This window comes from Methylobacterium sp. Leaf125 (assembly GCF_001423085.1).
Lineage (GTDB): Bacteria > Pseudomonadota > Alphaproteobacteria > Rhizobiales > Beijerinckiaceae > Methylobacterium.
Genome location: NZ_LMNU01000034.1, coordinates 167537 through 224373, shown reverse-complemented (window position 1 = coordinate 224373; position 56837 = coordinate 167537). Strand labels below are relative to the sequence as shown.

The 56837-nt window shown below is 67.7% G+C and carries 52 protein-coding genes, 1 tRNA gene and 1 riboswitch (2 of these 54 running past the window's edge); of the genes, 36 read left to right on the top strand and 17 right to left on the bottom strand.

All coding sequences use genetic code 11. From position 1 onward, the window contains the following. The 3 genes from carB to carA all read right to left on the bottom strand — a co-directional run. A protein-coding gene (gene carB, locus ASF58_RS19515; protein WP_055956362.1) for a carbamoyl-phosphate synthase large subunit crosses the window boundary here: on the bottom strand, window positions 1-1216 show its beginning. Its footprint begins 2270 nt before the window's first position; the window shows 1216 of its 3486 coding nt (coding positions 1-1216); its start codon is at window positions 1214-1216; its stop codon lies off the left edge, out of view. A 163-nt stretch (window positions 1217-1379) separates the two neighbouring features. After that, window positions 1380-1757, bottom strand: coding sequence for a hypothetical protein (locus tag ASF58_RS19510; protein WP_055956358.1), 378 nt, complete (start codon window positions 1755-1757; stop codon window positions 1380-1382). A 224-nt stretch (window positions 1758-1981) separates the two neighbouring features. Continuing rightward, window positions 1982-3223, bottom strand: coding sequence for a glutamine-hydrolyzing carbamoyl-phosphate synthase small subunit (carA, locus tag ASF58_RS19505; protein ID WP_055956355.1), 1242 nt, complete (start codon window positions 3221-3223; stop codon window positions 1982-1984). A 224-nt stretch (window positions 3224-3447) separates the two neighbouring features. Here carA and ASF58_RS19500 point away from each other — a divergent pair, with 224 nt between their 5' ends. The 9 genes from ASF58_RS19500 (at window position 3448) to ASF58_RS19460 (ending at window position 13898) form a co-directional block, all read left to right on the top strand. Then, entirely contained in the window at window positions 3448-3909 is a 462-nt protein-coding gene (locus ASF58_RS19500; protein WP_055956352.1) for a GatB/YqeY domain-containing protein, read from the top strand. Between the two features lie 114 nt (window positions 3910-4023). Beyond that, the gene (gene dnaG / locus ASF58_RS19495; RefSeq protein ID WP_055956349.1) at window positions 4024-5946 is read left to right on the top strand and encodes a DNA primase; all 1923 of its coding nucleotides are present in this window, start codon (window positions 4024-4026) and stop codon (window positions 5944-5946) included. Between the two features lie 200 nt (window positions 5947-6146). Further along, entirely contained in the window at window positions 6147-8141 is a 1995-nt protein-coding gene (gene rpoD, locus ASF58_RS19490) for an RNA polymerase sigma factor RpoD (protein ID WP_055956346.1), read from the top strand. A 198-nt stretch (window positions 8142-8339) separates the two neighbouring features. Continuing rightward, window positions 8340-9587 (top strand): adenylate/guanylate cyclase domain-containing protein, encoded by a 1248-nt coding sequence (locus ASF58_RS19485; RefSeq protein ID WP_055956343.1) that lies wholly within the window; start codon window positions 8340-8342, stop codon window positions 9585-9587. A gap of 45 nt (window positions 9588-9632) precedes the next feature. Next, window positions 9633-9761, top strand: a riboswitch (TPP riboswitch). Between the two features lie 101 nt (window positions 9762-9862). Further along, window positions 9863-11044, top strand: coding sequence for a glycine oxidase ThiO (thiO, locus tag ASF58_RS19480; protein ID WP_244477412.1), 1182 nt, complete (start codon window positions 9863-9865; stop codon window positions 11042-11044). Beyond that, window positions 11041-11253: a sulfur carrier protein ThiS gene (gene thiS, locus ASF58_RS19475; protein ID WP_055956337.1), complete on the top strand. Its 213-nt coding sequence runs from the start codon at window positions 11041-11043 to the stop codon at window positions 11251-11253. Before thiO ends, thiS begins: the two co-directional genes overlap by 4 nt. A gap of 34 nt (window positions 11254-11287) precedes the next feature. After that, window positions 11288-12073, top strand: coding sequence for a thiazole synthase (locus ASF58_RS19470; protein WP_055956335.1), 786 nt, complete (start codon window positions 11288-11290; stop codon window positions 12071-12073). 37 nt (window positions 12074-12110) lie between these two features. Then, on the top strand, window positions 12111-12752 hold the full coding sequence (locus ASF58_RS19465; protein WP_055956332.1) for a thiamine phosphate synthase: 642 nt from the start codon (window positions 12111-12113) through the stop codon (window positions 12750-12752). Window positions 12753-12824: 72 nt separating this feature from the next. Next, a complete protein-coding gene (locus tag ASF58_RS19460; RefSeq protein ID WP_055956327.1) occupies window positions 12825-13898 on the top strand; it encodes a nitronate monooxygenase in 1074 nt (357 codons plus the stop codon). Here the strand turns inward: ASF58_RS19460 and ASF58_RS19455 are convergent, their stop codons facing one another. From ASF58_RS19455 to map, 6 genes are all read right to left on the bottom strand, one after another. After that, window positions 13899-14651, bottom strand: coding sequence for a hypothetical protein (locus ASF58_RS19455; protein ID WP_055956324.1), 753 nt, complete (start codon window positions 14649-14651; stop codon window positions 13899-13901). 31 nt (window positions 14652-14682) lie between these two features. Then, window positions 14683-15510 carry a transglutaminase family protein gene (locus tag ASF58_RS19450; RefSeq protein ID WP_055956319.1) on the bottom strand — a complete coding sequence of 276 codons (828 nt, stop codon included), beginning with the start codon at window positions 15508-15510 and terminating at the stop codon, window positions 14683-14685. A gap of 37 nt (window positions 15511-15547) precedes the next feature. Next, window positions 15548-16492, bottom strand: coding sequence for an alpha-E domain-containing protein (locus tag ASF58_RS19445; RefSeq protein WP_055956317.1), 945 nt, complete (start codon window positions 16490-16492; stop codon window positions 15548-15550). 128 nt (window positions 16493-16620) lie between these two features. Further along, window positions 16621-18060 (bottom strand): circularly permuted type 2 ATP-grasp protein, encoded by a 1440-nt coding sequence (locus ASF58_RS19440; RefSeq protein WP_055956314.1) that lies wholly within the window; start codon window positions 18058-18060, stop codon window positions 16621-16623. Window positions 18061-18162: 102 nt separating this feature from the next. Then, window positions 18163-18876 carry a DNA repair protein RadC gene (gene radC / locus ASF58_RS19435; RefSeq protein WP_055956310.1) on the bottom strand — a complete coding sequence of 238 codons (714 nt, stop codon included), beginning with the start codon at window positions 18874-18876 and terminating at the stop codon, window positions 18163-18165. A gap of 9 nt (window positions 18877-18885) precedes the next feature. Then, entirely contained in the window at window positions 18886-19716 is an 831-nt protein-coding gene (map, locus tag ASF58_RS19430) for a type I methionyl aminopeptidase (RefSeq protein WP_055956307.1), read from the bottom strand. Between the two features lie 212 nt (window positions 19717-19928). Between map and ASF58_RS19425 the strand changes: the two genes are divergently transcribed. The 3 genes from ASF58_RS19425 (at window position 19929) to ASF58_RS19415 (ending at window position 21508) form a co-directional block, all read left to right on the top strand. Further along, window positions 19929-20183: a zinc-finger domain-containing protein gene (locus ASF58_RS19425; RefSeq protein ID WP_055956304.1), complete on the top strand. Its 255-nt coding sequence runs from the start codon at window positions 19929-19931 to the stop codon at window positions 20181-20183. Window positions 20184-20200: 17 nt separating this feature from the next. Next, the gene (locus ASF58_RS19420; RefSeq protein ID WP_055956301.1) at window positions 20201-21385 is read left to right on the top strand and encodes an FAD-dependent monooxygenase; all 1185 of its coding nucleotides are present in this window, start codon (window positions 20201-20203) and stop codon (window positions 21383-21385) included. Window positions 21386-21422: 37 nt separating this feature from the next. Continuing rightward, a tRNA-Leu gene (locus ASF58_RS19415) sits at window positions 21423-21508 on the top strand. A 44-nt stretch (window positions 21509-21552) separates the two neighbouring features. On the opposite strand, the gene ASF58_RS19410 is transcribed toward ASF58_RS19415, so the two are convergent. Further along, window positions 21553-22422, bottom strand: coding sequence for a DUF4336 domain-containing protein (locus ASF58_RS19410; protein WP_082513193.1), 870 nt, complete (start codon window positions 22420-22422; stop codon window positions 21553-21555). A gap of 657 nt (window positions 22423-23079) precedes the next feature. Beyond that, window positions 23080-23601 carry a hypothetical protein gene (locus ASF58_RS26220; protein ID WP_055956298.1) on the bottom strand — a complete coding sequence of 174 codons (522 nt, stop codon included), beginning with the start codon at window positions 23599-23601 and terminating at the stop codon, window positions 23080-23082. A 203-nt stretch (window positions 23602-23804) separates the two neighbouring features. Here ASF58_RS26220 and ASF58_RS19400 point away from each other — a divergent pair, with 203 nt between their 5' ends. Further along, complete coding sequence (locus ASF58_RS19400; protein WP_055956295.1) at window positions 23805-24242, top strand: globin family protein; 438 nt, start codon at window positions 23805-23807, stop codon at window positions 24240-24242. A gap of 75 nt (window positions 24243-24317) precedes the next feature. Then, window positions 24318-24944, top strand: coding sequence for a L,D-transpeptidase (locus ASF58_RS19395; protein ID WP_156375800.1), 627 nt, complete (start codon window positions 24318-24320; stop codon window positions 24942-24944). A 41-nt stretch (window positions 24945-24985) separates the two neighbouring features. On the opposite strand, the gene ASF58_RS19390 is transcribed toward ASF58_RS19395, so the two are convergent. Then, window positions 24986-26236, bottom strand: coding sequence for a GGDEF domain-containing protein (locus tag ASF58_RS19390; protein ID WP_055956292.1), 1251 nt, complete (start codon window positions 26234-26236; stop codon window positions 24986-24988). Window positions 26237-26575: 339 nt separating this feature from the next. On the opposite strand from ASF58_RS19390, the gene ASF58_RS19385 reads away from it, so the two are divergent. The 7 genes from ASF58_RS19385 to ASF58_RS19355 all read left to right on the top strand — a co-directional run bounded on the left by ASF58_RS19385 (window position 26576) and on the right by ASF58_RS19355 (window position 36638). Beyond that, window positions 26576-28054, top strand: coding sequence for a SulP family inorganic anion transporter (locus ASF58_RS19385; RefSeq protein WP_055956290.1), 1479 nt, complete (start codon window positions 26576-26578; stop codon window positions 28052-28054). Between the two features lie 201 nt (window positions 28055-28255). Beyond that, a complete protein-coding gene (gene edd / locus ASF58_RS19380) occupies window positions 28256-30079 on the top strand; it encodes a phosphogluconate dehydratase (RefSeq protein WP_055956288.1) in 1824 nt (607 codons plus the stop codon). A gap of 32 nt (window positions 30080-30111) precedes the next feature. Then, window positions 30112-30729, top strand: a complete 618-nt coding sequence (gene eda / locus ASF58_RS19375) for a bifunctional 4-hydroxy-2-oxoglutarate aldolase/2-dehydro-3-deoxy-phosphogluconate aldolase (protein ID WP_055956286.1) — start codon at window positions 30112-30114, stop codon at window positions 30727-30729. A gap of 226 nt (window positions 30730-30955) precedes the next feature. Next, window positions 30956-32233: a dicarboxylate/amino acid:cation symporter gene (locus tag ASF58_RS19370; protein ID WP_055956283.1), complete on the top strand. Its 1278-nt coding sequence runs from the start codon at window positions 30956-30958 to the stop codon at window positions 32231-32233. Between the two features lie 69 nt (window positions 32234-32302). Further along, on the top strand, window positions 32303-33205 hold the full coding sequence (locus ASF58_RS19365; RefSeq protein ID WP_055956280.1) for an amino acid ABC transporter substrate-binding protein: 903 nt from the start codon (window positions 32303-32305) through the stop codon (window positions 33203-33205). 577 nt (window positions 33206-33782) lie between these two features. After that, a complete protein-coding gene (locus ASF58_RS19360) occupies window positions 33783-35399 on the top strand; it encodes a porin (RefSeq protein ID WP_055956277.1) in 1617 nt (538 codons plus the stop codon). A gap of 309 nt (window positions 35400-35708) precedes the next feature. After that, window positions 35709-36638: an amino acid ABC transporter substrate-binding protein gene (locus ASF58_RS19355; RefSeq protein ID WP_055956274.1), complete on the top strand. Its 930-nt coding sequence runs from the start codon at window positions 35709-35711 to the stop codon at window positions 36636-36638. Window positions 36639-36678: 40 nt separating this feature from the next. On the opposite strand, the gene ASF58_RS19350 is transcribed toward ASF58_RS19355, so the two are convergent. Next, the gene (locus ASF58_RS19350; RefSeq protein ID WP_280137565.1) at window positions 36679-38838 is read right to left on the bottom strand and encodes an ATP-binding protein; all 2160 of its coding nucleotides are present in this window, start codon (window positions 38836-38838) and stop codon (window positions 36679-36681) included. A gap of 1202 nt (window positions 38839-40040) precedes the next feature. Between ASF58_RS19350 and petA the strand changes: the two genes are divergently transcribed. The 11 genes from petA to coaA all read left to right on the top strand — a co-directional run bounded on the left by petA (window position 40041) and on the right by coaA (window position 48745). After that, window positions 40041-40616: a ubiquinol-cytochrome c reductase iron-sulfur subunit gene (gene petA / locus ASF58_RS19340; RefSeq protein ID WP_055956265.1), complete on the top strand. Its 576-nt coding sequence runs from the start codon at window positions 40041-40043 to the stop codon at window positions 40614-40616. A gap of 33 nt (window positions 40617-40649) precedes the next feature. Further along, window positions 40650-41936 (top strand): cytochrome b N-terminal domain-containing protein, encoded by a 1287-nt coding sequence (locus tag ASF58_RS19335; protein ID WP_055956262.1) that lies wholly within the window; start codon window positions 40650-40652, stop codon window positions 41934-41936. 22 nt (window positions 41937-41958) lie between these two features. Beyond that, window positions 41959-42849, top strand: a complete 891-nt coding sequence (locus tag ASF58_RS19330; protein WP_055956259.1) for a cytochrome c1 — start codon at window positions 41959-41961, stop codon at window positions 42847-42849. Window positions 42850-42951: 102 nt separating this feature from the next. After that, window positions 42952-43827 (top strand): S-methyl-5'-thioadenosine phosphorylase, encoded by an 876-nt coding sequence (locus ASF58_RS19325; RefSeq protein WP_055956256.1) that lies wholly within the window; start codon window positions 42952-42954, stop codon window positions 43825-43827. Window positions 43828-43924: 97 nt separating this feature from the next. Continuing rightward, complete coding sequence (hisB, locus tag ASF58_RS19320; protein WP_055956253.1) at window positions 43925-44527, top strand: imidazoleglycerol-phosphate dehydratase HisB; 603 nt, start codon at window positions 43925-43927, stop codon at window positions 44525-44527. A gap of 37 nt (window positions 44528-44564) precedes the next feature. After that, window positions 44565-45050, top strand: coding sequence for a DUF2628 domain-containing protein (locus ASF58_RS19315; RefSeq protein WP_055956250.1), 486 nt, complete (start codon window positions 44565-44567; stop codon window positions 45048-45050). Then, a complete protein-coding gene (gene hisH, locus ASF58_RS19310) occupies window positions 45047-45709 on the top strand; it encodes an imidazole glycerol phosphate synthase subunit HisH (protein ID WP_055956247.1) in 663 nt (220 codons plus the stop codon). Before ASF58_RS19315 ends, hisH begins: the two co-directional genes overlap by 4 nt. A gap of 48 nt (window positions 45710-45757) precedes the next feature. Further along, window positions 45758-46516, top strand: a complete 759-nt coding sequence (gene hisA / locus ASF58_RS19305) for a 1-(5-phosphoribosyl)-5-[(5-phosphoribosylamino)methylideneamino]imidazole-4-carboxamide isomerase (RefSeq protein WP_055956246.1) — start codon at window positions 45758-45760, stop codon at window positions 46514-46516. 17 nt (window positions 46517-46533) lie between these two features. After that, on the top strand, window positions 46534-47310 hold the full coding sequence (gene hisF / locus ASF58_RS19300) for an imidazole glycerol phosphate synthase subunit HisF (protein WP_055956242.1): 777 nt from the start codon (window positions 46534-46536) through the stop codon (window positions 47308-47310). 92 nt (window positions 47311-47402) lie between these two features. Then, on the top strand, window positions 47403-47726 hold the full coding sequence (locus ASF58_RS19295; protein ID WP_055956239.1) for a phosphoribosyl-ATP diphosphatase: 324 nt from the start codon (window positions 47403-47405) through the stop codon (window positions 47724-47726). A 20-nt stretch (window positions 47727-47746) separates the two neighbouring features. Continuing rightward, window positions 47747-48745, top strand: coding sequence for a type I pantothenate kinase (gene coaA / locus ASF58_RS19290; RefSeq protein WP_055956579.1), 999 nt, complete (start codon window positions 47747-47749; stop codon window positions 48743-48745). A gap of 20 nt (window positions 48746-48765) precedes the next feature. Here the strand turns inward: coaA and thpR are convergent, their stop codons facing one another. Further along, complete coding sequence (gene thpR, locus ASF58_RS19285) at window positions 48766-49305, bottom strand: RNA 2',3'-cyclic phosphodiesterase (protein ID WP_055956236.1); 540 nt, start codon at window positions 49303-49305, stop codon at window positions 48766-48768. A 4-nt stretch (window positions 49306-49309) separates the two neighbouring features. Then, complete coding sequence (locus ASF58_RS19280) at window positions 49310-49939, bottom strand: arylesterase (RefSeq protein WP_055956576.1); 630 nt, start codon at window positions 49937-49939, stop codon at window positions 49310-49312. A 161-nt stretch (window positions 49940-50100) separates the two neighbouring features. On the opposite strand from ASF58_RS19280, the gene ASF58_RS19275 reads away from it, so the two are divergent. Beyond that, the gene (locus tag ASF58_RS19275; protein WP_055956234.1) at window positions 50101-50814 is read left to right on the top strand and encodes an ABC transporter ATP-binding protein; all 714 of its coding nucleotides are present in this window, start codon (window positions 50101-50103) and stop codon (window positions 50812-50814) included. 4 nt (window positions 50815-50818) lie between these two features. Then, entirely contained in the window at window positions 50819-53395 is a 2577-nt protein-coding gene (locus ASF58_RS19270) for an ABC transporter permease (RefSeq protein WP_055956231.1), read from the top strand. A 9-nt stretch (window positions 53396-53404) separates the two neighbouring features. On the opposite strand, the gene ASF58_RS19265 is transcribed toward ASF58_RS19270, so the two are convergent. Next, on the bottom strand, window positions 53405-54403 hold the full coding sequence (locus tag ASF58_RS19265) for an aldo/keto reductase (protein WP_055956228.1): 999 nt from the start codon (window positions 54401-54403) through the stop codon (window positions 53405-53407). Between the two features lie 100 nt (window positions 54404-54503). Here ASF58_RS19265 and ASF58_RS19260 point away from each other — a divergent pair, with 100 nt between their 5' ends. Next, window positions 54504-55415 (top strand): LysR family transcriptional regulator, encoded by a 912-nt coding sequence (locus tag ASF58_RS19260; protein ID WP_055956225.1) that lies wholly within the window; start codon window positions 54504-54506, stop codon window positions 55413-55415. Here ASF58_RS19260 and ASF58_RS19255 read toward each other — a convergent pair. Further along, window positions 55399-56583, bottom strand: a complete 1185-nt coding sequence (locus ASF58_RS19255) for a hypothetical protein (RefSeq protein WP_055956221.1) — start codon at window positions 56581-56583, stop codon at window positions 55399-55401. The two genes, ASF58_RS19260 and ASF58_RS19255, sit on opposite strands and share 17 nt — an antisense overlap. Window positions 56584-56702: 119 nt before the next feature. On the opposite strand from ASF58_RS19255, the gene ASF58_RS19250 reads away from it, so the two are divergent. After that, window positions 56703-56837 carry the 5' end (the start) of an NnrU family protein gene (locus ASF58_RS19250; protein WP_055956218.1) on the top strand. The gene runs 474 nt beyond the window's last position, so the window shows 135 of its 609 coding nt (coding positions 1-135); its start codon is at window positions 56703-56705; its stop codon lies off the right edge, out of view.

The window sequence follows — 56837 nt, the reverse complement described above, 5'->3', positions numbered from 1 at the left end:
ACGAGGCCGGGGTCGCGCCGCCCGTGATGTCGTTGGCGATCTCGTCGAGGGTGTAGCCGACGGCCAGCTTGGCGGCGACCTTCGCGATCGGGAAGCCGGTGGCCTTCGAGGCGAGCGCCGACGAGCGCGACACCCGCGGATTCATCTCGATGACGATCATCCGGCCCGTGGCCGGATCGATTGCGAACTGCACGTTCGAGCCGCCCGTCTCGACGCCGATCTCGCGCAGCACCGCCAGGGATGCGTCGCGCATCACCTGGTATTCCTTGTCCGTCAGCGTCAGGGCCGGCGCGACGGTGATGGAATCACCGGTGTGGACGCCCATCGGGTCGATGTTCTCGATGGAGCAGACGATGATGCAGTTGTCGTTCTTATCGCGAACGACCTCCATCTCGTATTCCTTCCAGCCGAGGACGCTCTCCTCGATCAGGACCTCGTTCGTCGGCGAGGCGTCGATGCCGCGCTCGACGATGTCCAGGAATTCCTCGCGATTATAGGCGATGCCGCCGCCGGTCCCGCCCATGGTGAAGGAGGGGCGGATGATCGCCGGCAGGCCGACCTCGGCGAGCGCGATCAGCGCCTGCCCGATGGCGTGCTCGCCGTAGCGCTTGCGGCGCTCGGACTCGCCCCGGTGCCAGGTCTTCTCGAAGGCCGCGAGGGCCGCGGCGCGGGCTTCGCCCTCGTTCGCCGCCTCGATGCGGGCGACCTCGGCGAGGTACTTCTGACGATCGGCCTTCTTGGCCGCGGAGGCATTGGCCAGCGCCGATTTCGGCGTCTCCAGGCCGATCTTGGTCATCGCATCGCGGAAGAGGTGACGGTCCTCCGCCTTGTCGATCGCCTCGGTGGTGGCGCCGATCATCTGGACGTCGAACTTCTCCAGCACGCCCATCTTCTTGAGGGACAGGGCGCAGTTCAGCGCCGTCTGGCCGCCCATCGTCGGGAGAAGAGCGAAGCCGCCCGGAATGGCGTGACGCTCCTTCTCGATGATCTTGGCGACGATCTCGGGCGTGATCGGCTCGACATAGGTCGCATCCGCCATGTCCGGGTCGGTCATGATCGTGGCCGGATTCGAATTCACCAGCACGATCCGGTAGCCCTCCTCGCGGAGGGCTTTGCAGGCCTGGGTCCCGGAATAATCGAACTCGCAGGCCTGACCGATGACGATCGGCCCCGCACCGATGATCAGGATCGAGGAAATGTCGGTGCGTTTCGGCATCGGGCGCCTTGGCTGCAGGCACGCGCGCCCGGCCATGCGCGGTGCCGGAAGAGCGGCACGGGCCTGGGGGCGCTAGCGGCGTGGATTGTCGTTGATCTTGGCACTTACACGCAGCCCGCCGCCATTGGAAGGGCGCGGGCCGAAGGTGAAGCGCTGAAGCGTCTCAGAAGCCCAGGTAAAGAGCCGAGACCGCGCGGTCGATGGACAGGTAGAACACCCCGAAGGCGACCACGGCCGCGGCGGCGAATTCGAGCGCCGCATTCGACAGGGTCTGGCTCCGGCGCAGCATCTCGCGACCGAAATACAGTCCGATCCAGGCCAGCGTCATCACCACCGGCATCGCGAACAGGAAGGACCAGGTGCTCTCGACGCGGTCGAGGCTCGCGGCCGGGTCGATCAAGGCGCGGATGTTGCGGACCCACGGCGCGTAGCAGGCCGAGTAGAGGGCGGTCATCCAGGCGAGGCTGACGGCCACGCCGAGATGGAACGTGAAGAGGCGATGCAGGCGCGAGAAGTCGTCGCGCGCGTCGTCGAACGTCATGTGGAAATCCCCGGCAAGCGTCGGAATCGACCCGGCGACGATCTTCGAACGCCGTCCTTAGCGGGTCGTTAACGATGCCGAGATCCCCCGGAATGCCGGATTTTTTGTGACCGGACGGAAACCATTTCGCGGTTCGCATCGCCTGCGTGCAGGGCTGGCCTGCAGCCGCGGCGGCCGGACGGGGCGTCGCCACCATCCGGCCGTGCAGATCCGTTGCCAGCAGATCAATCGACCGAGGTGACCAGCGTCTCGGGCTTGCCAGCCTTCATCAGGGCGACGAAGCGCTGGAACAGGTAGTGGCTGTCGCGCGGGCCGGGCGAGGCCTCCGGGTGGTGCTGGACCGAGAAGGCCGGCCGGTCGGTGAGGGTGAGCCCGCAATTGGAGCCGTCGAACAGCGAGACGTGCGTCTCCAGGGCGGTGTCGGGCAAGCTGGCCGGATCCACGGCGAAGCCATGGTTCATCGAGACGATCTCGACCTTGCCGGTGGTCTTGTCCTTCACCGGGTGGTTCGCGCCGTGGTGGCCCTGCGCCATCTTCACGGTGCGCCCGCCGAGCGCGAGCCCCATCAGCTGATGTCCCAGGCAGATGCCGAAGGTCGGCACCTTCTCCTGCAGCAGTGCCCGGATCACCGGAACCGCATACGTGCCGGTGGCGGCCGGATCCCCGGGACCGTTCGACAGGAACACCCCGTCCGGCTTCATCGCCATGATCTCTTCCGCGGTCGTCGTGGCCGGCACCACGGTCACGTCGCAGCCGGCCTCGGCGAGGAGACGCAGGATGTTGCGCTTCACGCCGTAGTCGATCGCCACCACCTTCAGGCCGGTGCCGGCCTTGCGGTCGCCGTAGCCGGTCTTCACGCCCCAGGTGGTCTGGGACCATTCCGAGCGCTCGCGGCTGGTGACCGGCGGGACCAGGTCGAGGCCTTCCATCGGCGCCAGGGCCGCGGCGCGGGCCTTCAGGGCCTCGCGGTCGAAGCGTCCCTCCGGATCGTTGGCGATGATGGCGTTCGGCATGCCGTTGTCGCGAATCAGCGCGGTGAGCGCGCGGGTGTCGACGCCGGTGATGCCGACGATGCCCCGGGCCTTGAGCCAGGCGTCGAGGTGGCTCGACGAGCGCCAGCTCGAGGGCTTGGTCACCGCCGACGCGATGACCGTGCCGCGGACGCCGGAGGCCGGCGCCGCAGCGAGGCTCTCCAGGTCTTCGTCGTTGGTGCCGGTGTTGCCGATATGCGGGAAGGTGAAGGTGACGATCTGGCCGGCATAGGACGGATCCGTCAGGATCTCCTGGTATCCGGTCATGGCGGTATTGAAGCAGACCTCGCCGTCGGCGACTCCGGTCTGGCCGATGCCGAATCCCTCCAGCACGGTCCCGTCCGCCAGGACCAGGAGAGCGGTGGCCAGGGGCTCGGCCCAGGGAGCGGGGGGCGCGGGCACGGCAGGCGTATGGACGCCTTCATCTTGCAGCATCGGCGTGATCTCGCTTATGTCCGGCCGATCCCGGCGCCGTGAGCGGCGCATGCGGGCGGCTTGTCGTGCGGCGCTCATAGCGAGCGTGCCGCGTTAGGGTCAATGTGGCCCCGGCGTCGGCACGTCTCAAGAACCCCGGTTCGCGCAGCAATTCGCAGACCACGCCATCGACCCGCCGTCCGAGTCCCGCTTTTCCGGGGTCCCGCTTTTTCAGGAGTCACACGATGCTGCGCGCCCGTCTCACCACCGAGATGAAGGAGGCCATGAAGGCCGGCGACAAGGCGAAGCTCGCCACCGTCCGGATGATACAGGCTGCCCTGAAGGACAAGGACATCGAGGCGCGCGGCCTCGGCAAGGAGCCCGCCTCCGAGGAGGAAATCCTCGCGCTGCTCCAGAAGATGATCAAGCAGCGCAACGAATCGGCCGCCGTCTACGACCAGGGTGGCCGGCCCGAGCTCGCCGAGAACGAGCGCAACGAGGTCGCGATCATCGCCGGCTTCCTGCCGCAGCAGATGGACGAGGCCGAGACCCGCGCGGCGATCGACAAGGCCGTGGCCGAGACCGGCGCCGCCGGTCCCAAGGACATGGGCAAGGTCATCGCCGCCCTGAAAGGCGCCTATGCCGGCCGCATGGACTTCGCCAAGGCGAGCGGCCTCGTGAAAGAGGCGCTGAACGCCAAGGGCTGAACGCCGAGCGTTGAACGCCGAGGCATGAGGGCGTCCCCATGCCCTGCATCGGCGTTGGGGACTCTTTAAGCCCGTGCCGCTAGTATGGGCGGCCGCAGAGGTCCGGTTCTTGCCGTGCGTTACCCGCCCCACATCCTCGAAGAGATCCGTGCGCGCCTGCCCGCATCCGATATTGTGGGGCGGCGCGTCCGGCTGAAGAAAGCGGGCCGCGAGTGGCGCGGCCTGTCGCCGTTCAACGCCGAGAAGTCACCCTCGTTCTACGTGAACGATCAGAAGCAGTTCTATCACTGCTTCTCCTCGGGCAAGCACGGGGACGTCTTCACCTTCCTGATGGAGACGGAGGGCCTGAGCTTTCCCGAGGCGGTGGAGCGCCTGGCGGCGGAGGCCGGCGTGACCCTGCCCGCGCCGAGCGCCGACGCCCGCGAGCAGGAGACCAAGCGGGCCGGAGCGCTCGAGGTCATGGAGATGGCCGCCGCTTTCTTCGAGGAGCAACTGCGGGGCCGCGCCGGCGTGGAGGCCCGCGCCTATCTCGACCGACGCCAGCTCGGCCCGGAGGTCCGGAGCCGTTTCCGTCTCGGCTACGCCCCGGGCGACCGCTACACCCTGCGCGACCACCTCGCCGCCAAGGATGTCGACCGGGACCTGATGGTCGAGCTCGGCCTCATCGTGGCCGGCGAGGACATCCGTGTTCCCTACGACAAATTCCGGGACCGGGTGATGTTTCCGATCGCCGATTCGCGCGGGCGCGTCATCGCCTTCGGCGGCCGGGCGATGCAGAAGGACGCCAAGGCGAAATACATGAATTCGCCGGAGACGCCGCTCTTCCACAAGGGCCAACTGCTCTACAACCTGCATCAGGCGCGCAAGCCGGCGCATGATCGCGGCGTCATCATCGCGGTCGAGGGCTACGTCGACGTCATCGCCATGACCCTGGCGGGCCATCCCAACGCGGTGGCGGGCCTCGGTACGGCACTCACCGAGGAGCAGATCGGCCTCCTCTGGCGCAACGCCGACGAGCCGATCCTGTGCTTCGACGGCGACGCGGCAGGCCAGCGTGCGGCCTTCAAAGCCCTCGATGTGGCGCTGCCCGGGCTGACCCCGGGCAAGTCCCTGCGCTTCGCCATGTTGCCCGAGGGGCAGGACCCCGACGATCTCCTGCGCGCCGAGGGCAAGTCCGCCATCGACCGCGTGCTCGACGCGGCCCGCCCCCTCGTCGAGGTTCTGTGGTCGAGGGCCACCGACGGGGCGCCGCTCGATACCCCCGAACGGCGGGCCGGCCTCGCCAAATCGCTGCGCGAGATGGTCGCTTCCATCCGCGACGAGACGGTCCGGGGATTCTACCGGGACGAGATCGAGGGACGCCTGCGCGCCCTGTCCCCGCAGGCCTCCTCGGGGCGCCGTGGACCGTGGGAGCCGCGGGCCGGCTCGGCACGCCCGGCCTTCCAGCGCAATCCCCGGCCCGGCGATCCGCCACCGTCACCGCGAATCACCACGAAATTCAATCCCCTCTACGCCGGCGAGACCAGCGCCTCCGGCCCGGTGGCCTTTCGCGACCGGGAGGCGATGATCGTCTCCAGTCTCCTCGTCCACCCCGAACTGCTCGGGATCGAGGCGGAGGATCTCGCCGAGCTGGAACTCGGCGATCCGGATGCGCAGGCGTTGCGCTCCCTCCTGCTCGACAGCCATGCCGACGTGGATCAGCCCGGCGTCGAGGTCCTGGAGAGCCGTCTGAAGCGCGCTGGGCTCACGGATGCGGCGGCTCGGCTGGCCAGCCATGTGCGTCCGGGCGATCGATGGACACTTGACGCGCATGCCGATCCTGTGCGTCTCGAAGACGCATTGCGTCAGGCCGTGATCTTGCACCGCAAGTCTGGCGCGCTAAATAGCGAACTCCGCTTGGCTGAGCGGGCCCTGGTCGAGGACGAGACGGAGGCGAACTTCGCTTGGCTGTGCGACGTGAAGGCCCGCATGGCCGTCATCGCCGGCGCGGAGGCGGACGAAGCGGTGCCGGATGCGGATGAGGCATCGACACCCTGAAACGCGCGCCGCGAACGAATTCGGCCGCCATTGGCGGCGCATGGTTAACAATCGGTCAAGCGTCTCGCTTGCATACCGGGATCTGACATCGACGCGGCTGTCACTTCGGCGGTCCGCACATCACATGCATTTCAGCGTCGACGACGCGGAGTGAGCGACACGCTTCCGCGCGACGCTGACACGACAACCATAGGCGGACCATGGCGACGAAGGCAACGGAACGGGACGAGACGGATGCTGCTCCGGAGCAACAGACCGACGGGCCGCTCCTCGATCTGACGGATGCCTCCGTCAAGCGGATGGTGAAGCTCGCCAAGAAGCGGGGCTACATCACCTACGAGGAGATCAACGAGGTTCTGCCCGACGGCCAATCCGACCCCGACCAGATCGAGGACGTGCTGTCGCAGCTCTCTGAGATGGGCATCAACGTCGTCGAGGCGGAGGAGACCGAGGAGACGACGGAGGCCAAGGCCAACGGCGAGGCCGACGACGAGGACGGGGCGGAGGGGACCGAGGTCGCCGAGATCGCGCCGACCAAGCCCGTCGCCCTGCGTGCCGAGACGACCAAGGAGCCGACCGACCGCACGGATGACCCCGTGCGCATGTACCTGCGCGAGATGGGCTCCGTGGAGCTCCTGTCCCGCGAGGGCGAGATCGCGATCGCCAAGCGCATCGAGGCGGGTCGCGAGGCGATGATCGCCGGGCTGTGCGAGAGCCCGCTGACCTTCCAGGCCATCATCATCTGGCGCGACGAGCTCGTCGACGGCCGGGTGCTGCTGCGCGAGATCATCGACCTCGAAGCCACCTATGCGGGCCCCGACGCCAAGAACGCGATGCAGATCGCCGAGGGCGCGGAGGAGAGCGAGGAGAGCGAGGGGGATACGCCGACGCCGCCCGACGGCGACGACGAGGACGACATGGAGAACAACGTCTCCCTGGCGGCCATGGAGACCGAGATCAAGCCGCGCGTCCTCGAGACGTTCGACAACATCGCCAACAACTACCGCAAGCTGCGCAAGCTGCAGATTGAGCATGCCGAGCTCAAGGCCTCCGGCGGCACCCGCACCGATGCCCAGGAGCGCAAGCAGGACGAGCTGAAGGACGCCGTCGTCACCGACGTGAAGTCGCTCTCCCTCAATGCCAATCGCATCGAGGCCCTGGTCGAGCAGCTCTACGACATCAACAAGCGCCTCATCTCCCATGAGGGCCGACTGATGCGCTACGCCGAGAGCCACGGCGTCGCCCGCGACGAGTTCCTGCGCCACTACCAGGGTTGGGAACTCGATCCGAACTGGATGGAGCGCGTCGGCAGCCTCGGCGGCCGTGGCTGGAAGAACCTCGTCGAGAAGGGCTCGAACGAGGTCGCCCGCCTGCGCGAGCAGATCCTGACCCTCGCCTCCGAGACGGGCCTCGAGATCGGCGAGTACCGCAAGATCGTCAACATGGTCCAGAAGGGCGAACGCGAAGCCCGTCAGGCCAAGAAGGAGATGATCGAGGCCAACCTGCGCCTCGTGATCTCGATCGCCAAGAAGTACACCAACCGCGGGCTGCAGTTCCTGGATCTGATCCAGGAGGGCAACATCGGCCTGATGAAGGCTGTCGACAAGTTCGAGTACCGCCGCGGCTACAAGTTCTCGACTTACGCCACGTGGTGGATCCGCCAGGCGATCACCCGCTCGATCGCCGATCAGGCCCGCACGATCCGCATTCCGGTGCACATGATCGAGACGATCAACAAGATCGTTCGGACCTCGCGCCAGATGCTTCACGAGATCGGCCGCGAGCCGACCCCGGAGGAACTGGCCGAGAAGCTGGCCATGCCGCTGGAGAAGGTGCGCAAGGTTCTCAAGATCGCCAAGGAGCCGATCTCGCTCGAGACGCCAATCGGCGACGAGGAGGATTCGCACCTCGGCGACTTCATCGAGGACAAGAACGTCGTCCTGCCCATCGACGCGGCGATCCAGTCGAACCTGCGCGAGACCACGACGCGCGTGCTCGCCTCGCTCACGCCCCGCGAGGAGCGGGTGCTGCGCATGCGCTTCGGCATCGGCATGAACACCGACCACACCCTCGAAGAGGTCGGCCAGCAGTTCTCGGTGACGCGCGAGCGTATCCGTCAGATCGAGGCGAAGGCCCTGCGCAAGCTCAAGCACCCGAGCCGGTCGCGTAAGCTGCGCAGCTTCCTCGACAACTGATGCACGCGGTGAGGCCGGCCTTTTCCGACGGACCTTTCACCTGAAAGAGCCGGCTCCTCACGGGGCCGGCTCTTTCGTTTCGATGGCGCCGAGCCCCTGAAGCGCTCTGCGCTGTTGAAGCGGAGAGGCCCGCACGATACGCACAAAACCCGAGGCGTGGCCGTTGCCGGACGCCGTCTCCCAACCCACCTTGGCCATATGCTCGATCGAGGCCCGCCCCAGCCTTCCCCCACCGCTGAAGCCGACGGCTCGGAGGCGGCCGACGTCCCCTTCGGCGCCCTCCAGCAATGCGTGGCCCTGCGCGACTGGCTGCTGAGCGAGGGCGCGCGCATGCCGAAGGCCGAGGACCTGCTGTCCGGCCTGGCCGAGCGCCTGATCAAGCTCGACGTGCCGGTGGACCGGGCCACCACGGCCATCGACGCCCTGCATTCCGAGTATTCGGGTGTCGGGCGGTTCTGGACCCGCGAGATGGGCTCGACGGTTCGTCTGTTCCCGCACGGGGAAGCATCGGACCGGGCCTATCGCGCGAGCCCGTTCTTCCGCGTTCATGAGACCGGCGAGTGGTTGATCCTCGATCTCGCCGAGACGCCGGATGAGGCCTTCGCGGTCATTCCGGACCTGAAGGCCGAGGGCTACCGGCACTACATCGTCGCGCCGCTGTTCTTCACCAACGGCACGCGCAACGGCATCTCCTTTGCCACCCGGTCCCCGGCGGGGTTCCGCGACGAGGACGTGGCGATCCTGCGCTTCGTCATGCCGACGCTGGCCGCGGTGATGGAGATGCGCAGCATCAACAAGCAGCTCGACCACGTCCTGCGGATCTATGTCGGAGACGAGCCGCACAAGGCGATCCTCGGGGGCTCCATCCGTCGCGGTCACGTTCAGCGCATCCGCTCCGCGATCCTGTTTGCCGACATGCGCGATTATACGCGCATCTCCGCCGACATGACGCCGGAGGAGGCTGTCGACCTCCTGAACATCTTCTTCGACTGCCTGGTGCCTGCCATCGAGCGCGAGGGCGGCGAGGTCCTGAAGTATCTCGGCGACGGGCTGCTGGCGATCTTCCGTGAGCCGGGCGACGACCTGGGCGGTGCCGCCAAGGGGGCGCTCACGGCGTCCCAGAGCGCCATGGCAGCCTTGGCCGAGGCCAATGCCCTGGGCCGGTTCGCCAATCCGGTGGCCGCCGGCATCGCCCTGCATCACGGCGAGGCCGCCTACGGCAATGTCGGCTCCGGCGCGCGGCTGGACTTCACCGTGATCGGGCGCGACGTGAACCTGGCGAGCCGGGTCGCCCGCCTCAACCGGACGCTGGCCGAGCCGATCCTGATGACGAAGCCCTTCGTCGACTTCCTCTGGGACATGCCGGAGCCCCTCGGCGAGCACGCGCTCGATGGGTTTGCCGAACCCATGGGCGTCTATCGGCCAGCGCGTCCGTCCGCCGCCTGAGGCCCGCCCGGGGATTGACCCCGGCGCAGGGACGGCCCACATCAGGGGCGTTCCAGGGAGATCCCCGGCAAGGGGCTGAGAAACCGATGGCCGTCCGTTCGCGGATGGCGGCGCGGAAATCCTTCGAACCTGACCCGGTTCATACCGGCGTAGGGATTGGACCGCGGGTTTCTGCTCAAGCCCGGCACGCTTCACCGCTCGAAGCTGCAGCCCCACCAATCTCGACGCCGGTCGCGGAGATTGTGTTGGACGTGATCCCGAACGCCTTTCTCAACCTGCGACGGACGCACGGCGATGCTCCGCCGGCCGTCGTCGCTCCCGCCCGCAGTGATGTTGTCGTCGTCGGGGCCGGCTTGATCGGCCTGTCGGCGGCCTGGCGCCTGGCGCAGGCCGGGCGGTCCGTGACCGTTCTGGAGCGCGACACCGTCGGCGCCGGGGCGAGCCTCGCCGCAACCGGCATGCTGGCCCCGGTCGCCGAGCACGAGCCGGGTTCTGACCCGCTCCTGCCCCTGGCCCTGGAAAGCCTGTCGCGCTGGCCGGCTTTTCGCGATGACCTTCAGGCCGCGGCCGGCCTCGACATCGACTATCGGGAGGAGGGCACCCTGGTGCTGGCCATCGGCCGCGACGAGGTCGAGCGCCTGCGCTTCCGGCACGACCTGCAGAAGCGCTCAGGCCTCGACGCCCGCTGGCTCACCGGCCCCGAGGTTCGGGGCCGCGAGCCGCGCCTGCGTCCCGCCGTCACCGCCGGCTTGTTCTGCCCGCACGACCACCAAGTCGATCCGAGCCGGGTGATGGCCGCCCTCGTCCGGGCCTGCCTCGCCGCCGGAGTCGCCATCGTGGAGGGCTGTGGTGTCGAGGCCCTGGACTGGAGCGCCGGCCGGGTCACGGGCGTGCATACGGCCCAGGGCATCCGTCAGGCCGACACCGTCGTGCTCGCCTCCGGCGCCTGGAGCGGAGAGGCGGGTCTCCTGCCCGACCATCTCGCCCTGCCGGTCCGGCCCCTGCGCGGCCAGTCCCTCGCCCTGCGGACCACCGCCCGCACCGGCACCCTCGCCCACATGGTCTGGACCGAGCAGGTCCACATGGCGCCGAAGAGCGACGGCCATCTCATCGTCGGCGCAACGGTGGAGGATTGCGGCTTCGTTCCCGGCGTCACGGCCGGCGGGCTCTATGCCCTGCTGGAGGGCGCACGTCGCGTCCTGCCCGGCATCGAGGAGATGGCGGTGGAAGCGATCTGGAGCGGCTTCCGGCCGACTTCGGACGACGATGCCCCGATCATCGATGCCCTGGCGCCCGGCCTCGTGGTCGCCACCGGCCATCATCGCAACGGCTACCTGCTGGCCCCGGCCACCGCTGACGCGGTTGCGGCCCTGGTCGCCGGGGGAGCGCTGCCGGATTACGCCCGGGATTTCGGCCGGGCCCGCTTCGCGTCGCCGCCGCGGAGGGCCTTCGCATGAAGCTCAGAGTCAACGGCGAGGTCCGCGAGAGCACGGCCGCCGACCTCGACGCCCTGTTCCGGGAAGAGGCCGAGGAGACCGGCCTCGAGAGTCCGCAGGGTATCGCCATCGCGCTCAACGGCGCCGTGATCCGACGCCGGGACTGGGCTGCCACCGCGCTCAGCGACGGCGACCGCGTCGAGATCGTGCGCGCGATGCAGGGCGGCTGATCGGGAGGGAGAACACCATGGCAGGAGGCCCGGAATGACCGAGATCGCGAACGACACGGATACGCTGGTGATCGGCGGTGTGAGCCTGGGCTCGCGTCTGTTCATCGGAACCGCCGGCTACCCCACGCAGAGCATCCTGTTCGATGCGGTCGCGGCGTCGGGCGCCGAGGTGGTCACGGCTTCGATCCGCCGGGTTTCGCTGCAGGGCCATGGCTCGGATACGCTGCGCCGGCTCAAGGGGCACCGCTTCCTGCCGAACACCGCCGGCTGCGAAACGGCGCGCGACGCGATCATGACGGCAGAACTCGCCCGCGAGGCCCTCGACACGAACTGGATCAAGGTCGAGGTCATCGGCGACCGCGAAACGCTGTACCCCGACGTCGCCGAGCTGCTGGAGGCCTGTCGCCACCTCGTCGACGACGGCTTCACCGTACTGCCCTATTGCAACGACGATCCGGTGGTCTGCCAGCGCCTCGCCGATCTCGGCTGCGCCGCCGTGATGCCCATGGGCTCGCTGATCGGCTCCGGCATGGGTGTCGCCAACCCGGCCAACCTGGAGCTGATCTGTCGGCGCTCGCCCGTGCCGGTCATCGTCGATGCCGGCATCGGCACCGCCTCCGACGCGGTCATCGCCATGGAGCTCGGCGCCGCCGGCTGCCTGCTCAACACCGCGGTCGCCAAGGCCGACGATCCGGTGCGGATGGCGCGTGCCATGCGCAACGCGGTCCAGGCCGGTCGCGACGCGTATCTCGCCGGACGGATCCCGAAGCGGGGCCGGGCCGAACCGTCGAGCCCGCAACTGGGCCTCGTGGGCTCGTGAGCCGGGTTTCGACCGACGCGCCGGCCGGCGCGCGACGATGAGCGGCCTGCCCGCGCGGCTGCTGGTGGTGACGGACAGGTCGGCGACCGATGCGCCGGCGGTCGCCGCTCGGCACCTCTGCGCCACGCTCGAACGCCTCCTGCGGGCCGGCGCCCGCTGGGTCTGGTTTCGCGAGCGCGACCTGGCACCGGAGGCGCGGCGCGCACTCGCCCGGGACATCGCCCGCCTCGTGCAGGCCGAGGGCGGTTCGCTGACCATCGGTGCGGATGCGGCGCTCGCCGCTGAACTCGGCGCCGACGGTGTCCATCTGCCCGGCGGGAGTACCGCGACCGGGATCGCCGAAGCCCGCCGGCGCCTGCCCGGTGGCCGTATCGGCGTGTCCGCGCATACGCCGGATGAGGTTGCGGTCGCCGCCCGAGCCGGCGCCGACTACGCCACCCTGAGCCCGATCTTTCCGACGCCGAGCAAGCCGGGCTACGGTCCCGCCCTCGGAGCAGAGGCGCTGAGAACCGCGGCTGGGTTCGGCATGCCGGTGATTGCCCTCGGGGGAATGACGGTTGATCGCGTGGACCTATGCCGCGCGGCCGGCGCTGCGGGCGTCGCGGTGATGGGCGCGCTGATCCGCAGCGTGGATCCGGCCGCCGAGGTGCGTGCCTATCGTGCCCGCCTCGAGACGTGATCTGATTGGCGATTCAGACCTGCGATCCAGACTTGCGATTCAAACTTGCGATGATGGGCAAGGAGCCGGCGCATGTGGGGCAAGAACCGATTTCTCGACCGCGTGCCGGTGCAGCACCCGATCGTCCAGGCGCCGATGATCGGGCCGAAGCCGGCCCTTGCCGCCAGCGTCAGCGCCGCTGGCGGCCTCGGCTCCCTCGCCTGCGCGGCGATGAACCCGGACGCGGTGCGCAGCGAGGCCGCGGCGATCCGGGCGCGGACGGACGCGCCGTTCAACCTGAACTTCTTCTGCCACGTGCCGGAAACGCCGGATGACGAGCGCGAGGCCGCCTGGCGCAGCCGGCTCGCACCCTACTACACGGAACTCGGCCTCGATCCGGCGGCTCCCATCGCCATGGCGCAACGGTCTCCGTTCGATGACGCGATGCTCGCGGTCGTCGCCGAGGTCCGGCCGGCGGTGGTAAGCTTCCATTTCGGCCTGCCGGAGGCGTCGCTTCTCGACCGCGTCCGGGCGCTCGGCTGCACCATTCTCTCGTCCGCCACCACCGTGCGCGAAGCGCGCTGGCTCGCCGAGCGCGGGGTCGACGCGATCATCGCGCAGGGGTCCGAGGCTGGCGGGCATCGTGGACTGTTCCTCGGCAGCGATCCCGCGACACAGGTCGGCACGATGGCACTGGTGCCCCAGGTGGTCGACGCGGTGGACGTGCCCGTGATCGCAGCCGGGGGGATCGCCGATGCCCGCGGGATCGCCGCCGCCTTCATGCTCGGTGCCTCGGCCGTCCAGCTGGGAACGGCCTATTTGCGCTGCACGGAAGCCGGTCTCTCGGTGCCGCACCGCGAGGCCCTGCGCCGGGCGCGCGACGAGGACACGACGATCACCAACGTGCTCACGGGTAAGCCCGCCCGGGGACTCGTGAATCGCGTCATCCGCGAACTTGGGCCGCTGTGCGCGGATGCGCCGGTGTTCCCTACGGCCGCCATCGGCCTTCAACCCTTGCGGATCGAGGCCGAGCGGCGCGGGTCGGGCGATTTCTCGCCCCTCTGGGCCGGGCAGGGGGCACCCCTTGCCCGCGAGACGGAGGCGGGTCGCCTGACCGTCGAGCTCGCCGAGGGCGCGCTCAGGCTTCTGGGTGGCCCAAGGGCCTGATCACTTCGCCGTCGCCGGGCCGTAGGGCGGCCGGGGGATCGCCCGGTGGGCGGCGCGCAAAGCCGCCGACCAGCGCTCACGCAGATCGTGGAAGTAGCTCTCGCCGGCTTCGATCCGGTGATTCACCTCGAGGTCGAGGGCGTTGCGGCGGGCGACCGCGATGTCGATGGGCAAGCCGACGCCGAGATTCGAGCGCATCGTCGAATCCATCGAGACGAGGCCGACCTTGAGGGCGTCGTAGAGGTCGGTCTCGTACTTCACCGCCCGGTCGAGGATCGGTTTGCCGTACTTGTGCTCCCCGATCTGCAGGAAGGGCGCGTCGCCGCTGCACTCGATGAAGTTACCGGCCGAGTAGATCAGGTAGAGCTTCATCGGGTCGGAGCCGATCTGTCCGCCGAACAGCAGCGAGACCGAGAAGCGCAGGTTGGCCGCTTCGAATCCCGCCTTCTCGATCTCGCGGACCCGCCGGATGGCGCGGCCGACGAGCTGGGCCGCCTGGAACATCGTCGGCGCCTCGACGAGCTTCATCTTCGGCTCGCCGGCATCGCCCTCCACCCCCTCGGCCATAAGGCTGAGGACCGACTGGGTGATCGAGAGGTTGCCGGCGGAGGCCAGCATCATCACGCGCTCGCCCGGCACGTTGAAGTGGTGGAGCTTGCGGTAGGTCGAGATGTCGTCGAGCCCGGCATTGGTCCGGGTGTCGGCGATCATCACCAGCCCCTCCTCGACGAGGACACCGACGCAGTAGGTCATGGTGCGGTCTTTCTCGCGCGTCCGTCCGCGATCAGGACTGGACGGAAGCCTGTGCCTGCTCGACGCGAAGCGTCACGTCGAGTGTTTCTGTCCCGCCGCCCATGCGGCTGCCGCGAATTGGCGCCGCCCCGAGATAGTCGAGGGCAACGGCCACACGGATATGGGCCTCGGTGGTGGCGATGCCGTGGGCGGCGTCGAAGCCGATCCAGCCGAGCCCCGGCACCAGCGCTTCGGCCCAGGCATGGCCGGAGCCCTGATCCGCGTCCCGGTCGGCGTGGTGGTAGTACCCTGAGACGTAGCGCGTGGGAATCTCAAGGTGGCGGGCCGCCGCGATGAAGAGATGGGTGATGTCCTGGCAGACGCCCTTTTCCTGGGTGAAGGCCTGCGCGGCGTTCGTGCTGGCGCTGGCCGGGCCGGGAACGAAGGCGACCCGCTGGTGCACGGCGGCGAGCAGCCGGTGCAGGCAGGGCAGGGGCGCCGGGTCGCCGGCCGCCGCGACCTCCTGGGCGAAGGCCTGGATGGCGTCGTTGGCCAGGGCGAGGTCCGAATCCCGCAGATAGAACACGTCCGGCAGGCGCTCGATCGTGCCGCGGACGATGCCGTGCATCTCCAGGGTGTCGACCTCTCCGGTGACCCGGATCGACAGGGCCTCGGCCGGCTCGTCCGCGGTGAACCAGTGCACGACGTTGCCGAAGCCGTCCTCGCGCTCGCTCACGCGGCCGTCGACGGAGGGCTCGATGCGCCAGCGCCGGACATACTGGCCGTCATGGTCGCGCGGACGCAGACGCAGGACCTGGATCAGCCCGCGCGCGGGCTGCTCGTAGGTGTAGTTGGTCTCGTGGAAGACGCGGATTCGCATGCGGCGACCTTTGCGCGGCGTCGGGCCGGGGCCGGCCCTATACCAGATATTGCTCGATGACCGCTGCGCCGAGGCGATTGTTCTCGACGATGAACTCCGTCACGAACTCATGCAGACCGGATGAGAAGATGCGATTGATGTTCTCGCCCTCGAGCCGCGCGAGGGTGTTGCTGGCCAGGCGCTGGCTCGCACCGCGCCGCCCGTAGGCGTCGGCGATGAGGTCGAGGTGCTCCACCAGCATGCCGTAGCAGTTGCTGAAGGAGCGCGGCATCTGCCGGTTCAGGATGAGGAGATCGGCCACCAGGAGCGGCTTCACGCTCTCGCGGTAGACCCAGTGATAGGCGTTGAAGGCCGAGACCTCACGCAGGATCGTGGTCCACTGGAAATAGTCGAGGCTGCCGCCGACCTTCTCCGAGGCGGGCAGCAGGATGCGGTATTTCACGTCGAGGATGCGGGCCGTGTTGTCCGCCCGCTCGATCGCCGTGCCGAGGCGCGTGAACCAGTAGGCGTCGTTGCGCAGCATGGTGCGGTAGGCCGAGCCGTCGAAGGCGAGGGAGACGCCCTTCACCCAGTCGAGGAAGCGGGTGAACTCGTCGCGGTTGAGGTCGCGTCCCTCGTAGTTGCGCAGTTCGAGCCAGGCGCCGTTGATGGCATCCCACATCTCGGTGGTGAGCGCCGTGCGGACGCTGCGGGCGTTCTCGCGCGCGGTCTCGATGCAGGAGCGGATCGACGAGGGGTTGTGGGGGCTGAAGGCGAGGAAGTCGCAGACGGTGGCTTCGGTGACGCTGTCGTAGAGCGGCTTGAACACCTCCGGATCACCCGCCGAGGCCAGGGCGGAGGCCCACTCGTTGGTCTCGCCGCCGCCGTAGCTCGACGGCAGGGCGGCCAGGCGCAGGGCGGCATCGAGGATGCGGGCGACGAACTCCGCTCGCTCGGCGTAGCGCGAGAGCCAATACAGGTTGTCGGCGGTCCGGGACAGCATGGGGTTCCATCGGGACGTCGGCCGGCATCGGGCATGCAGGCCGCAGGGCGGAAAGGACTATGCCGGAGCCGGCACGGGCTTGGAAAGGCACCCGGCACGGAACGCCGGGCCGGATGCCGCGCGATGTCTCAGGCGTCGAGGACCCAGGTGTCCTTGGTGCCGCCGCCCTGGCTCGAGTTCACGACGAGCGACCCTTCTTTCAGGGCGACCCGGGTCAGGCCGCCGGGGACGATGCGGATCTCGTCCGAGCCGCACAGCACGAAGGGGCGCAGGTCCACGTGCCGGGGGGCGACGCCGGATGCGACGAAGGTCGGGCAGGTGGAGAGCGCCAGGGTCGGCTGGGCGATGAAACCGTCCGGAGCGTGCTTCAGCTTGCGTCCGAACTCCTCGATCTCGCGCTTGGTGGCGTGCGGGCCGACCAGCATGCCGTAGCCGCCGGAGCCATTGACCTCCTTCACCACGAGCTCGCCGAGATTGTCCATGACGTAGGCGAAGGCCTCCTTCTCGCGGCAACGATAGGTCGGCACGTTGTGCAGGATCGGCTCCTCGCCGGTGAAGAATTTCACGATCTCAGGCATGTAGCTGTAGACCGCCTTGTCGTCGGCGATGCCGGTGCCGACCGCGTTGGCCAGGGTCACGGTCCCGCGCTCGTAGGCATTCATGATGCCGGGGACGCCGAGGACGGAGTCCGGGCGGAAGACCAGCGGATCGAGGAAATCGTCGTCGAGACGGCGGTACAGCACGTCGACCCGGCGCGGCCCCTCGGTCGTCCGCATGTAGACGACGTCGTCCTTGGTGAAGAGGTCGGAGGCCTCGACGAGGTCGACGCCGAGCTTGTCGGCCAGGAACGAGTGCTCGTAGAAGGCCGAGTTGTAGCGGCCCGGCGTGAGCAGCGCGACGGTGGGGTCGCGGGTCGCCGTGGACGGCGCGAGGCTGCGCAGGGTCGCCAGCAGGGCGTCGGGATAATTCTCAACCGGCGCGACGCGGTGGCGGGAGAACAGCTCCGGGAACAGCCGCAGCATGACCTCGCGGTTCTCCAGCATGTAGGAGACGCCCGACGGGGTCCGGGCATTGTCCTCGAGCACGAAGAAGTCGGTCTCACCGGTGCGGACGATATCGATGCCGGCGATGTGGACGTAGAGGTCGTGCGGCACTCGGAAGGCCCGCATCTCCATCCGGTAATGCGGGTTGCGGTAGACGAGGTCGGCTGGGATCACGCCGGCCTTGATGCATTCCTGCGCCCCGTAGATGTCCTTCAGGAACGCGTTGATGGCGGTGACGCGCTGCTTGAGACCCCGCTCCAGGAACCCCCATTCGGGCTTGGTGATGACCCGCGGGATGATGTCGAAGGGGATCAGCCGCTCGGTGGACTCGTTCGCGCCGTAGACCGCGAAGGTGATGCCGATGCGCCGGAAGAGCATCTCGGCCTGGCTGCGGCGGGTGTTGAAATGCTCGGGCGGCGTGGTGTCGAGCCAGTGCTTCAGGCTGTCGTAGGCTTCGCGTACGGCGGGGTTGCTCAGCGCCCCATCGGGCAGCCCGGTCATCTCGTCGAATGCAGCGAGCGCCATTCGCGTCTCCCCCTTGAACACCGTTCTTGTCTAGGCAAGAGGCGCGCCAGCGACCTGAGATCGGAGTCCGCGCCCACCGCCCTTGCGTGTACGGTAGCACGTTCAGATCAACTTCAAGCCCTTGAAGCTGGCGTGACCCTCCCGACCCAGGATGATGTGATCGTGGATCAGGATGCCGAGGGGGTCCAGGACGCCGATGAGCTCGCGGGTCATCCGGATATCGGTGGCCGAAGGGGTCGGGTCGCCCGAGGGATGATTGTGGGCGAGGATGATGGCGGTGGCCGAGAGCTCGAGGGCGCGGCGCGCCACCTCGCGCGGATAGACCGGCGTGTGGTCGACGGTTCCCCGCCCCTGGACCTCGTCGGCGATGAGGTGGTTGCGCCGGTCGAGGAACAGCACGCGAAACTGCTCGCGCGCCGCGAAGGCCATGGTGGCGCGGCAATATTCGAGCACGGCGCTCCAGGAGGAGAGCAGGGGCCGCTCGGCGATCGCCCCGCGCGCCAGCCGATGTCCTGCCGCTTCGATGAGCTTCAGGTCGGCGATGACCCCGGGACCAATGCCTTCAATTTCAGCAAGGCGCGCGGGCTCGGCGCTTACCACCTCGGCAAAGCTGCCGAAGCGCCGGATCAGAGCCTTGGCCAGGGGCTTCACGTCCCGGCGGGGAATGGCCCGGAAGAGGGCGAGTTCGAGCAGCTCGTAGTCCGGAAGCGCGTCGGCTCCGCCCTGGGCGAACCGGGCGCGCAGGCGATCGCGATGGCCGAGGTAATGCGGCTCGCCGTCCGACGGGTCAGGCGTGGACGACGGCCGCGTGGTCATGGTTCGACGTCAGCCGGCCGTCGGCGCGGGTTGGTGCAGGCCCTTTGGCGAGAGGGTGAAGATCTCCGCCCCCGTCTCCGTCACCGCCACGGTGTGCTCGAACTGCGCCGAGAGCGAGCGGTCGCGGGTCACCGCGGTCCAGCCGTCGGAAAGGACCTTCACCGCCGGACGGCCGAGATTGATCATGGGCTCGACGGTGAAGAACTGGCCGGGCTGGAACTTCACGTCGTAGCTCGGCTCGACGTAGTGCAGGATGGTCGGGGCATCGTGGTAGGTGCGCCCGAGGCCGTGGCCGCAGAAGTCGCGCACGACCGAGCAGCGCTCCGCCTCGGCATAGGCCTGGATGGCGCGGCCGATATCCGTGGTGGAGCCGCCCGGCTTGATCGCCGCGATGCCGCGCATCAAGCACTCGTGGGTGATCTCGCACAGGCGCTGGGCCTTGCGCGGCACCTCGCCGACATAGGCCATCCGGCTCGAATCGCCGTGCCAGCCGTCGACGATGAGGCAGATGTCGAGGTTGACGATGTCACCGTCCCGCAGGGGCTTGTCGTTCGGGATGCCGTGGCAGACCACGTGGTTGATCGAGGTGCAGATCGACTTCGGGTAGCCGCGGTAGAGCAGCGAGGCCGGGTAGGCGCCATGGTCCATCGCGAAGGTGTAGGCGAGCTTGTCGAGATGGTCCGTCGTGACGCCGGGGGCGGTGGCCTCCATCAGCAGATCCAGGGCCTCCGCGGTCAGACGGCCTGCCTTGCGCATGCCCTCGAAGGCCTCCGGTCCATGGATCGGCGGTTGGGGTGCGCGGCGTCCGCTCTCGGAGACGGCCTGTTCGTTCTGGGTCATGGGGACGTTTCGCGGAAGGGAACCGGGGCAGGGCCTCCCCCTATGTACGGTGACGTGCGCGCGAGGCCAACCCTTCGCGCGCACCGCACTAGGCTTGCGCCGGGGGAGAGGCTAGAGACGGGTCCCGGCAGACCCCGACAACACGGATGCCCGCACGAGGACGATCCTTCCACGGGACGGGTCTCCGGCGGGCCGGCAAGCAGGACGAGGCGATGGCTGACAAGGCGGTCCCGCATTTCCACAACGAGCCCGGCGTGGCGGTGATTCACGTGGGCTCGAAAGAGTTCATGTGCATCGGGGCCAAGCCGCCCTTCGATCATCCGCACATCTTCCTCGACATGGGTACGGACGACGAGACCATCTGCCAGTACTGCTCGACGCTGTTCCGCTATCGCCCGACCCTTGCCGCTGGAAATGCCGACCCGGCGATCTGTGTCTGGGACGACCGGACTTCGGCCGCCGCCTGATTCGGCGAAGCGGCTCCGTGCCGGCCCTGAACATCGCCATCGTCGGCGCGGGCATCGGCGGCCTGACGGCCGCGCTCACCCTCGACGCCGCCGGCCATGCCGTCACCCTCATCGAGCGCCGCACAGGCTTCAGCGAAGTCGGTGCCGGGATCCAGCTCTCCCCGAATGCCAGCCGGGTATTGATCGGCCTCGGGCTCGGCGCCGCCCTGCGCCGCGCGGCGAGCGAGCCGCCGGCGGTGGTGGTACGGGCCCTGACGAGCGGCGCGGTCATCGGCGGCGTCGCGCTCGGAGCCAATCTGCGCGAGCGCTTCGGCGCGCCCTACTACGTGATCCACCGGGCCGATCTGCAGACCCTGCTCCTCGACGCGGTGCGCGGCCGGCCCGGGATCCGCCTCCTGGTGGGACGGGACGTGACCGGTCTGGCGGAGCGCCCGGACGGGATCGACCTGACGCTGGAGAGCGGTACCGGCACGCGGACCGATCGGTTTTCCGCCGACCTCGTCATCGGAGCCGACGGCGTACGCTCCCGCCTGCGCAGCCACCTCGACGGGAAGGAACTGCGGTCCGGGCGTGCCGCGGCGTGGCGGGCCATCGTTCCGCGGGAAGCCCTGCCGCCCGAACTCTCCGGTGAGACCACGGGCCTGTGGCTCGGACCGGCGCGCCACGTGGTGCATTACCCGATCCGCGGGGGCCAACACGTCAACGTCGTCGCGGTCATCCCGGAGCGGAAGGGCAGCGAGGGATGGGGTCAGCTCGGTGAGCCCGCCGTGCTGCGCGCCCGCTTCCGCGATGCGGCCGCGCCCCTCGCGGCCCTCCTGGCCGTGCCGGATTCCTGGCTGGTCTGGTCGCTGGAGGATCGAGGTGCCGCGCGTCCGATGGCGCGCGGACGCCTCGCCCTGATCGGGGACGCCGCCCACCCGATCCTGCCCTTCCTGGCACAGGGAGCCGCCCTTGCGATCGAGGATGCGGCGATCCTCGCCCGGGAACTGGGCGCGGACGGTGCCGACCTCGGTGCCGCCCTGGACCGATACGATGCGGTGCGACGCGCGCGGGTGCGCCGCGTGCGCCGGGCTGCGCGCGCCAATGGCCGCACCTATCATGCGGGTCCCCTCGTCGGGACAATCCGCGACGCCGTCATGCGCCGCCTCGGTCCGGACGGGATGAACCGCCGCTACACCTGGCTCTACGGCTGGACGCCTTGATCTGCGGAGGCCGCCCCGCTACCGCTGATGCCGGCATGCGGACGTGGCGAAACCGGTAGACGCACGAGACTTAAAATCTTGCGGCCTTTGGCTGTGCGGGTTCGAGTCCCGCCGTCCGCACCAATCCTGTCGATCGCGTCCCGACGCCTGTCGGATCGGCTCGCCGATCAGCGCCGCGACCGGCGGAGATAGGCGAACAGCCCCCAGACACCCGCGAGGGCCAGGCCCGCCAGCGCCGTCGAACGCAGTGGCGCTCGGGTGGTCGTTGCGCTGGCCGCAGACAGCCGGGGCGAGGCGCTTTGTCCGTCCAGGATCCAGGCGAGCGAGCGCCGGAGTTCACCGGCGGCATCGCGGTCGAACCAATGACCGTGGGCGAAGATCACCCGGTCCGGATTGAAAGCGACGAGGCGCTGTGCAGCCCGGACCGTGTCCCGATGGTTCAGGCGCAGGAGAAGTCGCAGATAAAGGGGCGCCCGACCCTCGGGCGCAACGATGCCGAGCAGGCGGGCCAGGGGGCGCGCGAAGACCGGCAGGAGGTCGCCCTCGAGGTTGATGATCAGGTCCGTGAGCAGAAGCGTCCGACTCGGACGATGGAACAGGCAGATTTCCTTGAACACGGGGCCAGCGACGAGGACCTGATCGATCTCGTTCGCCCAGACGCGGGGTGGCCGGTCCGACAATTCCGCATCGATCGCGAGGCCTGATCGGCGCACCTGGCTCCGGTCTTCCAGGCCGGGCACGGCCCAGGTGATCGCGTTGGGGCAGGCGGCTTGCCAGTCCTTCAGGAACAGCCAATGTCCGATGCTCGGCGCCACGAGATGCCCGATGCGCCCAAGGCTTTCCACGGCCCGCTGAAGGCCCGGGTGGTACGGAACGGGCGAATGGAGCAGCAGCTCGCCGCCGCTCAGTCGCAGCACCGTCATTCGGAGGGGAAGGGGAATACCGCCCGCGTGGATTGGCGCCGCGTCGACGATCCAGACGCCGTCCGCCACCTCCTTGGGCTGATCGAGGGGTGGGTAGCTCAGGTCATGCGCCAAAATCCGGTACTCCGCATCGACGACGAACACCCGGGAGAACGCCGGGGCGGAACCCGAAGGTCCGTCCGTCGTGCACAATCACGACGGTCGCTTGCGGACGGCGGGATGCGATGTCGTCGCGCCATCTTCCGGCCGGCCGCGATGCGAAGGACACGGCTCCCCAAACTTGCCGACAGGTCTGGGGATTCGATGGGCGGGCACCGTGCCGTGGCACGGTCTCCCATCCGTGGCAGGCGGCCGTGATGAGCGTCACCGCGCATGGCGGCAAGCCGTCGGCGTCGCCCGAACGCTAATTCGGTCGCGATCGGCTGCCCGCATCCTGCGGATGCCCGAGGGCCGCAATCAGCGCTTCCAGGGCATCCGCCAGTCGATCAGGAAGGTCTTCGTCGATCTGGGGCGGAAACGAGAGGGCCAATGCGCGATCGACTCCGACTCGAAAAGGTGTTCGGTTGCAATTGTCAGGACGAGGAAAGCAGAAATATGGGTATTCGAATTGCATCTCAACAGTCGGCTACGGCGCCGTTCGCTGACGGATAGTCGATCTACCCGCGAATAGTGCTAACGCGAGTCGGCAGAGACGGTTGCGCCGGCTTGCGTGATGACGGATTGAGGAAGAGACCGCCCAGCTTGCCCGGCCGGCCTCGGTCAGGGATCCGACTACCAGCCGCGAGGGCCGTAGGGACGGTCGCAATCTGGCCGATACCCGTACCCGGCGCGGCGATAGGCGTATCGGCCGAATCCCTCACCATAGGGTCGGATTACCGCCCGCGGGCTTCGATAGACCGAGACGGCGTCGTACGCGTACTCGTGGACCACCGGTGCCCGGCGGTAGGGCAGGACGGGACCCGCATCGTCGTCGACATAGCGGGGTTCGGGACGTCCATAGCCGTCGCCGTAGACAGGAGCGTCGCGAGCCTCAGAGATGGCGCCTCCCAGAAGCGCGCCGGCCGCGAGCCCCCCAATGACACCGGCCACGAGGGCGCCACCCTGACCGCGGGCCTGCGCCTCGGGTGCTTCGAATGTTCCCATCGCCACGAGCGCAACGGCCGTCAAAGCTGCCAACGTCTTCATCGCCCATCCCCTGTGTTCATCGAGGAGGCCGGCATCGTGCGCGGTCTCGGTGGCCCATCCGGTCTTGTCCCGGTTGCCGAGAAGGAGAATGCCGAAGCGGCGCTGCACCCAAGCTGAAGCGTGTCGGCAGCCGCCGTTCAGATGCTCTTGGGGGCGTCGCTTGGTATCCCGCCGGACGGATCGCGCCATTCGAACGCTCGGATAGGATTCCCTCTTGTGGGATATCGCTGCCGGGGCAAAAACGGTGGGCGCATTCGCGCGTCACGCACGCCGTTCGCGCCGCAGTCCCTTCCTCCTGCTCAGAGCCCCGCATGACCCCGGAACAAGTTGTCCTCATCCAGGACAGTTTCGCCAAGGTTCGGCCGATCGCTGATACTGCGGCAGATCTCTTCTACGGACGTCTGTTCGAAATCGCCCCGCAGGTTCGGACGATGTTTCCGGATGACATGCGTGAGCAGAAGAAAAAACTGATGGCGATGCTGGGGCTTGCGGTCACCAACCTGCACAAGCCCGAGATGGTGGTGCCGGCGCTGCAGACGCTGGGCCGACAGCACGTCTCGTTCGGAACGCAGGCCGCGCATTACGAACCCGTGGGCGCCGCCCTGCTCTGGACGCTGGAGCAGGGCCTGGGCCCAGATTTCACGCCCGCGGTGCGGGAGGCCTGGGTGGAAACCTATACGCTCGTGGCGAACGTGATGAAGTCGGCCGCTGCCGAGGTGCGGCGGCCCGATCCCACCGCGGACGCCTGATCTGCGCGGTGCTGGAACCAACGCGCGCGGCAAGCGTAGGCGTTCCAGATTCGTTCATGTTTTCCAAGGACCCCGATGCGCGCCCGCCTGACGTCCCTTGTCTCCGGATTGACCCTGGCGACGGTTTTGGTCTGTCCCGCCTGGGCCGAGGTCTTGATCGCCGTCGACAAGGACGCGCAACGCATGACCGTCACCGTCGACGGCCAGCCCCGCTACGACTGGCCGGTCTCCACGGGGGCGGATGGTTACGACACACCCGGCGGAGCCCATCGGCCGTTCCGGATGGAGCGCTCGCACTTTTCGCGCGAGTTTGACGACGCACCGATGCCGAACGCAATCTTCTTCACCGGGCAGGGCCACGCAATTCACGGGACCAATCACACCCGTCGCCTCGGCAGCGCGGCGTCCCATGGCTGTGTTCGGCTCGCCCCGAAGAATGCCGCGACCCTGTTCAGCCTGGTCAAGGCTCAGGGCATGGGTAAGACCCGGGTGGTCATCGAAGGCAGTTCCGTGATGGCCTCGCGGCGCCGTCGCGGCGACGACGTCGGCGTGATGTCGGCAGGCATGCAGATGGGACGCGAGCCGTACGGGGCCTATCGCGCGGCCGCCGTGCGATCGGCTCCGCGTCGGGCCCCCGTCTACGATGTTCGGGATCCGGCCGGCGACGGTGACGCCTATTTCGTGGGTGACGGTTTTTATTAGGCCGATCGAAGCAGGCTCCGTCCTCCGCCGCAGCGGGGCGGTTAGCCGAATGCGCTGCCCCGCACCCCATCGAAATTGGCTGATTCAGGTGCCAGGGTCGCGGACTCGACCCGATTCCGGCCGCCGTGCTTGGCTCGGTAGAGAGCATCGTCCGCCGCCTTGAGGAGATCGGCGGAAGCGATCGCAAGGGATCCGAGGCTTCCATGCGCCGTGGCCACGCCGATGCTGACGGTGACGTGAGCCCCGTCGCAGAGGCCCGGATGGGGATAGGCCAGGGCCTGGACCGCCAGGCGCAAGCCCTCGCCGATCCGTTCGGCTGCGGAAGGGTCTGCCCCCGGGAGGAAGACGATGAACTCCTCGCCGCCGTAGCGCGCCACCTGCCCGTCGTGGAGAGCCGCCGTCGCAGCGAGCGCCTGGGCAACCTGTCTCAGGCAGCGGTCGCCTTCGGGATGACCTGCCGTATCGTTCAGGCGCTTGAAGGCATCGATATCGATCAGCATCAGCACGGCCCAGGTGCTGCCCGCGCAGGCCTCGGCCCAGAGGGTTTGCAAGTGCGTCGCGGCGCTGCGCCGATTGCGAAGTCCGGTCAGGCTGTCAGTCTCCGACAGGATCGTCAGTCGCGCATTCGCATCTGCAAGGTCCCTGTCGCGCGCCGATTTCTCCAACGTCAGCAGAAAGGCCTCCTTGCAGGTCCACTCGCGCGAATAGGCGAGCTTGAGCGGCACGAGGCTGAGGCTGGCGATCAACAGCGGCAGTCCGATCGCTTCGCTGCGCGGAAGCACAAATCCGACGATGTAGACCGCATAGAGACCGAATGCGCTTCCGCAGAGGACGAGGCTGTGCCGGAAAGAGAGCGGCGCGATCATGCCCACCACCATCGGGACGATCACCGCGAGGATGAGGTAGGTGCCCGCATGGGGCTGCGGTGCGAGCCGGGCGCTGTTCAGGACGATCACCATGTCCAGCAGCGCGATCCCGGTGACGATCCCGGCTTGGCGCCGGGCTGTGGTGATGCCGTGGAGGCCGGCGATCGCCATCAGCCCCGCCGGCAGGAACACGCCCAAGGTCAGGAAAGCCGGAACCGCGAACTGCTCGGGACCGAACAGGTCGAAATCCATCTTCAGCGACAGAACATTGAAGACGATGAAGATCAGGACCCAAGACTGGAGGTAAGTCGCCCGAGAGCAGCGGATCGTCTCGCAGAACTGTGCTTCGAGGTCTTCAGGCAGGCGCAGGCGATACCAGGGCCGGTGGCGTGCAGCCTCGATCAGGCTGGGTTTCGATTCGGGCATGAGGCTCGTTCACCAACGATCCCGGGAGTATATACGCGCCCTGCTTGCACGCGCGTAAACGACTTCCACGGGCCGCTCGCAGCCCCGGCCCCTCGCATCGCCGCCACGGGTCCCATTGCATCGCGGCCTGATCCTGTTAAGACCCAGCGCATGCTGAAGGATCGAGCCAGATTGTACGCACGGCCCACGCCGCCGTAGCTCCGCTCTCCTCGGCGCCTGCCTTCCGTTCAGGTTCCATCGTGGCCATTCCTCGACGCGTGTCGGGAGGCCTGTGTCGAATTCCCTGTCTCGCTTCCCGGCCGCCGACCGCGCGCGGGAACGATTGGATCTCCCATTTCCATGACCCTGACCAGCCTGCGGAGCCAGTGGGCTCCCAATATCATGCGTGAAATCCTGGCCGGCACCGTGGTTGCCCTGGCCCTGATCCCGGAGGCGATCGCCTTCTCGCTCATCGCCGGTGTGGACCCGAAGGTCGGCCTCTACGCGTCGTTCTGCATCGCGGTCATCACCGCCTTTGCGGGGGGACGGCCGGCGATGATCTCAGCCGCGACCGGGGCTATGGCCCTGGTGATGGTGACGCTGGTGAAGGAGCATGGCGTCGGCTACCTCTTCGCCGCGACGATCCTGACCGGGCTGCTGCAGATCGCGGCCGGTCTCCTGCGTCTTGGAAATCTCATGCGCTTCGTCTCGCGCTCCGTGGTGACCGGATTCGTGAATGCGCTGGCGATCCTGATCTTCCTGGCGCAGATGCCCGAGCTGATCGGGCAGGGGACCAGCGTCTACCTGATGACGGCGGTCGGCCTCGGCCTGATCTACGGGTTGCCCTACCTGACCAAGGCGGTGCCATCGCCGCTCATCACGATCCTCGTCCTGACGGCGTTCTCGATGGTCATGGGCCTGCCGATCCACAAGGTCGGCGATATGGGGGCTCTCCCGACCGAATTGCCGGTCTTCGCCCTGCCGCAGGTCCCCTTCACCTGGGAGACCCTGCGGATCATCTTGCCCTACGCGCTGACGCTGACCATGGTCGGCCTGCTGGAGAGCCTGATGACGGCGGCGATCCTCGACGAGATGACCGATACGGGGTCCGAGAAGAACCGTGAATGTGCCGGGCAGGGGTTTGCCAATATCGGCGCCGGCCTGTTCGGCGGGATGGCGGGCTGCGCCATGATCGGACAATCGGTGATCAACGTCTCGTCCGGCGGCCGGGGCCGGCTCTCCACGCTCTGGGCCGGGGTATTTCTGCTCTTCCTCATCGTCGTCCTCGGCCCCTACGTGGCACAGATTCCCATGGCGGCTTTGGTGGCGGTGATGATCATGGTGTCGATCAACACCTTCCAATGGGGCTCCCTGCGAACGCTCGTGACGCATCCGAAGAGTTCGAGCGTGGTGATGGTGGGGACCGTCGCCGTGGTTGTGGCAACGCACGACCTCGCCAAGGGCGTGCTGTTCGGGGTGGTGCTCAGCGGCCTGTTCTTCGCTCACAAGGTGACGCGCTACTTCTCCGTGGCTTCCGAGCGCACCGGCACGGTGCGGACTTATCGGGTGACCGGGCAGATCTTTTTTGCGACGGCGGAAGCCTTCCACGGCGCGTTCGATTTTCGCGAGGCCGATCTGACGGGGATCGTTCTCGACCTCACGGCGGCTCATTTCTGGGATATCAGCGGGGTCAACGCCCTCGACCGCGTGGTGCTCAAGTACCGCCACCACGGTGTGGCGGTGGAGATCGTCGGCATGAACGCCGCGACCGCCACGATGGTCGAGCGCCTGGGCACCCACCAGAAGCCCGGTGCGGCCCTCGCGGCAGGCAGTCATTGACGGACGGCCTGGCCCGCAACCTGCAGGCGGAACTGGCCAGGCCGGAGCCCGGATGCCATTGACGGCGCGTGGGTCGGATTGCGATCAGGCCCCGCTATCGCTCGGCTGTCGCGCTGGCGCGTTAGGTTGATACTGGCGCCGGGCGCCGCAGCCGGCGCGAGCCGGCAGCAGGCATCGCCCGGATTCGAGGAGGAACTGGCCATGAGCGCGCTTCACCCGGAAATCGCTGCCGTCACGGCGCGCGTGGTCGAACGCTCCGGACCGACCCGCAAAGCTTATCTCGACCTCATCGCCCGCGAGCGCGACTCGGGCGTTCAGCGCCCGATGCTGAATTGCGGCAACCTGGCCCACGGCTTCGCGGCGTCCGGCGAGGACAAGGCCGTCATCAAGTCCGGTCGAGCGATGAACATCGCCATCGTCACCGCCTACAACGACATGCTCTCGGCGCATCAGCCCTACGGCCGCTATCCGGAGCAGATGAAGCTGTTCGCCCGTGAGGTCGGCGCAACCGCGCAGGTCGCGGGTGGCGTGCCGGCGATGTGCGATGGGGTCACCCAGGGCCAGCGCGGCATGGAGTTGTCGCTGTTCTCGCGTGACACCATCGCGCTCTCCACTGCGGTGGCCCTGAGCCACGGCATGTTCGACGGCGCGGCCCTGCTCGGCATCTGCGACAAGATCGTGCCCGGCCTGCTCCTCGGCGCGCTCCGCTTCGGCCACCTGCCCATGATCCTGATCCCAGCCGGCCCGATGCCATCGGGCCTGGCCAACAAGGAGAAGCAGCGCATCCGCCAGCTCTACGCCGAGGGCAAGGTCGGTCGCGACGAACTGCTGGAAAGCGAGTCGGCGTCCTATCACGGGGCCGGCACCTGCACCTTCTACGGCACCGCCAATTCGAACCAGATGATGATGGACGTGATGGGCCTGCACATGCCCGGCGCCTCCTTCATCAACCCCGGCACGAAGCTGCGGCAGGCCGTGACCCGGGCGGCGGTACACCGCCTCTCCGAGATCGGCGCCTCGGGGAACGACTACCGGCCGCTCGGGCGCTGCATCGACGAGAAGGCCATCGTGAATGCGGTCGTCGGTCTGCTCGCCACGGGCGGCTCGACCAATCACGCCATCCACCTGCCGGCGATCGCGCGGGCAGCCGGCATCATCCTGGACTGGGCGGATTTCGATCGTCTCTCGGCCGTGGTGCCGCAGGTGGCCAAGGTCTACCCGAACGGCTCGGGCGACGTGAACCACTTCCATGCCGCCGGTGGCATGTCCTACGTCATCGCCAGCCTGATCGATGCCGGGCTCCTGCACGACGACATCCTCACCGTGGCCGGCACGCGTCTGCGCGACCATGCCCGCGACCCGAAGCTGATCGACGACGACCTCGTCTTCGAGGATGCCCCGGAGCGCTCGCATGACGAGAGTATCCTGCGCAGCCCGGCCAATGCCTTCCAGCCCGATGGCGGCATGCGTCTGGTGAAGGGCAATCTCGGCCGGGCCACCTTCAAGACCAGCGCGGTCGACCCGGCACGCTGGACGATCGAAGCGCCGGCCCGCGTCTTCGACGATCAGGACGATGTCATGGCCGCGTTCAAGGCCGGCGAGCTCGACCGGGACGTGGTGGTAGTGGTGCGCTTCCAGGGCCCCCGGGCCAACGGCATGCCCGAATTGCACAAGCTGACTCCGCAGCTCGGCGTTCTGCAGGATCGGGGCTTGCGCGTGGCCCTCGTCACCGACGGACGGATGTCGGGCGCTTCCGGCAAGGTTCCGGCGGCCATCCATCTCAGCCCCGAAGCCCTCGGCGGCGGTCCGCTGGCGAAGATTCGCGACGGCGATGTCGTACGCCTGAGCGCGGAGGACGGCGCCCTGGAGGTCCTCGTCGACCCGGCCGAGTGGGAGGCTCGGGAAGAGGCCGCCGCGCCGCCACCGGCCTTCGGCACGGGCCGTGAGCTCTTCGCCTTCATGCGACACGGTGCCGACGGGGCCGAGCAGGGCGCCTCCGCCATGCTCGCCGCTGCCGGCCTCTGAACTCTCCGCCCTCGCTGCCAAGGACGTTGCCCATGACCACCATCGATGCCCTGATGCGCTCCGTTCCCGTCATCCCGGTGCTGGTGGTGGAGGAGCTCGCTCAGGCCGAACCGATTGCCCGGGCCTTGGTGGCCGGCGGCCTGACCGCCTTGGAGGTCACCCTGCGCACGCCCGCGGCCCTCGATGTGATCCGCGCTATGTCGCGGGTGGAGGGCGCCGTGGTGGGAGCCGGGACGGTCCTGAACGCGCGCGACCTCGACGCGGCGATGGAGGCGGGTGCACAGTTCATCGTGAGTCCCGGCCTGACCGATCCACTGACCCGCGCCGCCCTCGCGCGTGGGGTGCCCTACCTGCCGGGTGTCGCCAATGCGGCGGACATCATGCGCGGGCTCGATCACGGCCTCGACCGGTTCAAGTTCTTCCCGGCCGAGGCCGCCGGCGGCATCAAGGCACTGAAGGCGCTGGCTGGTCCCTTTGGGCAGGTCCGATTCTGCCCGACCGGCGGCATCTCCGAAGCAACCGCCCCGGACTGGCTCGGCCTGAAGCCTGTGCTCTGCGTCGGTGGAAGCTGGGTCGTACCGCCGGGCGCTCCGGAGCCGGATCTCATCCGGCGCTCGGCCGAAGCGGCCCGTCGCCTGCGGGCCGCCTGACGATTTCCCGGCCGGTCGACGCTCCCGAAGGCCGTGCTTGATTGCGGCCGGAAAAAGGCTAGCCTGACCGGACGAGCGCTTGGAGGGGGACGTTCCGGCCCAGAGTTTCAGCCTCCGGCCGATACGCGACCTCAAGCCTGGCATGCCTCGTGCAGACCTGTTCCAGGTAAACCAAAAGCTTGGTTCCCGGTGCAGAGCGCCGTCAGGCGCGGCGGTGGGGAGAGCGATGCAGTCCAGGCTCACCACGTACATCTTCATCGGGATGCTGCTCGGGATTGCCGTCGGCTACCTGTGCAACATCACCTGGCCTGACCCGCAGACCTCCAAGGAGATCTCTGGATACATCGCCCTGATCAGCGACGTCTTCCTGCGCCTGATCAAGATGATCATCGCGCCGCTCGTCTTCTCGACCCTCGTCGTGGGCATCGCACATATGGGCGACACGGCCTCGGTGGGACGCGTCGGCGGCAAGGCGATGCTCTGGTTCGTGGGCGCCTCGCTCTGCTCGCTTCTCCTTGGCCTGGTGATGGTCAACATCCTGCGGCCCGGCGACAACCTGAACCTGCCGCTGCCCGATGCCGGCACTACCACCAATCTCAAGGCCGCCTCACTCTCCCTCAAGGAATTCGTCACCCATCTCGTGCCCAAGAGCCCAGTGGAGGCGATGGCCAACAACGAGATTCTTCAGATCGTGGTCTTCTCGATCTTCTTCGGCGTCGCGCTCGCGGCCCTCGGTACGAAGGGCAAGCTGCTCGCACAGGGGATCGAGGGGCTCGCCGATGTGATGCTGAAGATCACCGGCTACGTGATGGGCTTCGCCCCGATCGCCGTCTTCGCCGCCATAGCCGCCACGATCACGACCCAGGGCATCGGCGTGCTCGTGACCTACGGCAAGTTCATGCTGGAGTTCTACTTCAGCCTGGCGATGCTGTGGTGTCTCCTCGCCCTGGCCGGTTTCGCCCTCGTCGGATCGGCGATGAAGCGCCTGCTCGACCTGATCAAGGAGCCCTTCCTCCTGGCCTTCTCCACCGCCTCCAGCGAGGCGGCCTATCCGAAGACTTTGACCAATCTCGAGCGCTTCGGCGTGCCGAACAAGATCACCTCGTTCGTGCTCCCCATGGGCTATTCCTTCAATCTCGATGGGTCGATGATGTACTGCACGTTCGCAGTGATGTTCATCGCTCAGGCCTACAACATCCCCCTGACGCTCGGGCAGCAGCTCACCATGCTCCTGGTCCTGATGGTGACCTCGAAGGGCATGGCGGGCGTGCCCCGCGCCTCCCTCGTGGTCATCTCGGCGACGCTGACCACCTTCCAGATTCCGGAAGCGGGGCTGCTCCTCATCATCGGGATCGACCAGTTCCTCGATATGGGCCGCTCGGCCACCAATGTGCTGGGCAACAGCGTGGCGACCGTGGCGGTGGCCAAGTGGGAGGGTCAGCTGACGCTCACCGACCAACGCCTGGACCGTGACGTCAGCCCGCTGCCGGAGCCGGCCGAGTAGCAAGCGGCCGCGCGGGCGTCGTGCGGCGACGTTCGGTGCCCCGGGTACTGCTTCGTGGCGAGGTCTCATATGTCAGCACGTCGCGCCATCATCGGGGCTCTGGCCAGTATCGGATTGCTGGCGAGCGGCGGATCGGCATGGGCGATCGACATTCTCTCCGGTACCCTGAAGACGATCGGCGAGACCGGCATCGTCCGTCTCGGCTACCGAGAGAATTCCCTGCCGTTCGCCTTCAAGGACCCCTCCGGCCAGCCCGTCGGCTACGCCCTCGACCTCTGCCTGGAGGTCGCCGATGACATCGGCAAGGAACTCGGGCGCAAGGATCTGAAGGTCGTGTACGAGCCGGTGACGTCGGAGACGCGCATCGCGGCGTTGACCTCCGGCCGAATCGACCTCGAGTGCGGCTCAACCACGGCGAATGCCGAGCGGCGGAAGCTGGCGGCCTTCTCGCCCGTGACTTTTTTCAGCGCAACCAAGCTCCTGGTCAAGCGTGGTGCTCCGGTCGGTTCGTTCCGCGATCTGGCCGGCCGGACGGTGGCGGTCACTGCGGGCGCCACCAACGAGGGTGTCCTGCGGGCGCTTTTCGCCCGTCTCAGCATCCCCGCCACCCTGGTCACCGGGCGCGACCACGCCGAATCCTTCGCGATGGTCCGAGACGGACGGGCCGATGCCCTCGGTCTCGACGACGTCCTGCTCTATGGGCTGATCGCCGCGGCGGGGCCGGACGGCTCCGCCTACACGGTCCTGCCGGACAAGCTGTCGTTCGAGCCCTACGGGCTGATGTTCCGCAAGGATGATCCGCAACTCGCCGGCCTTGTCGCCGCGACCTTCCAGCGCCTCGCGGAGTCCCGTGAGCTGCGCTGGCTCTATGAGCGCTGGTTTCTCAAGCGCCTGCCGACCGGCATCCGCCTCAACGTGCCGATGTCGAATGAGCTTCACACCAATTTCCAGGTGATCGGCCTGCAGGATTGACGGTCCGGTCTGTCTCGAGCGGCGGCCGCGCACGTCCTTCGTCGCTCGGCCCGATTCGGTGCGCGTCGTGAGGACGCGTCGGCTGCGTGTCGTAGCGGTCGGGCCGTCCTAGGCAGGAATTCGCAGCATTCCGGGCAAGATGACTCGCAGAATGGCGCGTGGCGAAGGATTTTGGAAAAATTCTCCTCGAGTTCCCCGCTGTCGGAATGTGTCAAAGGTCACGGATTATTCCGTATTTTCGAGCACTTGCCCCTGTCTTAGTCCGTCGGGCCCGACCTTAGATCGACGGTGGGAAGGCTGAAAACCTGCCCTCGAAACAGTCACTTAGCCGTCTGCGGAGCGTTGCAACGCCGCAACAGCGTCTTGGAACCGCCACGCCGATCACGATTCCGAGTTGCCGCCGGGAACCGCCTCGCACAGAGTGATCCTGCGCTGGGGGCAACGCCAGGGCAGCAAGACAATTTCCAGCGGTCAACGCTTGGTCATTTAAAAACAAAGGGCCACGCGACACCGGGATCCACTGAGATCTCGGGCGCAGTAAGCCTTCCCTCGGGTCTCGAAGCTTTTGGAGATATCAATGAAGCTCTTGAAGAGCTCGCTTCTCGCCTCCGCGGCAGGTTTTGCTGCGGTCGCCGGAGCACAGGCAGCCGACCTCCCGGTCAAGAAGGCTGTCCCGATCGAATACGTCCGCGTCTGCTCCGCTTACGGCGCCGGCTTCTTCTACATCCCGGGCACCGACACCTGCATCCGTCTCTCGGGTCGCGCCCGCCTAGACGTCGGCTACCAGCCGACCTCGGCGCGCAGCTCAAACGGCTCGCAGGGTGACACCACCGGTTACATCGGACTTGCGCGCATCAACGTCGATGCCCGCACGCAGACGGCCTACGGCACCCTGCGCGCCTTCGTGCGTCTCCAGTTCGCCTCGCGCACCGGCGCCACCGGCGGCCTCCGCTCCGGAACCCAGGAGCGCATCGGCAACGCCTTCGGTGCTACCGGTCAGGATCAGAGCGGCCGCGCCCAGCAATTCGTGAACACTGACAAGGCGTTCATTCAGTTCGCCGGCCTCACCGCCGGTCGCGCTTCCTCGTTCTTCGACTTCTACGCCCACGACTTCGAGTTCGCCGGCGCCACCGCCAACTCGGACCTGCAGTCCACCAACCTGCTCGCCTACACGAGCAAGCTCGGTGACAGCGGTCTCTCGGCCACCGTCTCGCTGGAAGATCCGACCTTTCGCCGCAACTCGATTAACTCGCAAGAGTCGAACACGGTCGGTGCGCCGTCTCGTGTTCTGATCACGACGAATGCGCTTGGTATCCCCACTTTCTCGACGGTTGATGTCTCTCAGCGCAACCGTATGCCTGACTTTGTCGGCGTGCTGCGCTACGACGCCGCTTGGGGCTCCGCCCAGCTCTCGGCTGCCGTCAAGGAGCTGAACACCAGCAACATCATCGGCAACCCGACCGTTGTTGGTACGGCAACGGGCTTCGCTCCTGGTCTTATCGGTCCTGGCCCGTCTGCTTCCAGTGAATACGGCTTCGCCGTGCAGGCTGGCGTTAAGATCAACATGCCCTTCATCGCACCGGGCGACACCCTGTACCTGCAGGGCGCCTACGGTGAGGGCGCGACCCTTTACACCGGCTACTCTTCGTACAACGGCAGCTACACTCGTGCAGCGAGCACTATCAATGGTGCCTCGTTCGACCCATACATGGCCGATGCTACTCTGAACCCGCTCACGGGCAAGATCGAGCTGTCAAATAGCTGGACCGTCACGGCTGCTTACCTGCACTACTGGTCGCCTGAGTGGCGCTCAGCCGTGTTCGGCAGCTACGGCGAGATGGGGTTCGCGCGCGGCGCTCGTGAAGCCAACGCCTTGGCCTACGGCAACTCCGGCACTGTGAATATCAACACGTTCCTGGGCGCCCCGGGTACCCGCTCGTTTGCCCTTAGCCCAGTGTTGCGTGACAACAACCAGCTCGTTGCTGGCGGCAGCTTGATCTGGTCGCCGGTGAAGGACCTCGATATCGGTGTCGAGGGCTTCTACACCCGCGTTGCGCTGCAGGAGGGCCGTGTTGTGGACCAGTACAAGAACGGCACTCTGACGGCTGCTCAGGTGAACGCCGGTGCTGCGGTTCGCACCGTCAACTCCGCGGACACCTTCCAGATCCGCGGCCGCGTCCAGCGCGACTTCTAAGTCGACGGAACGGCTTGATCCGGGCTCCGTGCGAGCCCGGGTCTTCACGACTTCGAACCTTCGAGATATGCGAACTGGCCCGGCTGAAAAGTCGGGCCTTTTTGCGTGGTGGGTACCGATTGTCGTAAGCAAAAATTAGCGACACCTCCGCAGCTGAGCCGTTCGGCACGAGCTTTGCCAGGGGCGGGAGCGTTGTCAGGTTGGACAGCGCGAAATCAACGATTGCGGCGGCTCGTCCCGCTGCTACGTTGCCCAGGTCAGTCCCGTCGATCGCCGAAGCGTGATCGACCTCCCGGAGTCAGCCCGCAGATGCGTTCGTGTCACCAGAGATCCACCCTGTCAGCTGTCGCCGTCAGCTTTGCGCTGTCGGTGCTCGCGGCAGGGAGCGCCCAGGCGCAAGAGCTCACCGGAACCCTGAAGAAGATCAAGGAAACGAATACGATCACCATCGGCTACCGGGATGCGTCGGTTCCGTTCTCCTACCTCGATGGCGACCAGAAGCCGGTCGGTTACGCCCTCGAGATCTGCCAGAAGATCGCCGAGGCCGTGAAGACGAACCTCAAGCTTCCGAACCTTGAGGTGAAGCTGAACCCCGTGACTTCGGCGACCCGGATCCCACTGATCGCCAACGGCACGATCGACCTCGAGTGTGGTTCGACGACGAACAACGCCGATCGTCAGAAGCAGGCCACCTTCACCAACACCCACTTCCTGACCGCCACCCGCTTCGTCGCCAAGAAGTCGGCGCATCTCGACAAGATTGAGGATCTGAAGGGCAAGACCGTGGTCTCGACCTCGGGCACCACCAACATCCGTCAGATCAACGAAGCGAACACCGCGCGCAACCTCGGCCTGACCATCCTGCCGGCCAAGGATCATGCCGAGGCCTTCCTGATGGTCGAGACCGGCCGCGCGGTCGCCTTCGTCATGGATGACGTGCTGCTGGCCTCCCTGGCCGCCAGCTCGAAGGATCCCGGCGCCTACGCGATCTCCAGCGAAGCACTGTCGAAGCCCGAGCCGTACGGCATCATGCTGCGCAAAGATGACGCGCCCTTCAAGGCCGTCGCCGACGAAGCCACCGCCAAGCTCTACAAGAGCCCGGAGGGCAAGGCGCTCTACGACAAGTGGTTCACGAAGCCGATCCCGCCGCGCGGCATCAACCTGAACCTGCCGATGAGCGAGGCCATGGTGAAGGCATTCGCCTCGCCGAGCGACAGCGCGGACCCGGCCGCGTACTAGACTCGACGCACCATCGTCGCGCGTTCGGACGCCTCGCCCCTCACGGGGCGGGGCGTTCCTCCGTGGAGAGGGGCCTCTCCTCACCGTCGGCTGGTCCGATCCGCACGGCGAGGCGCTCCAGGGTGGCAAACAGCACTGGCCACTCGATCGGCTTCGCGACATGCGCGTCCATGCCGGCGGCGCGGCACCGCTCCATCTCCTCGGGCATCGCATTGGCGGTCAGCGCAATGATCGGCATGGGAGAAGACCCCTGTCGCCGCTCCCGGGCCCGGATCACCTGAGTCGCCGCGAGACCGTCCAGTCCCGGCATCTGAACGTCCATCAGGATGAGGTCGGGGTGTTCGGCGGCGAAGGCCGCCGTCACCGCCTGCTCTCCGTCATCCACCACCGTAACGGTGTGACCCTTGTGGCGCAGCACCGTTCCGATGATCTCCTGGTTGATCGAATTGTCTTCCGCCAGCAGGATGCGCCAGCGCTGCGGCGATGGTCGGCCGAGGGTGGCGAGCCGTGCGCGTCCGGTCTCGTTCTCCGTCTCAGCGAGCCGCAGCGGCACCTCGAACCAGAAGGTGGAGCCCTCGCCGACCTGGCTCCGGGCGCCGATCTCACCGCCCATCAGGTGCACCAGACGCTTGCAGATGGTGAGACCGAGACCGGTTCCGCCGTAACGGCGCGAGATCGATCCGTCCGCTTGCGCAAAGCGCTCGAACAGGTGGGGCAGGGCATCCTCCGGAATGCCGATCCCCGTATCCGCGAGTTCGATCCGCAAGGCCGAACGGCGCCGCGAACCGATGTCCGAAGCCGGCTTCCAGGCTGCCCGCATGGTGACGGAGCCGTGCGGCGTGAACTTGATGGCGTTGGTGATCAGATTGAGGATGACCTGGCGCAATCGGGTCGGATCGCCCAGGACCCAGTCCGGGACGTCCGGTCCGATCTCGGTCACGATGCGAACCTCGCGGCCCTGTGCGATCTCGACACTGAGTTCCCGACAGCCCTCGATCAGCCGGACCAGGCTGAAGGGGAGCGACTCGATCACGAGGCGGCCTGCTTCCATCTTCGAAACATCGAGGATGTCGTTCACGATGGTCAGGAGCGAGCGCCCGGCTTCCTGTGCGAGACCGACGAGGCGTGCCTGATTCTGGTTGAGGCTGGCATCGCCCCGCAGAAGATCGTGCACACCGAGGATGCCCGCCAGCGGCGTCCGCAGCTCGTGGCTCATGGTGGCCAGGAATTCCGCCTTCGCGCGCACGGCGGCTTCGGCTTCGATACGGGCGCTGTGCAGGTCGGCTTCCTGTCTCTGCCGCTGCGTCACGTCGCGGATCGCCTGGATGACCTGGGTCTCGCCCTGGGCCTGAATTCGCCGAAAGGCGGCCTCGACCCAAAGGTCCTGGCCGGAACGGTGCCGCATCCGGTAGATCACCGATCCGGTCGGCTGCTCGGGACCGAGCGCGTGCAGAATGGCCGTGAGGTTTGCGATGTCTTCCCGGTGCACGAGGGTCCGCAGACCCATGCGGTTGGCCTCTTCCACCGTGTAGCCGAGCATGCTCGTCACCGCCGGCGAGATGTAGAGGTGGCGCCCGCTGGCATCGTCGAGGACGATGAGATCTGAGGTGTAATCGGCCAGCAGGCGATAACGCGCTTCGCTTTCCCGCAGGCGCTCGTCCGCGGCACGCTGCGGGTTGGAATGCGCCTGAACCGGGGCCAAGGACGCCTCAGCTGGCCCGTCATCTGCTCGGGCTCGTCTTGAGACGTGTTCGACAGAGGGCTGGTCGGGATCGGTGTCGAGCTCCTCCGGTCCCTGAAGGACCGCCGATCCGGCTTCGGTGGTGAGATGATCGGGCCTCGGTGGCGCAGTGTCCTCTACCGTCGAAGGCCCGAGGTCGCGCAGGCTGACCAGAACGCGTCGGATCGCGTTTGTGCCTCTCGCCCGTAGCGGGATGAAGGTCGCTTCGAACGCGTTTTCCACGCCTGTGCGCGCGGACTTGATCTGGATACGGAGGCTCGCACCCGCCGCGGCTGCCTGCTCGACGCCGCGCTGTAACAGAGACCCTTCCCTTGCAGGCAGCAGATCGCCGAATGGGCAACCGAGGGCGCCGGCACTGCCGTGGTGAATACGCGCCGCCGCGTTCCAGGCCGCGAGCCGCATGCCTCCATCGGGTCCGACCGCGACGATGAACTGCGGGTCTGGAGCCGCTTCGAACATGTCGCGCAGCAGATCGGCATCGATCAGCCCCCGCTCCACCGTGTCACGTCCTCCGCGCAGGAGCACCCCTGTCATGTGTACGATCGTCCGAAGCCCTAGGAGTACTGCCTTCACGCCGCATCTCCCACTTGCGCCGTTCGATGCCGCGACCGGGCCCGGCTTACATTATCCGCCAAACGCATGCCTGCGGCTCCTGCCAAGATCGTTGGCTGGCCGGCTGCCGTGTTCAAGCCTGTGGCGCACGGATCAGCGGCAATCGAAACCGGCCTCGTGGCTTCCGACACGGTGAGGAAAAACGGACGCACGGGGCTGCGGAGGAACAGGGCGATCCACGGTGCAGGTGTCGCAATCAACGCGTCGTTGTGCTCGAGGGGCGTCCTCATATCAGTCCTGGCGGTGGTTCGGACCCTGTACCGGCGGATCGGGCTCGCTGGTACGGTCAATTTCGCCTCGTCCGGGCTCGCTTCGCGTTTGATCGCGATGCTGCTCGGGCCGGGCCCGCCGCCGACCCGCAAACGTGGCATGGGCCGCAAGGATGGGAATGCCGGGGCGAAGACGATGCGAAGCCAGCACGGCCGGTCGGAGCTGCGCATCGGGGGGCATCGGACCTTTCGGCTCTTCTGCCATGACCGAACATCGTGACAGAGCGGTCGAGCGAGTCAGGCCGCGATACTCTATCCGATCGATTGCGCCCAGGCAGCAAAAGGTAGGGGATCGGCGGACGTCATGCAACCAAAGCGGGTATGGCTGCAAGTGACGTCGGATCCGGGGCCGGCTCTGGCCGTCCTGGACGTCTCGTGGTCGAAACGTCGCCGCGCTTGATCACGGATCAGGCGAGACCCGCAATCCGCGCGATCGGCAATATTTTTCGCGCCAAACCCCGCGGGATCCTAATGTCGATCCCCCCGGCATACGCATGGCCCCAGGCAAGATTCGACCCTGTCTGCCCGTGTGCGCATGTCTTCTGTGGTCTTCCTGCGCCACCCCCGCGACGGGGTCGTTCCACGGATAGAAACCGCGCATTCTGAAAGGCTTCGCGCCTTGACTTCGGGTGACGCGGGGTCGCATTGCACAATCATGTGGGATGGTGCTTCCGTCCCGCCGGGATGACATTCCTTTGAAAGCCTCTAAGGTCCCGGCCGGCCCTGACCGTAGGGTTGGGATCAGGGTCGCCCGGCGCAATCATGCTTGGAGTTTGACACTTGGCGAACACGGCAGCCGATCCCGACAGCTCCCACGGCGCGCCGGACGGCACGCGTCGCGACTTCATGTTCCTCGCGACGGGTGCGGGACTGGCCGTCGGAGCCGGTGCCCTGGCCTGGCCCTTCGTCGCCTCAATGGCGCCCGACGCCGAGACCATCGCGGCCGGGGCACCCCTGGAAGTCGACCTGACGCCAATCCAGGAAGGCCAGATCGTTAATGTGTTCTGGCGCGGCAAGCTGATCTTCGTGCGCAGTCGCTCTGAGAAGGAGATCAAGGAAGCGTCCGAGGTGAATCTTTCCGATCTCATCGATCCGCAGCCCGACTCGGCTCGCGTCAAGCAGGGCCATGCCAAGTGGCTCGTCGTCTACGGTAACTGCACGCATCTCGGCTGCGTGCCGATCGGCCATCAGGGACAGTACGAGGGCTGGTCTTGCCCCTGTCACGGCTCCCTCTACGACACGTCGGGCCGGGTGCGCCGGGGTCCCGCCCCGACGAATCTGCCGATCCCTCCTTACGTCTTCGAGTCGGACTCCAAGATTCGGATCGGCGAGGAGGGCGGCAAGGCCGTCGCCTGACACCTTGAAACAGGATTTGGAGCGGGTCGCCTCATGAGCGGACACGGCAATACCTACGTTCCCAAGAGCGCCTTGGCGAAGTGGTTCGAATCGCGCCTGCCCCTGATCGGGCTGGTGCATTCGTCCTTCGTTTCTTTCCCGGTGCCCCGGAACCTCAACTACTTCTGGACCTTTGGCGCGATTCTCATCGCCATGCTGGTGTCGCAGATCGTCACCGGCATCTGGCTGGCGATGCACTATGACCCGTCCGCCGCTAACGCGTTCAACTCCGTCGAGCACATCATGCGCGACGTGAACTACGGCTGGCTGCTGCGCTACATGCACGCCAACGGCGCATCGATGTTCTTCGTAGCGGTCTACGTCCACATCTTCCGGGCACTGTACTATGGATCGTACAAGGCTCCGCGCGAGGTGCTCTACATTCTCGGCGTGATCATCTACCTCCTGATGATGGCGACTGCTTTTCTCGGTTACACCCTGCCGTGGGGCCAGATGAGCTTCTGGGGTGCTACCGTCATCACCAACATCCTGGCCGCGATCCCCGTGGTCGGTGACACGATCCAGAGCCTGCTCTGGGGCGGCTACTCGGTCGGTAATCCGACCCTGAACCGCTTCTTCTCGCTGCACTACCTCCTGCCGTTCATGATCACGGGCGTCGTGGTCCTGCACGTCTGGGCGCTGCATGTGACGGGCCAGAACAACCCGGCCGGTATCCCGATCAAGTCGGGGAAGGACGCGGTCGCCTTCACGCCCTACGCAACGATCAAGGACGTCTTCGCCTCGGTCGTGTTCTTCGCCTTCTTCGCCTACTGGATCTTCTACCAGCCGAATTATCTGGGTCATGCTGACAACTACGTGCCGGCCAACCCGGCAGTGACGCCCGCCCACATCGTTCCGGAATGGTACTTCCTGCCGTTCTACGCGATCCTGCGTGCGGTGCCCGACAAGCTCGGCGGCGTCATCCTGATGTTCAGCGCGGTGCTGATCCTGGCGCTGGCGCCCTGGCTCGATACGTCCCGGGTTCGTTCGTGCAACTACCGTCCGATCTACCGCCAGTTCTTCTGGCTCTTCGTGGTGGTGTGCATCGTACTCGGCTGGCTCGGTGCTAAGCCGCCGGAGGGTGGCTACGTCATCGCCGCTCGGATCTGCACGGCCTACTACTTCCTGCACTTCCTTCTCGTGATGCCGCTCGTCGGGCTGTTCGAGACGCCGAAGGCTCTTCCGGGCTCGATCCTCGAGACGGTGACGGGTCCGGGCAAGCAGGTGGGCGGGTCAGGGATGCCGGTTGGCGCTGCGGCCGCACCATCGTCCAAGGGTTGAGGGCAGGGGACTTTTGAGAACCATGAAAACGACCCGCGTCCTCGCCGCGTCCCTGCTCGCGGCTGTCATGAGCGTCACCGCCGCGTCGGCGGATGAAGGCACGCCCCATCCGCCCCAAGAAAAGTGGAGCTTCGCCGGCACCTTCGGCCGCTTCGACCAGGCCCAGCTCCAGCGCGGCTTCCAAGTCTACAAGGAGGTCTGCTCGAGCTGCCACAGCATGAGCTTGGTGCGCTTCCGCAATCTCTCGGAGGAGGGTGGCCCCGGCTTCACCACCGGCCAGGTCAAGGAGCTCGCCGCCCAGTACAAGGTGAAGGAGCAGAACGATGCCGGCGAGGACGTCGACCGTCCCGCCCGTGCCGCCGATGCCTTCCCGTCGCCCTTCCCGAATGAGAAGGCGGCCGCTGCTGCCAACGGCGGCAAGGCCCCGCCCGACTTCTCTGTGCTCGCGAAGGCCCGAACCTACGAGCGCGGCTTCCCGTGGTTCGTGTTCGACGCGATGCCGTTCATCGGCTTCTCCGAGCAGGGCGTCGATTACATCCACGCCCTCCTGAACGGCTACGAGGATGCACCGGACGGCAAGGAGATCCCGGCCGGGACCTACTACAATAAGTACTATGCCGGGCACCTGATCGCGATGCCGAAACCCATCAGCGATGGTCAGGTCACTTACGCCAAGAACGACAAGGGCGAGCCGGTCGTACCCGAGACAGTGGACCAGTATTCCCGGGACGTGGCGGCGTTCATGGCGTGGGCGGCCGAGCCGCACATGATGGCACGCAAGGCCCTCGGCCTGCGGGTCATCCTGTTCCTGCTCGTGCTGTCCGGGCTGCTCTACTACGTGAAGAAGAAGATCTGGGCGAAGGTCGGCGGCGAGGTGCATGGCCTCCAGCCCGAGCTTCACAAGACCTACTGAGTCGGTTCGGGCGGTCCCCGTCGGACCGCCCGCCCTTCGTTGACACGATCCGCGCCGGCGTCCCAATGAGGGGCGACCGGCGCGAATGTTATGGAGACAACGATGACGGCAGCGGTGCTCGGCGTGATGGGCGGGTCCGGGGTCTACGACCTTCCCGGGCTGGAGGATGTCCGCGAGGAGCGGATCGCGTCCCCCTGGGGTGAGCCCTCCGACGCCCTCCGCATCGGCCGAATCGGCGACACCAAAGTCGTGTTCCTGGCCCGCCACGGCCGCGGGCACCGCTTCTCGCCGTCGGGCATCAATTACCGCGCGAATATCGACGTGCTGAAGCGAGCCGGTGTCACCGACCTCGTCTCGCTCTCGGCCTGCGGTTCGTTCAAGGCCGAGCTGCATCCCGGGCTCTTCGTGCTCGTCGATCAGTTCGTCGACCGTACCCACGGCCGCGCCGGTTCGTTCTTCGGCAATGGCTGCGTGGCGCACGTCTCCCTGGCGCATCCTGTCGGTCCGGCGCTGCAAGCGCGCATCGCGGCGGCGGCGCAGGCGGAGGATATCGCGATTCATCGCGACGGAACCTACGTCTGCATGGAGGGACCGCAATTCTCCAGCTATGCTGAGTCCACCACCTACAAGGCGTTGGGCTACGACGTGATCGGGATGACCAACATGCCCGAGGCCAAGCTCGCCCGCGAAGCCGAGATCACCTATGCGACGATTGCGATGGTGACCGACTTCGACTGTTGGCACCCGACCCACGATGCCGTCGACGTGGCGGCCGTGGTGGCGGTGGCGCGTGCCAATGCCGATAAGGCCGCGCGCCTCGTTGCTCGCCTCGCCCGCGATTTCCCGGCCGAGCGCGAGCCGTGCCCCGTCGGTACGGAACGCGCGCTTGACGGCGCCATCATGACCGCTCCGGCACAGCGCGACCCGGCTCTTCTCGCCAAGCTCGACGCAGTGGCGGGCCGGGTCCTGAACCGCTGAGTCGCCGGGAGCGCCGGTGAATTCGGCGCCATCCGCCCTTTCCGCGACCCGGTCTTCCCTCTAGAAGGCGGGCTCGTCCCCGAACCGGAACCGAACCGTGACCCAAGAGGCCAACCGCGCCGCCCGCATCAGCCGCAAGACGGTGGAGACCGACGTGCAGGTCGCCCTCGACCTCGACGGGACGGGTCGGGCCCAGGTCTCGACGGGTGTCGGCTTTTTCGACCACATGCTCGAGCTGTTCGCGCGTCACGCGCTGTTCGACCTCGACGTGGCGGTGACGGGTGATCTTCATGTCGATCACCATCATACGGTGGAAGATACGGGCATCGCGCTGGGACAAGCCTTCGCCCAGGCTTTGGCGGACAAGCGCGGCATCGGCCGCTATGCCGACATCCACCTGCCGATGGACGAAACCCTGACGCGAGTTGCCATCGACATCTCGGGTCGGCCGTTCCTCGTGTTCCGGACCCAGTTTCGGGTCGAAAAGATCGGACAGTTCGATACGGAACTGGTTCGCGAGTGGTTCCAGGCTTTCGCCATGAACGCCGGCATCACGCTGCATGTCGAGACGCTCTACGGTGAGAATGCTCACCATATTGCGGAGAGCTGCTTCAAGGGCCTGGCCCGCGCCTTGCGGCGGGCGGTGTCGATCGATCCCCGCGAGGGAGGCCGCGTTCCCTCGACCAAGGGATCGCTCTGATCCGCCCGTCGGATCGACTGGGAGGATGCGAGACGTGATGCGCACCTATACCTTGCACCCCGCGCGCGGGGCCCATGTCGGCGAGGCTCACGGTCTCGAGCGGGCACACCTCGTGCCGGACGCCTTCTCCTGGGCGGCCTTCGCATTCGGACCGCTCTGGTTCTTCTTCCACCGACTTTGGCTCGCCGGCCTTGGGGTCCTGGCCCTGCTGGCCGTGGTGGCGTTCGGGGGGCGGTTCCTCGGGCTGACGCCGATTGCCGGTTTCGTCATCACCCTTCTCGTGTCGCTCCTGATCGGCCTGGAGGCTTCGTCCCTCCGCCGATGGACCTATGCCCGGGCGGGGAGTCCGGTGCGGGACGCCGTGACGGCTGGAAACGCCGAGGAAGCCGAAATGAAGGCGGCAGCGCGCTGGCTGGATGGCGCCCCCATGGGGCGCAGCGGACCGGCACTCCATGCCGGTCTGTCGGTGCCACCGAGTGACCTTGCCATCGGCATGTTCCCGTTCAGCGAGGGTCGGCGGTGAGCGCTGAGACCGTCGCGATCATCGATTACGGCTCGGGCAATCTGCATTCCGCCGCCAAGGCGTTCGAGCGGGCGGCGCGGGAGGCAGGGCTCGACGAGACCCGCATCGTGCTGACGAGCGAGGCCGACACGGTGGCCCAGGCCGACCGGGTGGTTCTGCCCGGGGTCGGCGCCTACGCCGATTGTCGGCGCGGCCTCGACGCCGTACCTTGCATGGTCGAGGCGATGACCCACGCGGCGCACGTGCGCGGTCGTCCTTTCCTGGGAATTTGCGTCGGCATGCAGCTCCTGGCGACGCGTGGCCTCGAGCACGAGACCACGGCCGGCCTTGGCTGGATTCCGGGCGATGTCGGTCCGATCCAACCGACCGATCCCGGCCTCAAGGTGCCCCACATGGGTTGGAATACGCTCGCGATCGACCGGCCGCACGCTTTGCTGGGTGACATTCCGACGGGCGATGGCGGCCTGCACGCCTACTTCGTGCACAGTTACGCACTGTCGCCGGAGCGAATGGAGGATCGCGTCGCTCACAGCGACTACGGCGGAGCGGTCACCGCGATGGTGGCGCGCGACAACGTTGCCGGCACCCAGTTCCATCCGGAGAAGAGCCAGCGGCTCGGGCTCGCACTGCTCGCGAACTTCCTGCGCTGGCGTCCCTGAGGCGCAGTCCCCACCTTCGAACCGTCCCACCCGAAAGCGAACCCGCGCGTGATCCTGTTTCCGGCCATCGATCTCAAGGAAGGACGCTGTGTCCGCCTCGTTCAGGGCGACATGGCCCAGGCCATCGTGTTCAGCGACGATCCTGCCGCCCAGGCCGCGGTCTTCGACGAGCAGGGGTTTTCCTGGTTGCACGTGGTCGATCTCGATGGCGCCTTCGCGGGCGCGCCGATGAATGCCGACGCCGTCGATGCGATCTTGGCGCGGACCAAGCTCCCGGTGCAGCTCGGCGGCGGCATCCGTGAGATGCGAACCCTGGAAGCCTGGCTCGCCAAGGGCGTCAGCCGCGTGATCATCGGGACCGCCGCCGTTCGCGACCCGGCCTTCGTGCGGGAGGCGGCCCGCCTCTACCCCGGCAAGATCGCCGTCGGCATCGACGCCAAGGACGGGCGGGTCGCGGTCGAGGGCTGGGCCACCACATCCAGCATGACGGCCGAGGAACTCGGCCGCCGGTTCGAGGATGCCGGAGTCGCGGCCATCATCTACACCGACATCGCCCGGGACGGCATCCTGAAGGGTCTCAACATCGAGATGACCCTGGGTCTCGCGCGCGCCGTGACGATTCCCGTGATCGCCTCCGGCGGTCTCGCCTCGATCGAGGACGTTCACCGCATCCTGGAGCCGGATTGCGCGCTCCTGGCCGGCGCCATCACGGGCCGGGCCCTCTACGACGGGCGGATCGACCCGCGCGAGGCCCTGGCGGCCATCCGGCGCGCCACCGGTACACCCGACGCCGCGCCGGCGGCCTGACAAATCCGAGGCCGCGCGTGCTCAAGACCCGCATCATCCCCTGTCTCGACGTCAAGGACGGTCGCGTCGTGAAGGGCGTCCAGTTCCTGGAGCTGCGCGATGCCGGCGATCCCGTGGAGGCGGCCAAAGCCTACGATGCGGCTGGTGCCGACGAGCTCTGCTTCCTCGACATTACCGCGAGCCACGAAGATCGCGGCACGCTCCTCGATGTGGTCAGCCGCACGGCGGAAGCCTGCTTCATGCCGCTCACCGTCGGCGGTGGCATCCGCACGGTGGCGGACATCCGCACCCTCCTGTTGGCCGGCGCCGACAAGGTCTCCATCAACACCGCGGCCGTCAACGATCCCGATTTCGTTGCTCGCGGCGCGGAGAAGTTCGGCAGTCAGTGCATCGTCGTCGCCATCGACGCCAAGCGGACCTCCGGTCCCGGCGAGGCGCTTGAATGGCAGATCTTCACCCATGGCGGGCGCAAGCCCACCGGCATCGACGCCATCGCCTTCGCCCGCACCGTCACGGCCCGCGGCGCCGGCGAATTGCTCGTGACGTCGATGGATCGGGACGGGATGCGCTCCGGCTACGATATCGGCCTGACGCGAGCCATCTCAGATGCCGTCTCGGTGCCGGTCATCGCTTCGGGCGGTGTCGGCGGCCTGGACGACCTCGTAGCGGGAGTCCGCGAAGGCGGTGCCAGCGCGGTTCTGGCAGCCTCGATCTTCCATTTCGGGCAGCACACGGTATCCGAGGCCAAGGCCCACATGGCCGCGGCCGGTCTCTCCATGCGCCTCGATCTCTGAGGCCGACCTTCGCAGCCCTTGCGTCATGATCCATCGTGCCGCACGCTTGGTTGCACGGCATGATAAGCCCGGTTCGCCGGGACCAGGATTGTATGACTCAGTTCACCCTCAGCGATCTCGAAGCCCTTGTCGCGGATCGTGCGGCAGCGTCTCCCGAGACCTCCTACACCGCAAAGCTCCTGGCCGGCGGCCCGGCTAGACCCGCCAAGAAGCTCGGTGAAGAAGCCGTCGAGGCGGCGATCGCCGCCGTGCAAGGCGACCGGGCAGGCCTCATCGGTGAAGCGGCAGACGTGCTGTACCATCTCATGGTCGTGCTACGGGGCGGCGGTGTGACCCTGCACGAGGTGATGGCGGAGCTCGAGCGGCGCACGGTGCAGAGCGGGATCGCCGAGAAGGCCTCTCGGAGCCCCGCGTGAACGCCGAATCGCCCTTCACGATGCCGCCCGTGGGGTCCGTGCGCCCGACGGGCCAGGATCCGGTCACCGGCCAGGGCTCCGAGCGACTCTCGCCCTACCGCTTGTTCACCCGCGAGGAATGGGCTCAGCTGCGGGCCGATACGCCCCTGACCCTGGCGGCGGAGGAGGTGGCACGCCTGCAATCCCTCAACGATCCGATCTCTGTCGAAGAGGTGGAGGCGATCTACCTGCCGCTCTCGCGGCTGCTCTCCCTCTACGTCGCAGCGACCCAAGGGCTGTTCAAGGCAACGCAACGCTTCCTTCTCGCCGAGCACGAGACCAAGGTGCCCTATATCATCGGCCTTGCCGGATCGGTGGCCGTTGGCAAATCGACCTCCGCCCGCGTGCTCGCCGCCCTGCTGGCGCGCTGGCCCAACACCCCGAAGGTCGACCTGATCACCACCGATGGCTTTCTGCTGCCCAATGCCGAGCTCAAGCGGATGGGCGCGATGGAGCGCAAGGGCTTTCCCGAGAGCTACGACACCGCCGCGCTGTTGCGTTTCCTCACCGATATCAAGGCCGGCAAGAAGCGTGTCGCGGCACCGCTCTACTCCCACCTCGTCTATGATGTGGTGCAGGGCGAGGAGCGGATCATCGAATCGCCCGATATCCTCATCGTCGAAGGCTTGAACGTCCTGCAGCCGGCACGCCTGCCGCGCGACGGCACCGCGATTCCGTTCGTCTCGGATTTCTTCGACTTCTCGATCTACCTCGACGGTCACGAGGACGACCTGCACCGCTGGTACGTCAATCGTTTCCTGCGCCTGCGCCAGACCGCCTTCCGCGATCCGCTTTCCTACTTCCGCAAGTATGCCGAGGTGACGGAATCCGAGGCGATCGAGATCGCCGATACGCTCTGGACGACCATCAACCTGCCGAACCTGCGCGACAACATTCTGCCGACCCGGCAGCGGGCCAGCCTGATCCTCGCCAAGGGCGCTAGCCACCGCATCGAGTCAGTGGCATTGCGCCGCCTCTGACCGCTCCGCGGGTCTGCCTTCTACCCGAGCGGGTAGGCTGCCTCGATGACGTAGGGACCGCCACCCTTCGATTCCCGTGCCGAGAACAGCGCCACACGCTCGGCCATGAAGGTGAGCGGTTCGAACAGACCGCGCTCGCCGAGATAGGCGGCCACGTCCTCCGATCTGGCCTCGCGTCGCAGGCGTGCGAGCGTGACGTGTGGCGTGAATTTACGACGTTCTGGCTCCGCACCCGCTTGCCGGGCCAAGCGCTCCTGCTCCGCTTGTAGGTCGACCAGTTCCGGAGCCGGCATCACCGTGGCCAGGATCGCGCGCGGCTTGTCGCCACCGAAGCTCGCCAAGCCGTCGAGGGTTACGGGAAAGGGGGTTCGCGCGCGCGCCTCGATCAGCCGCTCATGCAGCGCCTCAGCGACTTCGATCTCGACATCCCCGAGGAAGCGCAGGGTGATGTGATAGTCCGAAGGCTCGATCCAGCGGCTCCCGCGCAGGGCTCCGCGCTTCAGGGCCAGCGCCTGCGCGATATCGGGGGGAATCTCGATGCCGGTGAACAGGCGCGGCACGGGTTCAGCGCGCCTGCGGCTTGATGCGGTCGAGAAAGGTCTCGACGGTCGGCAAGATGCCGGCCACAATGGTCTCCACGCCGCGGGTGTTCGGATGCAAACCGTCGTCCAGGTGAGCCTGCCGGTCGCCGATGATGCCGTCGAGGAAGAACGGGTAGAGGACGAGATCGTAGCGCTTGGCCAGATCCGGGTAAATTGCGTCGAAGCGCGTTGCGTAGTCCGGTCCCAGGTTGGGGGAGGCCTTCATCCCCGCGAGAAGCACCGGGATGCCGCGTGCCTTGAGGCGCGCAATCATCGCATCGAGAGCCTTGCGAGTCACAGACGGGTCGGTGCCGCGCAGCATGTCGTTGGCGCCGAGTTCGAGGATGACGCCGTCTGTTCCGTCCGGGATCGACCAGTCGAGGCGATCGAGGCCGCCCGTGGTGGTGTCGCCCGAGACCCCGGCATTCGCCACCGTAACCGCGCGTCCGCGGGCCTTCAGGGCCCGTTCCAGTACCGTCGGGAAGGCCGCATTCGTGGGGAGGCGATACCCAGCGGTCAGGCTGTCGCCGAAGGCGACCAGCTTCACCGGCGACGCGTCCGGTGTCGCGTTCGACGGAAGGGTGCCGAGTCCCAGTGCGGCAAAGAGCGTCATCAGAGCGACGAGGCCGAGGCCGGCATGGTGCACTGCCCTCTTGCGGACCATATCGGTGAGGCGTGAGACTCCACACAGACCCATTCGATCACAACCCCGACCCTTGCATCCACCTTGCCGGCGGTCACGTTGACGCCAACTGCTCACAGATCGGTCGCCCGTTGAAGTCCGACAACCCCTCCGCGCCGACGGCGCAGACCATCGCTCTCTCCGATATCGACCTCAGCCTCGGTCGCGGGGCCGCTCGCGTCCATGTCCTGCGCGGCATTTCTCTCGATGTGGCGCCGGGCGAGGCGGTGGGGCTTGTCGGTCCCTCCGGCTCCGGCAAATCGACGCTGCTGATGGTCATGGCGGGCCTGGAGCGGCCCGATTCCGGGCGCATCGTCGTCGAGGGCACCGATCTCGGAAGTCTCGACGAGGATGCCTTGGCGCGCTTCCGCGGGCGCCGCATCGGTATCGTGTTCCAGGCTTTTCATCTCGTCCCGACGATGACCGCCCTGGAGAACGTGGCGCTGCCCCTCGAACTCGCCGACCAGCCCGATGCGCACCGCCGGGCACAGGTCGAACTGGAGGCGGTCGGCCTCGGCCACCGCCTGCATCACTATCCGGCCCAGCTCTCGGGCGGCGAGCAGCAGCGCGTCGCCATTGCGCGGGCTATCGCACCGGATCCCGCAATTCTGGTGGCCGACGAGCCGACGGGCAACTTGGATGAGGCGACCGGCCGTCAGATCGTCGACCTGCTCTTCGCCCTGAAGCGCGACCGCGGCGCGACCCTCGTCCTCGTCACGCACGACCCCGGGCTCGCACGCCTCTGCGATCGCACGGTTCGGCTCCGCTCCGGCCGGGTGGAAGCACCGGTGCCGGTCCAGGCCTGATCCGATGCATGGCACCCTTCCCAAGCCGAGCGCACGTTCCTCACGTTGGCGTGTTCCGCTCACCCTGCGCCTCGCGCTTCGCGAATTGCGCGGCGGCCTGGCGGGCTTCACCGTGTTCCTCGCCTGTATCGCCCTCGGCGTCGCGGCCATCGCCGGCGTCGCCTCGATCTCGCGCTCGCTCACCGATGGTCTCGGGCGGGAGGGCGCGCGCATCCTCGGCGGCGATCTCACCTACAGCCTGATCAACCGGGAGGCGACGCCCCAGGAGCGCGCGGCCCTCGACGCCCAAGGGCGCGTCTCTGTGGTGACCACGCTCCGTGCGATGGCCGTTGCCGGCGAGACCGGTGCGGCCCTGGTCGAGCTGAAGGCGGTGGGCGCCGACTACCCCACCACCGGCGAACTCGTCACCGATCCCGCCGAACCCCTGGCCGATCTCCTGTCCGAACGCGAAGGCGCTGCCGGCGCGGTAGCGGATCCGGCCCTGCTCACCCGCCTCGATCTGAAGGTCGGGGACCGGATCACCATTGCGGGCAAGCCGTTCGTCATCCGCGCCACCCTGGTGTCGGAGCCCGATCGCATCGCCAACGGCATCGGCTTCGGCCCTCGGGTGCTGATCACGCACGAGGCGCTGGCCGCCTCGGGCCTGATCCGGCCGGGCAGCCTCAACCGCTGGAGCTACCGCCTGCAGATCCCCGGTGCCGGAGATGCCGGCCTTGAGACGCGCGCCGCCGCCATCGCCAAGGCCGCGCCGGATGCGGGCTGGGAGATGCGGGCGCGCACCAACGCCGATCCGCGCTTCGCCAAGAGCATCGAGCGCTTCACGCAGTTCCTGACCCTCGTCGGCCTCACAGCATTGATCGTCGGCGGCGTCGGGGTCGCCAACGCGGTAGCGGCCTTCGTCGAGCGAAAGCGCGGCTCCATCGCCACCCTGAAGAGTGTCGGCGCGCCGGGTGGGCAGGTGGTGGTCCTCTACCTCACCCAGGTCCTCCTGATCGCAGGCCTCGGGATCGCGATCGGCCTCGCAGTGGGGGCGCTCCTGCCCTTCGGCCTCGACGCCCTGTTCCACGATGCCCTGCCGCTGCCGCTGAATCCGACTATCGCGCCCGGCGAGCTGGCCCTTGCAGCGGCTTACGGCTTCCTGACGGCGCTCGCCTTCGCCATCCTGCCCCTGGGGCGCGCCCATGACATCCCCGTCTCGGGCCTGTTCCGAGACGTGGTCGATCCGGGCTCCGCCCGCACTCGTCTGCGTTATCGCCTGATCCTGGCGGCCGCCCTCGCGGGATTGGTCGGGCTGGCGCTGGTCACCGCCTTCGACCGGCGCCTGGCGCTCATCTTCATCGTCGCCGCCGGACTCGCCTTCGGGCTGCTGCGCCTCGTCGCCCTCGGCCTCATGGCGGTGGCGCGACGCCTCCCGCGTCCACGCATGGCGGCCCCCCGCATGGCCCTGGCGAACCTGCATCGGCCAGGGGCGCTCACCCCCGCGATCGTCCTCTCCCTCGGCCTGGGCGTGACCTTGCTCGTCACGCTGAGCCTCATCGACGCCAATGTGCGGCGAACCTTGACGAATTCCCTGCCCGCCAAGGCGCCGAACCTGTTCTTCCTCGACATCCCCTCGAGCGACGCGGATGCTTTCCATTCCTTCCTCGGCGGGCTTTCGCCGGGCGCAAAAATCGAGCGCGTTCCGATGATGCGCGGGCGGATCACGGCCCTGAACGGCGTTCCGGCCGGCGAGATCAAGGCGCCCGAGGATGCCGCCTGGGTGCTCGATGGCGACCGCGGCATCACCTATGCCGACGACCTCCCGGAAGGCTCATCGTTGGTTTCCGGTCACTGGTGGACCGCCGAGGAAGCACGGACGCCGCTCGTGTCCTTCGATGCCGAACTGGCGGGTAAGCTGAACCTCGCCGTCGGCAGCAGCGTGAGCGTCAATGTCCTGGGGCGGACGCTGACGGCCAGGATCGCCAACCTGCGCAAGGTCGAGTGGCGCTCACTCGGCATCAACTTCGTCATGGTGTTCTCGCCTGGGACCTTCCGGGGGGCGCCGCATTCCGATCTGGCGACCCTGACCCTGCCGAACGGCCCCGACGCCAAGGCCGAAGCCGCGATCCTTCGGGACGTGGCCCGGACCTACCCGTCGGTCACCAGCGTGCGGGTGAAGGAGGCGCTCGAGGCCGTGAGCGACATCGTCTCCAAGCTGGTCCTGGCCATTCGGGGCGCCAGCGGCATCGCCGTGGTGGCGAGCCTGTTCGTGCTGGCTGGAGCACTCGCCGCCGGTCACCGCGCCCGGCTCTACGACGCGGTCGTGCTCAAGACCCTGGGCGCGACGCGGGGTCGGCTGCTGGCCGCCTACACCCTGGAATACGGCGCCCTCGGCCTCGCCACGGCGATCTTCGGGCTCGCCGCCGGGACCCTCGCGGCCTGGGTCATCGTCACCCGGGTGATGAAGCTCGACTTCACCCTCGACCTGTCGGGGGCGATCCTGGCGGCGGGCCTCGCGGTCGCCTTCGCCATCATCCTGGGCCTCGCCGGAACCTGGCGCATCCTCGGCCAGAAGCCGGCGCCGTATCTGCGGCAGTTCTGAGCGAGGGCGTCACAGCGTCTCGATGCCGGCGGTTCCCCCTTCGGCATAGCGGGCGCCCGCGACGGCGCCCGGGCGGAACAGTCGATCGAGCTCGGCGATCTCGCCGGGGGTGAGGATGAGGTCCATGGCCGCGGCGTTCTCGGCGAGGCGTGCCACCCGCCGCGTGCCCGGGATCGGCACCACGTTCGGTGCCTTGTCGACGAGCCAGGCGAGGGCGATCTGGCCCGGACTGGCACCGCGCGCGGCCGCGATGGCGCCGAGACCGTCGAGCAGGCGCTGGTTCCGCGCGAGGGCATCGGCCTGGAAGCGCGGGTTGCCCCGGCGGAAATCGTCGGCGGCGAGCTGCGCCGGATCGAGGCTCCCGGTGAGGAAGCCGCGTCCGAGCGGTGCGTATGCCACGAAGGTGACGTCGAGGTCGCGGCAGGTCTGCAGCATCGAGTCCTCGGGCGTCCGGCTCCAGAGGGAATACTCGCTCTGGACCGCCGCGATCGGGTGAATCGCATGGGCGGCCCGCAGGGTGTCCGGCGAGACCTCGGACAGGCCGAGCGCGCGGACCTTGCCCTGGTCCACCAGGCGGGCCATCGCGCCGATCATCTCGGCGAGCGGGGTCTCCGGGTTGCGGCGGTGGCAGTAGTAGAGATCGATGGTCTCGACCCCGAGCCGGGTCAGCGAGGCTTCGCAAGCTGCGGTCAGATAGGCCGGCGTGTTGTCGATCCGCCGCTTCGCGCTGTCGTCCGGGCTGTTGGAGGGACGGACGATGCCGAACTTGGTGGCAAGCACGACGCGGTCGCGGCGGCCCTTGAGGAAGCGGCCGAGCAGGGTCTCGTTGTGGCCCAGGCCGTAGGTGTCGGCGGTGTCGAGGAAGTCGTAGCCGAGGTCGAGGGCCGCCGCGAGGGTGTCGAGGGACTCCGCCTCATCGGCCGGCCCGTAGAATTCGGACATTCCCATGCAGCCGAGGCCGGGGACGGAGACGGTGAGGCCGGTCTGGCCGAGGGGCTGCTGTCGCATCGCGCTGCCTGGGTTCGGGGTTCGTCGCCCCGGTGTGCCACGGCGCCGGATCGGCGATAAGCTCAACACTCCGGGACGAACCGTTGAGCGGGGCGCATCAATGCGGCGTGGCGATCTGGCGGATCTGGCGGCGTTCGCAGCGATTGCCCAGAGCGGCAGCTTTCGCCGGGCCGCGCGCGAGCTCGGGGTGTCCACCTCCGCGCTGAGCCATGCCCTGCGGGGCCTGGAGACTCGGATGGGGGTGCGTCTGCTCCACCGGACCACCCGCAGCGTCGCGCCGACGGAGGCGGGCGCGGCCCTGCTCGCCCGGATCGCGCCGGCCCTCACCGAGATCGCCGCGGCGGTCGGAGCCGCGGGCGCGTTCCGCGCCACCCTCGGGGGCGCCCTGCGCATCAACGCGCCGCGCTCGGCTTGCCGCCTCGTCCTGATGCCGCTGGTGGCGCGCTACCTCGCCCGATATCCCGGGGTCCGCGTCGAGGTGGCGGCGGACGATGCGCTCACCGACGTGGTGGCCGCCGGCTTCGATGCGGGCGTCCGATTCGGCGAGCACCTCGCCGGCGACATGATCGCGGTGCCGCTCGGGGGGCCCCAGCGCTTCGCCCTGGTGGGCGCCCCCGCCTACCTGGCCGGGCGGCCGCGGCCCGAGAGCCCGGCCGATCTCGTGGAGCACCTCTGCATCGGGCAGCGCTTTCCCGGCGGTGCGGTGTATCGCTGGGAACTCGAGAAGGACGGACGGGCGGTGGCAGTGTCCGTCGACGGCCCGCTCACCGTCAACGACCAGGAGATGATCGTCGAGGCGGCCCTGGCGGGCCTCGGCCTCGGCCTGGTCTTCCAGGACAGCGTCGGCGATCACCTGGCGTCCGGGCGGCTGATCCGCCTGATGCCCGAGTGGTGCCCGAGCTTTCCCGGGCTGTTCCTGTACTACGCCGGCCGGCGTCAGATCCCCCCGCCGTTGCAGGCCTTCATCGACCTCGTGCGGCGGCCGGAGACCGGGCTCACGGCCACACCTTGATCGCGAGATTGCGCCGGAGGAGGTCGCGGTCGGAGGTGATGCGGCAGCCCTCGGTGCGCAGGGTCACGTAGGTGAGGAAGGCCGTGTCGCCGGTGTCGTCGAAGTTGCGGCCCCGGGCGTCGGGATCGAGCAGGGACGGATAGGCGATCAGCCCGTCGGGCGCGTGGCAGGGATCGTCGTACAGGGTGGCGCCGGCCAGGAGGAGGCGCGGGCTGTCCCAGGCCAGGAGGTCGCGGGAGGTGGTCCAGTAGAAGCCGGATTGCGGAAAGCCCGCGCCCGCCTTGGCCATGAAGACCGCGATCCAGGCGCCGCTGCCCCGGTGGCGCACGACGGCGCCGACGGGGGTCGGGAACGGCGCCACGGGCGCACAGGTCGCCGCGGCCTTCACGGGCTTCGCGTACGGATCCGGGAAGGCCGCCGTGTAGCCCGCGCCGGTCCAGGCGCGCCAGCTCGTCGGGTCGGCGGGATCGCGGGTGCGGAACAGGCAGACGCCCGCGGCTTGATCGCTGCCCGGCAGGGTCCAGCCCGTGGTGGAAGCGAGAAAGTAGCGCCAGGTCCCGTCCGAGACGATGTTGGACGGATTGAAGAAGCCGCGATGGCTGCCCTGCCCGACCTCCTGGCGGAAGGGCGCGCCGGCCACGACCACCGGCGGCACCGCGCGGTGGAAGCTGCGTCCGCCATCGGTCGAGGCGGCCGCCACCACGCTGTTGTACCAGCAGGCTATGTAGTCCTTGGCGCGGCAGCGGCCCGGGTGCTCGTTGGCCCGGTACTCGTGGTGGACCAGGGCGGCGACGGCACGGCCGTCCTCGGTCCAGGTCGCGGTGATCCACGAGGCGTCGTCGTAGGCGGCCGGATCGGCCTTGCCGCCGGATTCGAGGACCACCGCGCAGTCCAGTTTCAGGGCGTCCAGGCGGGGGCCGCGAAAGGCGCGGTTCCGGTAATGCATGCCGAACAGGGCGACGGACCTGGAGGCCTCGCGGAAGGCCCGGGCCGAGGCGTCGGGGACGTCGACCCCGTCGCAGGCGTCGCGCCCCGCCTTGAACATCACCACCGGGGGGCCGACCAGGGTCAGGGCGGAGAGCGGCGGCTCGGGCGCCGCCCGGGCCGGGCCGGCGAGGCCGACGAGACCGAGCAGGAGCCGGGCCGCGAGGTGAAGGGGGCGCGTCATCGGGTGTGCCTGGACATCGGCCGCAGTTTGCGTTTTGAACCGTTACAGTTGGATTGTGCGCACGCGTCCGATTCCGGCCTTGTCCACATGTCCCCGTCGACCGTCCGCGAAGGCCTTTCATGCTCCTCCTCATCCTTGGGCTCGTGCTCTTCCTCGGCACGCATGCCTTCTCCATGGCGCGGGCGCGGCGGGCGCGGATGATCGATCAGGTCGGCGAGGGCCGCTACAAGCTCGCCTACACCCTGTCCTCCCTC

What these genes read in the sequence shown, in the direction of transcription:
- radC (WP_055956310.1), bottom strand. Translation starts at nt 18,876, where the DNA reads ATGACCACGCGGCCGTCGTCCACGCCTGACCCGTCGGACGGCGAGCCG.
- ASF58_RS19425 (WP_055956304.1), top strand. Translation starts at nt 19,929, where the DNA reads ATGGCTGACAAGGCGGTCCCGCATTTCCACAACGAGCCCGGCGTGGCG.
- ASF58_RS19465 (WP_055956332.1), top strand. Translation starts at nt 12,111, where the DNA reads ATGAGCGGCCTGCCCGCGCGGCTGCTGGTGGTGACGGACAGGTCGGCG.
- ASF58_RS19335 (WP_055956262.1), top strand. Translation starts at nt 40,650, where the DNA reads ATGAGCGGACACGGCAATACCTACGTTCCCAAGAGCGCCTTGGCGAAG.
- ASF58_RS19485 (WP_055956343.1), top strand. Translation starts at nt 8,340, where the DNA reads ATGCTCGATCGAGGCCCGCCCCAGCCTTCCCCCACCGCTGAAGCCGAC.
- eda (WP_055956286.1), top strand. Translation starts at nt 30,112, where the DNA reads ATGACCACCATCGATGCCCTGATGCGCTCCGTTCCCGTCATCCCGGTG.
- ASF58_RS19455 (WP_055956324.1), bottom strand. Translation starts at nt 14,651, where the DNA reads ATGACCTACTGCGTCGGTGTCCTCGTCGAGGAGGGGCTGGTGATGATC.
- ASF58_RS19440 (WP_055956314.1), bottom strand. Translation starts at nt 18,060, where the DNA reads ATGGCGCTCGCTGCATTCGACGAGATGACCGGGCTGCCCGATGGGGCG.
- ASF58_RS19385 (WP_055956290.1), top strand. Translation starts at nt 26,576, where the DNA reads ATGACCCTGACCAGCCTGCGGAGCCAGTGGGCTCCCAATATCATGCGT.
- ASF58_RS19445 (WP_055956317.1), bottom strand. Translation starts at nt 16,492, where the DNA reads ATGCTGTCCCGGACCGCCGACAACCTGTATTGGCTCTCGCGCTACGCC.
- ASF58_RS19360 (WP_055956277.1), top strand. Translation starts at nt 33,783, where the DNA reads ATGAAGCTCTTGAAGAGCTCGCTTCTCGCCTCCGCGGCAGGTTTTGCT.
- ASF58_RS19325 (WP_055956256.1), top strand. Translation starts at nt 42,952, where the DNA reads ATGACGGCAGCGGTGCTCGGCGTGATGGGCGGGTCCGGGGTCTACGAC.
- ASF58_RS19365 (WP_055956280.1), top strand. Translation starts at nt 32,303, where the DNA reads ATGTCAGCACGTCGCGCCATCATCGGGGCTCTGGCCAGTATCGGATTG.
- ASF58_RS19255 (WP_055956221.1), bottom strand. Translation starts at nt 56,583, where the DNA reads ATGACGCGCCCCCTTCACCTCGCGGCCCGGCTCCTGCTCGGTCTCGTC.
- ASF58_RS19265 (WP_055956228.1), bottom strand. Translation starts at nt 54,403, where the DNA reads ATGCGACAGCAGCCCCTCGGCCAGACCGGCCTCACCGTCTCCGTCCCC.
- ASF58_RS19315 (WP_055956250.1), top strand. Translation starts at nt 44,565, where the DNA reads ATGCGCACCTATACCTTGCACCCCGCGCGCGGGGCCCATGTCGGCGAG.
- ASF58_RS19330 (WP_055956259.1), top strand. Translation starts at nt 41,959, where the DNA reads ATGAAAACGACCCGCGTCCTCGCCGCGTCCCTGCTCGCGGCTGTCATG.
- rpoD (WP_055956346.1), top strand. Translation starts at nt 6,147, where the DNA reads ATGGCGACGAAGGCAACGGAACGGGACGAGACGGATGCTGCTCCGGAG.
- thiS (WP_055956337.1), top strand. Translation starts at nt 11,041, where the DNA reads ATGAAGCTCAGAGTCAACGGCGAGGTCCGCGAGAGCACGGCCGCCGAC.
- ASF58_RS19270 (WP_055956231.1), top strand. Translation starts at nt 50,819, where the DNA reads ATGCATGGCACCCTTCCCAAGCCGAGCGCACGTTCCTCACGTTGGCGT.
- coaA (WP_055956579.1), top strand. Translation starts at nt 47,747, where the DNA reads ATGCCGCCCGTGGGGTCCGTGCGCCCGACGGGCCAGGATCCGGTCACC.
- ASF58_RS19460 (WP_055956327.1), top strand. Translation starts at nt 12,825, where the DNA reads ATGTGGGGCAAGAACCGATTTCTCGACCGCGTGCCGGTGCAGCACCCG.
- ASF58_RS19450 (WP_055956319.1), bottom strand. Translation starts at nt 15,510, where the DNA reads ATGCGAATCCGCGTCTTCCACGAGACCAACTACACCTACGAGCAGCCC.
- ASF58_RS19500 (WP_055956352.1), top strand. Translation starts at nt 3,448, where the DNA reads ATGCTGCGCGCCCGTCTCACCACCGAGATGAAGGAGGCCATGAAGGCC.
- ASF58_RS19390 (WP_055956292.1), bottom strand. Translation starts at nt 26,236, where the DNA reads ATGCCCGAATCGAAACCCAGCCTGATCGAGGCTGCACGCCACCGGCCC.
- ASF58_RS19400 (WP_055956295.1), top strand. Translation starts at nt 23,805, where the DNA reads ATGACCCCGGAACAAGTTGTCCTCATCCAGGACAGTTTCGCCAAGGTT.
- ASF58_RS19355 (WP_055956274.1), top strand. Translation starts at nt 35,709, where the DNA reads ATGCGTTCGTGTCACCAGAGATCCACCCTGTCAGCTGTCGCCGTCAGC.
- carA (WP_055956355.1), bottom strand. Translation starts at nt 3,223, where the DNA reads ATGCTGCAAGATGAAGGCGTCCATACGCCTGCCGTGCCCGCGCCCCCC.
- ASF58_RS19295 (WP_055956239.1), top strand. Translation starts at nt 47,403, where the DNA reads ATGACTCAGTTCACCCTCAGCGATCTCGAAGCCCTTGTCGCGGATCGT.
- ASF58_RS19510 (WP_055956358.1), bottom strand. Translation starts at nt 1,757, where the DNA reads ATGACGTTCGACGACGCGCGCGACGACTTCTCGCGCCTGCATCGCCTC.
- ASF58_RS19280 (WP_055956576.1), bottom strand. Translation starts at nt 49,939, where the DNA reads ATGACGCTCTTTGCCGCACTGGGACTCGGCACCCTTCCGTCGAACGCG.
- ASF58_RS19470 (WP_055956335.1), top strand. Translation starts at nt 11,288, where the DNA reads ATGACCGAGATCGCGAACGACACGGATACGCTGGTGATCGGCGGTGTG.
- ASF58_RS19395 (WP_156375800.1), top strand. Translation starts at nt 24,318, where the DNA reads ATGCGCGCCCGCCTGACGTCCCTTGTCTCCGGATTGACCCTGGCGACG.
- ASF58_RS19260 (WP_055956225.1), top strand. Translation starts at nt 54,504, where the DNA reads ATGCGGCGTGGCGATCTGGCGGATCTGGCGGCGTTCGCAGCGATTGCC.
- ASF58_RS19350 (WP_280137565.1), bottom strand. Translation starts at nt 38,838, where the DNA reads ATGTTCGAAGCGGCTCCAGACCCGCAGTTCATCGTCGCGGTCGGACCC.
- ASF58_RS19370 (WP_055956283.1), top strand. Translation starts at nt 30,956, where the DNA reads ATGCAGTCCAGGCTCACCACGTACATCTTCATCGGGATGCTGCTCGGG.
- map (WP_055956307.1), bottom strand. Translation starts at nt 19,716, where the DNA reads ATGACCCAGAACGAACAGGCCGTCTCCGAGAGCGGACGCCGCGCACCC.
- edd (WP_055956288.1), top strand. Translation starts at nt 28,256, where the DNA reads ATGAGCGCGCTTCACCCGGAAATCGCTGCCGTCACGGCGCGCGTGGTC.